74 protein-coding genes and 3 pseudogenes (2 of these 77 running past the window's edge) are annotated in these 54,862 nt (G+C 45.9%); 39 read left to right on the forward strand and 38 right to left on the reverse strand.

The window, feature by feature from the left end; translation table 11 throughout:
• A protein-coding gene (locus ON05_RS35905) for a hypothetical protein (protein WP_010473985.1) crosses the window boundary here: on the reverse strand, positions 1-86 show its beginning. It extends 361 nt beyond the left edge of the window; 86 of the gene's 447 nt are visible here — the first part of the coding sequence; it begins with the start codon at positions 84-86; its stop codon lies beyond the left edge, outside the window.
• A complete protein-coding gene (locus ON05_RS35910; RefSeq protein ID WP_010473987.1) occupies positions 83-322 on the reverse strand; it encodes a hypothetical protein in 240 nt (79 codons plus the stop codon). The genes ON05_RS35905 and ON05_RS35910 overlap by 4 nt, the downstream gene beginning before the upstream one ends.
• Before the next feature lie 246 nt (positions 323-568).
• Between ON05_RS35910 and ON05_RS35915 the strand changes: the two genes are divergently transcribed.
• Positions 569-910 carry a hypothetical protein gene (locus ON05_RS35915; protein WP_010481953.1) on the forward strand — a complete coding sequence of 114 codons (342 nt, stop codon included), beginning with the start codon at positions 569-571 and terminating at the stop codon, positions 908-910.
• Between the two features lie 53 nt (positions 911-963).
• Here ON05_RS35915 and ON05_RS35920 read toward each other — a convergent pair whose 3' ends face one another.
• From ON05_RS35920 to ON05_RS35940, 5 genes are all read right to left on the reverse strand, one after another.
• Complete coding sequence (locus ON05_RS35920) at positions 964-1,119, reverse strand: hypothetical protein (protein ID WP_175307311.1); 156 nt, start codon at positions 1,117-1,119, stop codon at positions 964-966.
• A gap of 397 nt (positions 1,120-1,516) precedes the next feature.
• Positions 1,517-1,732 (reverse strand): hypothetical protein, encoded by a 216-nt coding sequence (locus ON05_RS35925; RefSeq protein WP_010481951.1) that lies wholly within the window; start codon positions 1,730-1,732, stop codon positions 1,517-1,519.
• An 85-nt stretch (positions 1,733-1,817) separates the two neighbouring features.
• Positions 1,818-2,090: a hypothetical protein gene (locus ON05_RS35930; RefSeq protein WP_010481949.1), complete on the reverse strand. Its 273-nt coding sequence runs from the start codon at positions 2,088-2,090 to the stop codon at positions 1,818-1,820.
• A gap of 85 nt (positions 2,091-2,175) precedes the next feature.
• Positions 2,176-2,520: a DUF3768 domain-containing protein gene (locus ON05_RS35935; RefSeq protein WP_010481947.1), complete on the reverse strand. Its 345-nt coding sequence runs from the start codon at positions 2,518-2,520 to the stop codon at positions 2,176-2,178.
• A 68-nt stretch (positions 2,521-2,588) separates the two neighbouring features.
• The gene (locus tag ON05_RS35940; RefSeq protein WP_010481945.1) at positions 2,589-2,771 is read right to left on the reverse strand and encodes a hypothetical protein; all 183 of its coding nucleotides are present in this window, start codon (positions 2,769-2,771) and stop codon (positions 2,589-2,591) included.
• A gap of 350 nt (positions 2,772-3,121) precedes the next feature.
• Here ON05_RS35940 and ON05_RS35945 point away from each other — a divergent pair, with 350 nt between their 5' ends.
• The 3 genes from ON05_RS35945 to ON05_RS35955 all read left to right on the forward strand — a co-directional run bounded on the left by ON05_RS35945 (position 3,122) and on the right by ON05_RS35955 (position 4,666).
• Entirely contained in the window at positions 3,122-3,349 is a 228-nt protein-coding gene (locus ON05_RS35945; RefSeq protein WP_236619200.1) for a helix-turn-helix transcriptional regulator, read from the forward strand.
• A gap of 59 nt (positions 3,350-3,408) precedes the next feature.
• Entirely contained in the window at positions 3,409-3,726 is a 318-nt protein-coding gene (locus ON05_RS35950; RefSeq protein ID WP_010481941.1) for a hypothetical protein, read from the forward strand.
• A gap of 445 nt (positions 3,727-4,171) precedes the next feature.
• A complete protein-coding gene (locus ON05_RS35955; RefSeq protein ID WP_010481938.1) occupies positions 4,172-4,666 on the forward strand; it encodes a hypothetical protein in 495 nt (164 codons plus the stop codon).
• Positions 4,667-4,957: 291 nt separating this feature from the next.
• Here the strand turns inward: ON05_RS35955 and ON05_RS35960 are convergent, their stop codons facing one another.
• A complete protein-coding gene (locus ON05_RS35960; protein WP_010481937.1) occupies positions 4,958-5,206 on the reverse strand; it encodes a hypothetical protein in 249 nt (82 codons plus the stop codon).
• 237 nt (positions 5,207-5,443) lie between these two features.
• On the opposite strand from ON05_RS35960, the gene ON05_RS35965 reads away from it, so the two are divergent.
• The 5 genes and pseudogenes from ON05_RS35965 to istB (ON05_RS35985) all read left to right on the forward strand — a co-directional run bounded on the left by ON05_RS35965 (position 5,444) and on the right by istB (ON05_RS35985) (position 8,926).
• Positions 5,444-5,842, forward strand: coding sequence for a DUF4259 domain-containing protein (locus ON05_RS35965; protein ID WP_010481935.1), 399 nt, complete (start codon positions 5,444-5,446; stop codon positions 5,840-5,842).
• Between the two features lie 84 nt (positions 5,843-5,926).
• On the forward strand, positions 5,927-6,355 hold the full coding sequence (locus ON05_RS35970) for a hypothetical protein (protein WP_029315872.1): 429 nt from the start codon (positions 5,927-5,929) through the stop codon (positions 6,353-6,355).
• Between the two features lie 497 nt (positions 6,356-6,852).
• Positions 6,853-7,401, forward strand: coding sequence for a hypothetical protein (locus tag ON05_RS35975; protein WP_262562671.1), 549 nt, complete (start codon positions 6,853-6,855; stop codon positions 7,399-7,401).
• Complete coding sequence (locus ON05_RS35980; RefSeq protein WP_262562672.1) at positions 7,398-7,982, forward strand: Mu transposase domain-containing protein; 585 nt, start codon at positions 7,398-7,400, stop codon at positions 7,980-7,982. The genes ON05_RS35975 and ON05_RS35980 overlap by 4 nt, the downstream gene beginning before the upstream one ends.
• Positions 7,983-8,108: 126 nt before the next feature.
• A pseudogene (istB, locus tag ON05_RS35985) lies at positions 8,109-8,926 on the forward strand (IS21-like element ISAcma26 family helper ATPase IstB).
• Between the two features lie 449 nt (positions 8,927-9,375).
• Here istB (ON05_RS35985) and ON05_RS35990 read toward each other — a convergent pair.
• Positions 9,376-9,636, reverse strand: a complete 261-nt coding sequence (locus ON05_RS35990; protein ID WP_010480834.1) for a hypothetical protein — start codon at positions 9,634-9,636, stop codon at positions 9,376-9,378.
• 142 nt (positions 9,637-9,778) lie between these two features.
• On the opposite strand from ON05_RS35990, the gene ON05_RS35995 reads away from it, so the two are divergent.
• The 11 genes from ON05_RS35995 (at position 9,779) to ON05_RS36045 (ending at position 19,960) form a co-directional block, all read left to right on the forward strand.
• The gene (locus ON05_RS35995) at positions 9,779-10,165 is read left to right on the forward strand and encodes an AbrB family transcriptional regulator (protein WP_029315769.1); all 387 of its coding nucleotides are present in this window, start codon (positions 9,779-9,781) and stop codon (positions 10,163-10,165) included.
• A 750-nt stretch (positions 10,166-10,915) separates the two neighbouring features.
• Positions 10,916-11,884, forward strand: coding sequence for a response regulator (locus tag ON05_RS36000; RefSeq protein WP_010480832.1), 969 nt, complete (start codon positions 10,916-10,918; stop codon positions 11,882-11,884).
• Positions 11,874-14,099, forward strand: coding sequence for a response regulator (locus tag ON05_RS36005; protein WP_262562673.1), 2,226 nt, complete (start codon positions 11,874-11,876; stop codon positions 14,097-14,099). The genes ON05_RS36000 and ON05_RS36005 overlap by 11 nt, the downstream gene beginning before the upstream one ends.
• Before the next feature lie 615 nt (positions 14,100-14,714).
• Entirely contained in the window at positions 14,715-15,431 is a 717-nt protein-coding gene (locus ON05_RS36010) for a V4R domain-containing protein (protein WP_010480830.1), read from the forward strand.
• Complete coding sequence (locus ON05_RS36015) at positions 15,428-15,790, forward strand: hypothetical protein (protein ID WP_010480827.1); 363 nt, start codon at positions 15,428-15,430, stop codon at positions 15,788-15,790. The genes ON05_RS36010 and ON05_RS36015 overlap by 4 nt, the downstream gene beginning before the upstream one ends.
• 8 nt (positions 15,791-15,798) lie before the next feature.
• Entirely contained in the window at positions 15,799-16,284 is a 486-nt protein-coding gene (locus ON05_RS36020) for a hypothetical protein (RefSeq protein WP_010480825.1), read from the forward strand.
• Positions 16,285-16,299: 15 nt separating this feature from the next.
• A complete protein-coding gene (locus ON05_RS36025) occupies positions 16,300-16,977 on the forward strand; it encodes a V4R domain-containing protein (protein WP_010480823.1) in 678 nt (225 codons plus the stop codon).
• A 54-nt stretch (positions 16,978-17,031) separates the two neighbouring features.
• Positions 17,032-17,514, forward strand: a complete 483-nt coding sequence (locus ON05_RS36030; RefSeq protein WP_010480820.1) for a 2Fe-2S iron-sulfur cluster-binding protein — start codon at positions 17,032-17,034, stop codon at positions 17,512-17,514.
• A 29-nt stretch (positions 17,515-17,543) separates the two neighbouring features.
• Entirely contained in the window at positions 17,544-18,011 is a 468-nt protein-coding gene (locus ON05_RS36035) for an allophycocyanin subunit alpha ApcA (RefSeq protein WP_010480818.1), read from the forward strand.
• A gap of 45 nt (positions 18,012-18,056) precedes the next feature.
• Entirely contained in the window at positions 18,057-19,073 is a 1,017-nt protein-coding gene (locus ON05_RS36040; protein WP_010480816.1) for a hypothetical protein, read from the forward strand.
• 413 nt (positions 19,074-19,486) lie between these two features.
• Positions 19,487-19,960, forward strand: a complete 474-nt coding sequence (locus ON05_RS36045) for a 2Fe-2S iron-sulfur cluster-binding protein (RefSeq protein ID WP_010480814.1) — start codon at positions 19,487-19,489, stop codon at positions 19,958-19,960.
• A gap of 50 nt (positions 19,961-20,010) precedes the next feature.
• Here the strand turns inward: ON05_RS36045 and ON05_RS36050 are convergent, their stop codons facing one another.
• Both ON05_RS36050 and ON05_RS36055 read right to left on the reverse strand, forming a co-directional pair.
• A complete protein-coding gene (locus ON05_RS36050) occupies positions 20,011-20,229 on the reverse strand; it encodes a hypothetical protein (protein ID WP_010480812.1) in 219 nt (72 codons plus the stop codon).
• Positions 20,230-20,534: 305 nt separating this feature from the next.
• A complete protein-coding gene (locus ON05_RS36055) occupies positions 20,535-22,943 on the reverse strand; it encodes a GAF domain-containing protein (protein ID WP_029315767.1) in 2,409 nt (802 codons plus the stop codon).
• Positions 22,944-23,256: 313 nt separating this feature from the next.
• Between ON05_RS36055 and ON05_RS36060 the strand changes: the two genes are divergently transcribed.
• From ON05_RS36060 to ON05_RS36070, 5 genes are all read left to right on the forward strand, one after another.
• Entirely contained in the window at positions 23,257-23,547 is a 291-nt protein-coding gene (locus tag ON05_RS36060) for an HU family DNA-binding protein (RefSeq protein ID WP_255345121.1), read from the forward strand.
• A gap of 182 nt (positions 23,548-23,729) precedes the next feature.
• A complete protein-coding gene (locus tag ON05_RS38255; RefSeq protein ID WP_316964661.1) occupies positions 23,730-24,146 on the forward strand; it encodes a sigma-70 family RNA polymerase sigma factor in 417 nt (138 codons plus the stop codon).
• Complete coding sequence (locus tag ON05_RS38260) at positions 24,092-24,235, forward strand: sigma-70 domain-containing protein (protein ID WP_316964662.1); 144 nt, start codon at positions 24,092-24,094, stop codon at positions 24,233-24,235. The genes ON05_RS38255 and ON05_RS38260 overlap by 55 nt, the downstream gene beginning before the upstream one ends.
• A gap of 40 nt (positions 24,236-24,275) precedes the next feature.
• Positions 24,276-24,551: a sigma-70 family RNA polymerase sigma factor gene (locus ON05_RS38265; protein ID WP_316964663.1), complete on the forward strand. Its 276-nt coding sequence runs from the start codon at positions 24,276-24,278 to the stop codon at positions 24,549-24,551.
• 175 nt (positions 24,552-24,726) lie between these two features.
• Positions 24,727-25,077, forward strand: coding sequence for a hypothetical protein (locus ON05_RS36070; RefSeq protein ID WP_029315845.1), 351 nt, complete (start codon positions 24,727-24,729; stop codon positions 25,075-25,077).
• Between the two features lie 293 nt (positions 25,078-25,370).
• Here the strand turns inward: ON05_RS36070 and ON05_RS38935 are convergent, their stop codons facing one another.
• Positions 25,371-25,481: a pentapeptide repeat-containing protein gene (locus ON05_RS38935; protein WP_236619190.1), complete on the reverse strand. Its 111-nt coding sequence runs from the start codon at positions 25,479-25,481 to the stop codon at positions 25,371-25,373.
• 252 nt (positions 25,482-25,733) lie between these two features.
• Between ON05_RS38935 and ON05_RS36080 the strand changes: the two genes are divergently transcribed.
• From ON05_RS36080 to ON05_RS36115, 8 genes are all read left to right on the forward strand, one after another.
• Positions 25,734-26,141 (forward strand): hypothetical protein, encoded by a 408-nt coding sequence (locus tag ON05_RS36080; RefSeq protein WP_010481671.1) that lies wholly within the window; start codon positions 25,734-25,736, stop codon positions 26,139-26,141.
• A gap of 151 nt (positions 26,142-26,292) precedes the next feature.
• The gene (locus ON05_RS36085; RefSeq protein ID WP_010481668.1) at positions 26,293-27,618 is read left to right on the forward strand and encodes a diguanylate cyclase domain-containing protein; all 1,326 of its coding nucleotides are present in this window, start codon (positions 26,293-26,295) and stop codon (positions 27,616-27,618) included.
• Between the two features lie 299 nt (positions 27,619-27,917).
• Positions 27,918-28,331, forward strand: a complete 414-nt coding sequence (locus ON05_RS36090) for a hypothetical protein (RefSeq protein ID WP_010481667.1) — start codon at positions 27,918-27,920, stop codon at positions 28,329-28,331.
• A 611-nt stretch (positions 28,332-28,942) separates the two neighbouring features.
• Positions 28,943-29,104, forward strand: coding sequence for a YqaE/Pmp3 family membrane protein (locus ON05_RS36095; RefSeq protein WP_010481664.1), 162 nt, complete (start codon positions 28,943-28,945; stop codon positions 29,102-29,104).
• A gap of 406 nt (positions 29,105-29,510) precedes the next feature.
• Complete coding sequence (locus ON05_RS36100; protein ID WP_010481662.1) at positions 29,511-29,909, forward strand: DUF4259 domain-containing protein; 399 nt, start codon at positions 29,511-29,513, stop codon at positions 29,907-29,909.
• 71 nt (positions 29,910-29,980) lie between these two features.
• A complete protein-coding gene (locus tag ON05_RS36105; protein ID WP_010481660.1) occupies positions 29,981-30,475 on the forward strand; it encodes a hypothetical protein in 495 nt (164 codons plus the stop codon).
• 113 nt (positions 30,476-30,588) lie between these two features.
• Positions 30,589-30,951, forward strand: coding sequence for a hypothetical protein (locus tag ON05_RS36110; protein WP_236619189.1), 363 nt, complete (start codon positions 30,589-30,591; stop codon positions 30,949-30,951).
• A gap of 154 nt (positions 30,952-31,105) precedes the next feature.
• Positions 31,106-31,474: a PadR family transcriptional regulator gene (locus ON05_RS36115; protein ID WP_010481656.1), complete on the forward strand. Its 369-nt coding sequence runs from the start codon at positions 31,106-31,108 to the stop codon at positions 31,472-31,474.
• Positions 31,475-31,747: 273 nt separating this feature from the next.
• Here ON05_RS36115 and ON05_RS36120 read toward each other — a convergent pair whose 3' ends face one another.
• On the reverse strand, positions 31,748-32,077 hold the full coding sequence (locus tag ON05_RS36120; protein ID WP_010481654.1) for a hypothetical protein: 330 nt from the start codon (positions 32,075-32,077) through the stop codon (positions 31,748-31,750).
• Between the two features lie 182 nt (positions 32,078-32,259).
• Positions 32,260-32,520, reverse strand: a complete 261-nt coding sequence (locus ON05_RS36125; protein ID WP_039782258.1) for a hypothetical protein — start codon at positions 32,518-32,520, stop codon at positions 32,260-32,262.
• Between the two features lie 115 nt (positions 32,521-32,635).
• On the opposite strand from ON05_RS36125, the gene ON05_RS36130 reads away from it, so the two are divergent.
• The 4 genes and pseudogenes from ON05_RS36130 to ON05_RS36145 all read left to right on the forward strand — a co-directional run bounded on the left by ON05_RS36130 (position 32,636) and on the right by ON05_RS36145 (position 35,517).
• Complete coding sequence (locus ON05_RS36130) at positions 32,636-32,764, forward strand: HU family DNA-binding protein (RefSeq protein WP_396151064.1); 129 nt, start codon at positions 32,636-32,638, stop codon at positions 32,762-32,764.
• A gap of 176 nt (positions 32,765-32,940) precedes the next feature.
• The gene (locus tag ON05_RS36135; RefSeq protein ID WP_262562674.1) at positions 32,941-33,765 is read left to right on the forward strand and encodes an RNA polymerase sigma factor RpoD/SigA; all 825 of its coding nucleotides are present in this window, start codon (positions 32,941-32,943) and stop codon (positions 33,763-33,765) included.
• A gap of 111 nt (positions 33,766-33,876) precedes the next feature.
• A pseudogene (locus ON05_RS36140) lies at positions 33,877-35,117 on the forward strand (ISAs1 family transposase).
• A gap of 220 nt (positions 35,118-35,337) precedes the next feature.
• Positions 35,338-35,517, forward strand: coding sequence for a hypothetical protein (locus ON05_RS36145; RefSeq protein ID WP_010481621.1), 180 nt, complete (start codon positions 35,338-35,340; stop codon positions 35,515-35,517).
• A gap of 203 nt (positions 35,518-35,720) precedes the next feature.
• On the opposite strand, the gene ON05_RS36150 is transcribed toward ON05_RS36145, so the two are convergent.
• From ON05_RS36150 to ON05_RS36205, 12 genes are all read right to left on the reverse strand, one after another.
• The gene (locus tag ON05_RS36150; RefSeq protein WP_010481623.1) at positions 35,721-37,244 is read right to left on the reverse strand and encodes a hypothetical protein; all 1,524 of its coding nucleotides are present in this window, start codon (positions 37,242-37,244) and stop codon (positions 35,721-35,723) included.
• A 94-nt stretch (positions 37,245-37,338) separates the two neighbouring features.
• A complete protein-coding gene (locus ON05_RS36155; RefSeq protein ID WP_262562675.1) occupies positions 37,339-37,911 on the reverse strand; it encodes a pentapeptide repeat-containing protein in 573 nt (190 codons plus the stop codon).
• A gap of 54 nt (positions 37,912-37,965) precedes the next feature.
• Entirely contained in the window at positions 37,966-39,645 is a 1,680-nt protein-coding gene (locus tag ON05_RS36160) for a hypothetical protein (RefSeq protein WP_010481626.1), read from the reverse strand.
• Positions 39,646-39,761: 116 nt separating this feature from the next.
• Positions 39,762-40,688, reverse strand: coding sequence for a hypothetical protein (locus tag ON05_RS36165; RefSeq protein WP_262562676.1), 927 nt, complete (start codon positions 40,686-40,688; stop codon positions 39,762-39,764).
• A gap of 2 nt (positions 40,689-40,690) precedes the next feature.
• Positions 40,691-41,083, reverse strand: a complete 393-nt coding sequence (locus ON05_RS36170) for a hypothetical protein (protein ID WP_262562677.1) — start codon at positions 41,081-41,083, stop codon at positions 40,691-40,693.
• A 23-nt stretch (positions 41,084-41,106) separates the two neighbouring features.
• Positions 41,107-41,706: a hypothetical protein gene (locus tag ON05_RS36175; protein WP_010481632.1), complete on the reverse strand. Its 600-nt coding sequence runs from the start codon at positions 41,704-41,706 to the stop codon at positions 41,107-41,109.
• A gap of 47 nt (positions 41,707-41,753) precedes the next feature.
• A complete protein-coding gene (locus ON05_RS36180; RefSeq protein WP_010481634.1) occupies positions 41,754-42,131 on the reverse strand; it encodes a hypothetical protein in 378 nt (125 codons plus the stop codon).
• Between the two features lie 38 nt (positions 42,132-42,169).
• Complete coding sequence (locus ON05_RS36185) at positions 42,170-42,337, reverse strand: hypothetical protein (RefSeq protein ID WP_175307307.1); 168 nt, start codon at positions 42,335-42,337, stop codon at positions 42,170-42,172.
• A 116-nt stretch (positions 42,338-42,453) separates the two neighbouring features.
• Entirely contained in the window at positions 42,454-42,861 is a 408-nt protein-coding gene (locus ON05_RS36190) for a hypothetical protein (RefSeq protein WP_029315837.1), read from the reverse strand.
• A gap of 53 nt (positions 42,862-42,914) precedes the next feature.
• Positions 42,915-43,364, reverse strand: a complete 450-nt coding sequence (locus ON05_RS36195) for a hypothetical protein (RefSeq protein WP_029315838.1) — start codon at positions 43,362-43,364, stop codon at positions 42,915-42,917.
• 110 nt (positions 43,365-43,474) lie between these two features.
• Positions 43,475-43,990 (reverse strand): YlqD family protein, encoded by a 516-nt coding sequence (locus ON05_RS36200; protein ID WP_010481640.1) that lies wholly within the window; start codon positions 43,988-43,990, stop codon positions 43,475-43,477.
• A 159-nt stretch (positions 43,991-44,149) separates the two neighbouring features.
• Positions 44,150-44,506 carry a hypothetical protein gene (locus ON05_RS36205; protein WP_010481642.1) on the reverse strand — a complete coding sequence of 119 codons (357 nt, stop codon included), beginning with the start codon at positions 44,504-44,506 and terminating at the stop codon, positions 44,150-44,152.
• Between the two features lie 165 nt (positions 44,507-44,671).
• Between ON05_RS36205 and ON05_RS36210 the strand changes: the two genes are divergently transcribed.
• Positions 44,672-45,307, forward strand: coding sequence for a GNAT family N-acetyltransferase (locus tag ON05_RS36210; RefSeq protein ID WP_262562678.1), 636 nt, complete (start codon positions 44,672-44,674; stop codon positions 45,305-45,307).
• A 107-nt stretch (positions 45,308-45,414) separates the two neighbouring features.
• Here the strand turns inward: ON05_RS36210 and ON05_RS36215 are convergent, their stop codons facing one another.
• The 5 genes and pseudogenes from ON05_RS36215 to ON05_RS36235 all read right to left on the reverse strand — a co-directional run bounded on the left by ON05_RS36215 (position 45,415) and on the right by ON05_RS36235 (position 48,297).
• Entirely contained in the window at positions 45,415-45,651 is a 237-nt protein-coding gene (locus ON05_RS36215; protein WP_010469418.1) for a hypothetical protein, read from the reverse strand.
• Positions 45,652-45,972: 321 nt separating this feature from the next.
• Positions 45,973-46,827: pseudogene (gene istB / locus ON05_RS36220) on the reverse strand (IS21-like element helper ATPase IstB).
• Between the two features lie 311 nt (positions 46,828-47,138).
• A complete protein-coding gene (locus tag ON05_RS36225) occupies positions 47,139-47,354 on the reverse strand; it encodes a Mu transposase domain-containing protein (RefSeq protein ID WP_262562679.1) in 216 nt (71 codons plus the stop codon).
• A gap of 103 nt (positions 47,355-47,457) precedes the next feature.
• On the reverse strand, positions 47,458-47,793 hold the full coding sequence (locus ON05_RS36230) for a hypothetical protein (protein WP_262562680.1): 336 nt from the start codon (positions 47,791-47,793) through the stop codon (positions 47,458-47,460).
• A gap of 36 nt (positions 47,794-47,829) precedes the next feature.
• On the reverse strand, positions 47,830-48,297 hold the full coding sequence (locus ON05_RS36235) for a hypothetical protein (protein WP_262562681.1): 468 nt from the start codon (positions 48,295-48,297) through the stop codon (positions 47,830-47,832).
• 181 nt (positions 48,298-48,478) lie between these two features.
• Between ON05_RS36235 and ON05_RS36240 the strand changes: the two genes are divergently transcribed.
• Positions 48,479-48,643, forward strand: a complete 165-nt coding sequence (locus ON05_RS36240) for a hypothetical protein (protein WP_175307319.1) — start codon at positions 48,479-48,481, stop codon at positions 48,641-48,643.
• Between the two features lie 136 nt (positions 48,644-48,779).
• Here the strand turns inward: ON05_RS36240 and ON05_RS36245 are convergent, their stop codons facing one another.
• The 7 genes from ON05_RS36245 to ON05_RS36275 form a co-directional block, all read right to left on the reverse strand.
• Entirely contained in the window at positions 48,780-49,052 is a 273-nt protein-coding gene (locus ON05_RS36245) for a hypothetical protein (RefSeq protein WP_010482306.1), read from the reverse strand.
• A gap of 20 nt (positions 49,053-49,072) precedes the next feature.
• A complete protein-coding gene (locus ON05_RS36250; RefSeq protein WP_010482304.1) occupies positions 49,073-49,681 on the reverse strand; it encodes a hypothetical protein in 609 nt (202 codons plus the stop codon).
• Entirely contained in the window at positions 49,674-50,093 is a 420-nt protein-coding gene (locus tag ON05_RS36255; RefSeq protein WP_010482303.1) for a hypothetical protein, read from the reverse strand. Before ON05_RS36255 ends, ON05_RS36250 begins: the two co-directional genes overlap by 8 nt.
• Positions 50,086-51,180 carry a hypothetical protein gene (locus ON05_RS36260; protein WP_010482301.1) on the reverse strand — a complete coding sequence of 365 codons (1,095 nt, stop codon included), beginning with the start codon at positions 51,178-51,180 and terminating at the stop codon, positions 50,086-50,088. The genes ON05_RS36255 and ON05_RS36260 overlap by 8 nt, the downstream gene beginning before the upstream one ends.
• Positions 51,181-51,456: 276 nt before the next feature.
• A complete protein-coding gene (locus ON05_RS36265; protein WP_262562682.1) occupies positions 51,457-53,166 on the reverse strand; it encodes a type IV secretory system conjugative DNA transfer family protein in 1,710 nt (569 codons plus the stop codon).
• 251 nt (positions 53,167-53,417) lie between these two features.
• A complete protein-coding gene (locus tag ON05_RS36270) occupies positions 53,418-53,819 on the reverse strand; it encodes a hypothetical protein (RefSeq protein ID WP_029315037.1) in 402 nt (133 codons plus the stop codon).
• A 13-nt stretch (positions 53,820-53,832) separates the two neighbouring features.
• Positions 53,833-54,862 carry the final stretch of a D-alanyl-D-alanine carboxypeptidase family protein gene (locus ON05_RS36275; RefSeq protein WP_262562683.1) on the reverse strand. It continues 2,270 nt past the right edge of the window, so the window shows 1,030 of its 3,300 coding nt (coding positions 2,271-3,300); its start codon lies off the right edge, out of view — the gene reads right to left on this strand; the stop codon is at positions 53,833-53,835.

Here is a 54,862-nt window from a genome sequence, read left to right on the forward strand (position 1 = left end):
GTGATTTTTGCATTGAGTCTTGGCCCATGCTGGGTATCCCATTCTTTAGCGGGAAATTTGACCTTAGCAGTTAGTATTTGTGTCATTGCTCTGCTCCTTCTAATACGTTCATCAGCCCTGGCAAGCTCTCATTGGCAGCAGCCAGCAGATCAGGAGGAATCACCGATAACACTTGGGGAGAGAACCCCCAGATCAAGATTGCCGGGTCCAGTTGTCCAGCACTGGCAAATGCAATTGCTTGATCAATCGATAATTGACACCAGGCATTCTCTGGATGGGGAGCTGGTACAGGAGGCAAAGTCGGTAGGGTAGTAGTGGTCATAGGTTTTTCTCCAGATATGCGAAACCCCCAGCGAATCAGCCAGGGGAATTAATAGGTGTGAAATCAATTAATAGGTGTGAAGTAAGGGAAATGATTTGAGCTAGCTTGTAGGTGGATGCGATTGCAAATGGACCGCAAGTGATCGCATCCGCTATGACTAATAGACAAATTACCGTGAGGTTACGCAAGACGATCTTCTATTGCTCTAGTTAGAGTAAATGTGCGGATAAGCGGGGAAACAAAACAGTGGAAGACGTCACAGGCTTTTTCAATCAGCCCAAAATTCATCAGACTGAGCAAGATGGTCCAACACCCAAGCTAGATGATTGGATTGAATTGGTAATTGGCAACAGAGTTGTCATCTCTGGTGTCATCAATAATCATCCTAATTATGAGAATGGTCAGAGAATTGTGACTTCTTCACTTCAAGGCTATAAGACCAGTGCTGATGGCAAGGTCCATGCTAAAACTAAACGCTCTCGCTATGAACTAGGGCAACGATTGAGTGAATATGATGCTCAACAACTCTCAGCCGCTCGAAACTCTTTTGAAAAGGTCTTTGCGCCTGGTAAAAAGACAATCTGTTGATAACGGATGGAGATGGGTAAATTGCAATCTCTATTGCATTGATGCTCTACACATCAAACTTTGCACCAATAGACCAACCTCAACCCCACCGCAGCCACGTACTCCCTGATGACCGCCCCAAGGCTTTCCTGGGTTTGGGCCTGATGGAAATCAATCAACTGGAAGGAGCGGCCATTCCAGACTTCGATTTTGGCAATGTGGATTTTCACGGGATTACCTCCAGTGATTCAGAAGGAAGTCCCCCAGTCGTGATCCAGGGGGCTGATTGGTGTGAGGGAAAAAGCAAGGATAAGAAAAGAAAGAGAAAAGTTTGGGGGGGAGGGGGCTGTTAATTGGGTTGCAAGGTTTGGATGTATCCTTCCAATGATTTAAATAGGGAAAACCCCGGACAGGAGATGCCGGGGTTTTAGGGAGTAACCGAAGATCGAGTGACAAACCCAATCGGTGAGAGAAGAAACTCAAAAATGAAGTATTGAGGCTTAAATACTAGATAATGCTACTTATTGTTAGGTATTAGACTACATCTCTAAACCTAATCAAGTTGTAAATCTGGGTACATATTAATCAAGTTCTCAACCGATCAGAGAAAAGGACGAAAAGCTGGCATCAAGCAGTGGGAGCTGCAAACCCTACCCTGGTCCGATCCAGGATGGTTTGGACTGCTCTGATGCCAAGGGGATTATCAAGTCTGAGACTGGGATTTTGAGAATTCGGGTCAAGGACCCAAGCGATACCTTCAAAGCGTTTCCCGCACTCCACAGCAGCATCAACCCTGATTTGGTCATCGACCCAGACATAGGCATAGGTTATCTTTGGAGGCATGGGTCCAGCTCAATGAAAGGACATAGCAAAGCACCCTAGCAGAAAGGGCCAGGGTGCTTTGCAAGTATTGGGTGAAGGGATGGGGCTAGCTCAACACTGCGGGAACGATGATGGCAATCACAGCCGTTGCAATCAATCCAAAAGCCAGGTTAATGAGCAGCTTTGAAGCTTCCCAGTAGGTATCAGTTCGCTCGTTGGCAGCACGAACATCATCATCAAGCTTTTCTACTTTAGTGTCGAGTTGGCCGACTGTGGCATCAAGTTGACCAACCTTTGTATCCAGTGCTTGGATTCTCTCTAGAACAGTCTCTAGAGTGCTTTCTATCCGGTCAAGCCTATCAGGGGATGCTGCTGTCATATTATTTTCCTTCGTTAATGTCATTGTATCAATCAGAAATGAGAAGCACCCCAGCATAGAGACCAGGGTGCAGCGGGAGGGAGAGTCAGTACTCGCTGGAATGCATAATGGTCAGAACTCGGGTGGTGAAGGCTGTATTTCTGGGGTCTTCTGAGCCGTATTTCAAGGATTTGTCGTAATAGTCTATTTTCCAGAGATACTGCTCATCCTGAAATTCAACTCGCCCATAATCATGCTCTTTCCACGGGTCATTATCTTCATTGAAATCATCGAACGTGCGGACCAGTCGAAAGAGTTCTTGCTGCTCTTCTGACGAAAGACCTTGAACAAGTTGAGTCGTGAAGACCTGGCCTAGGGTATGGTCACCTTGACGAAAGCGGTCATTGAGCTGGGCAATAGTGGGGGCTTGGGTTGCTTCTGTAGTGGTCATAAGATTGTGTCCTCTGAACTTGCCTGAGACGGGGCAGGGGCAAGAGATGCCCCTTACTTGACCTGGGATTAGTTCCAGGTGTCTTCTGGGTGGGTATCAGGGACGAAATGACGAGAATCTCCAGAATCATAGGGTTGATGCTGGTAGCCGTCCTGGGTCGGGACTGAGAGCCATTTCTTAGGAGTAGTCCAAGGCTGACTCATCTCAGCGTCGGTTCTGGGTTGCCAAGCTTGGGTTAGAATATCTGACATTTGTAGTACCTCTTGTAGGTTTACAGAGTCAGAGCCGCTGGGTTTTCTTGCAGGAATTACAGCGGCTCTTTCAATGAAAGTTTTTTTGAATTGTCTCTAGTTTTTAGCCTTAGTCGGCATCGCCTTACGGTCGCGGCACCAGCTTCAGGTGGTTGCTAGCAGTTGGGGAAAGGTCGCTGTCGCCCGGTCTTTAGTTGTGGTGGAAGCCTTTCTTGAGGCGCTTTCCTTTCCTTTTGGTATATCATCAGTATAAAGTATTACGTAGTACTTGTCAAGCAATAAGTTACACTAGACAACTATAATGTTGTACATCACACTATGGTGATAAGTGATTTGTTATGAATATTGGCGTGAAAGTTGTTAGAACTCTAGAGTTAAGCGTTCCTGACTTAGGATCTGCCATCAAAGAAGCGAGAGAAAAAGATCCAAGATCTCTCACTGCTATCTGTGGCGCTGCTGGAATGACAACTGCAAACTGGTATCGAATTGAATCTGAGAAGCAGATCCTACCTGAAGAAACGTTGAGAAGAATTGAGTCGGTGTTGGACGTTGATTTTGGGGTTGATTTTGATACTTAATGCATCCAGTTTCTTAATCTCTTTTTTAAGTGATATTTGACAGTTATCGGATAAACACAATGACTACTGAAAGATGGACTGATGAAAGGCTCGATCAGCTTGCTGATATTGTTGCCAATGATCGCGCTGACATTCGTGTACTGATTGAAGGCCAAAGAAGATTACAGAATGTCCAGGCTGACCTAGCGGAAACACAAGACCAGCTAGCACAAACACAAGAGGTTATTGCTGAAGCTGTAACCGCAATTCAAGGCAATGAAGAGAGGCAAGCACAACTCTTAAGATCCCATGATCAAATTCTCAGATCATTGGCAGCGGGGCAAGAGAAACAAGACCGAATCCTTGACTACCTAATGAGCCGGGATACCAATAGCTAAGACAACATTCCCACTTCCCACCAGCCACACTCTGAACATCAACCACCACCCTTTGCATAGCTCTTGAATTTTCCAAAGGAGCTTCTAGAATTCTTCTCTGGCACCTCACAGGCCCGCCCCATATGATGATTCAGGTGGGGGAGGTTTAAATGGATTTTAGGTATGTGATATAGGTGTTGCGATACCACCTCTATATCAACGGAATTTCCGTAAACTTTCGGATACAGAATACACAAGAGATTATTTACTATGGGGAAATAAATAGATGAATATATATATGGTAATTAGTAACTATGTCACCGTTAGAAACAGAAAATCTTCCTATAGATGAAAATGATAGCTCGCCAGAAATTGACGAGCTAGATATTGCAGTCCTTGATGATCTACTGAAAGATCTACAGCAAAATTGAGGCTTTGAAATATTAATCGAAAAGATTAACCCTACATGGATCCTATTAACCTAGCCCTCTGGAAAAACTTAGAAACTCGTCTCGATACTCCTTTCAGGAAGAATATGGTCGATCTCGTTTTGGAGATGGCTCGTGACCGTACCACCGATCCGCATAAGATAGCGACTTGGATGGTGACGACCTCTACCTACATCTGTTATGCCATTTTCGGGACGAATAATCCCATGCCCTTGCTCTCACTCTATATCCGAGCACTAGATACTCAGTATCCAGCCACCATGCATAAAATATATGAAATATTATCCTATGAAGGTCTGGTGATATACGCTCCCTCGTCTCTTAAACGTGACGACTTTACGAGTATTCTCTGGGCTGCTGGTTCGACCTTTGCTAACGGCGAATTGAAACTGATAGAAGACAAGATCCATATCAACCCAAAGGGGTTACAGCGATTGAGATCGATTTGGCAAGCACCCACTAGGAAGTGCAATAACCTTTCGGGCAACGCTGAGTATACAAGCCAAAAGTAAGGGTGGCGCATAGAGGCAAACAGCATAGACCTCTAAGATCAAATTAACCACCTCTCCACAAGCGGATGAGGTATCAAAGATCTTTCACTCCTAAACCGTCGATTTGGATAGTAAGCCCAGTAATTCGCTGCAAGCAGCGAAGATGTACCCTTTCTAGATTCAATCATCCCCAGACTCAACTAAACGCGAAGTTTAATCATGCCAACAGCCGCTGCCCAGCTTGTAAAGGGTATGGGCCAATATCCGTTCATCTCGATCTTCAAGAATGTTCTCGACCCTAGCTCGATATTGCTACCACAAGCCATCTAGGTCTCTGGTTGGTTTGTTGATCAATGGGTTTGATGTTGTTTGACTTTCTTTGATGGATGCTGCGACAAATTCTCCTCGCTGTTCACACGTAGGATATTTAACCAGCAACTGTTCGACCGTGGGCGGTCCAACATACACAAAGTCGATGTAAAGGAATCCTGCAATCACGATTACCAGGGGAGCAATAACTATCAAGAAGACTCCCACAGCATAATCGCTGAGTTTCTTCATATTCGTGCCTCCTCAATTACTGGATATTGGCAGCCCGATGCTTGGCATTGCTTGATTTTTGAGTCTCTCTTAGTTTCTGAATATCAACCCATTCAGCTTCATCAAGATTGCTGATGACATCACTGACCATTCCCAAGAGAACTCTTGGCCCAATTTCACTGTATCCAAGACGGCATCCCTTTGCTTATCCTCTGTCCTCACGGTAAATTGTCTCTGGAACTCACCAGGGGATGAGCTATGAGCATATGGGGACCAGGCAGCTTCGAGAATGATGACTCACTAGACTGGATAGCTGAACTGGCCGATTCTGATGACGACAATCCGATCATTGATGCTCTAAACACTGTCATCGACCAAGCAGACGAGTCCCCTGAAGCCCCTGATTGTGCGGTTGCCATTGCAGCGGTGGAGGTTGTGGCTGCATGGATGGGAGAACCCTCTGACGATTGCCCGGAGGAGGTGGAGGCATGGGTCGAAGGAAGACCAGCCCCTTCCGCAACAATGATTTCTCAGGCGAGATACGTCACCGAGGCTATTTCAGAGAATTCTGAACTCAAAGATTTGTGGAAAGAATCGGATGAGTTTGAAACATGGCAAACTTCCATGAATGATTTACTTGGCAGGTTGCTTTACTGAAGGGGACAAAATGAACAACCCAAACTGTTTGATGAGACGCAAGATCTGATAATTTGTCATCAATCCTCTGATTAAATCATCACCATGACAAAGCAACCTGAGTCCCCTCAATGGCAACCGATCAGGGTAATGCACGAATGTATTCCGATGGTCGATGGCATGTTGGAGGAGGTGCAAAGCCAGCACAGCAATATGCTGGAAGCCCAGAAGAAACCCCATACGATGGATGATGCCACCATTCAACGGGTGATTGACGTGTATTCTGAGCAGCATGAATTCTTGTGGGTCTATCGAGAGCAGTTCTCTCATTGGAAACAGGAAAGCCCCTCACCACAACAGTTGAATGATATCAATAGGCTGGAACAACAGGTAGACAAAATTGACCAGGCGCTCACGGGCATTTTGAACATTGCCGACTACATCAAGGACGAAACCATCGAGAGCATTCTGGGTAAAAGCGATATGGAGCTAGCAATGGACGTGTCAATGGGCAATCTGAAGATGCCTGAGTAGGACTGCTAGCATGAGTCCAGATGATTGAACTGGGGAGATATTTTCAAATGCCCAGCACCCATGATCCAATTAGAGGCGTACCGCTTATTAGACGACAATCGAGCTGACGGATTAATGACGATGTCGTGTCGGCTATAGCTATGAAGAAACCAGTCATCCCCAGAGAGGGATAAAACAAAATCTCAATTCTCTAGAAACGATGTGTGAGATCGCGTTTCTAGAATTTAATCTCAAGAAAAAAGACACTTTTAACATCCCCATTCGATAGAGGGCTGTACAAGTGCCTAACAAAACAATTGATTCCTATCATACTCGTGTTTATATGAACGGACGAGACCTCGGCTTGAAACAAGCTGATGCAGCTTACATTGCCGAAATATCCCCCGAACCGGCCAACGAATTGAGGCCGGTACCCATCAACCTAATCGCGGCCGCATGCAGGACCAACGCACCGTCCCTGACCCTTGGCGGATGTGTGGGAAGACGAGCTAGAGCCAATGCTGCGTCGAGACCCGCGCCTCAAACCCATGACCCTGTACGAGTATCTGCAGGATAAATATCCAGGCCAGTATCCCCAAGTCCTGCGGACCCTGCAACGTCGGGTAAGAACGTGGAAAGCCTTGCATGGTCCGAGCCCTGAAGTGATGTTTGAACTACGTCATGAACCAGGGGTACAAGGGTTCTCCGATTTTACAGAACTCAAGGGCATCACGATTACCATTGCCGGTAAACCGTTTGAGCATCTGATATACCATTACCGTCTGGGATATAGCGGCTGGCGATATGCCCAGATTATCCAAGGAGGCGAAAGCTTTGTCGCCCTTTCAGAAGGATTACAAAATGCCTTTGAAGCCTGTGGAGGTGTTCCTAAACAGCATCGTACCGATAGTTTGAGTGCAGCCTATCGCAACATGGGCGGCCGTCGGTCCAAAAATCTCACGCGTTTGTACGACGAACTGTGTGACCACTATCGGCTAGAACCCACTCGTAACAACAAAGGTATAGCCCATGAAACGGTTCAATCGAGTCTCCCCATGGTCATTTGAAGAACCGAATTAAGCAGGCGATCTATCTGCGCGGCAGTGCAGATTTTACGAGCGTTGCTGAATATCAAGCCTTGATTGATGCACAGGTCGCCAAGTTAAATCAGCAGTGCCAAACCAAGTATGAGCAGGAAAAAGAGCATCTGCAACCCTTACCTAAATATCGAACCCCTGACTATGAAGTGCTCACGGCCAAAGTCAGCAAACGCAGCACCATTGATGTCCGCTGCATTCTATACACCGTTCCTTCTCGGCTAATTGGCCGTCAATTGGAACTGCATCTATACCACGACCGGATTGTCGGCTATCTGGAACGACACCCGGTTGTGGAACTGCCAAGAAAACGCGTCAGTGGCAAAGGCAAACGTCGAGACCGTTGCATCAACTATCGCCATGTGATTGGTTCAATGCGATTGAAGCCTCGTGCTTTATCTATTGCACCTGGCAATCAGACCTACTTCCCAATCCTGAATACCGCCAAATTTGGAAACAGCTCAAAGCTCAATTTGACCTGGAGCAGGCTGCCAAAATCATCGTTGAAGGTCTCTATATTGCTGCAGTTCAAGATAAAGAGCAGGCCGTAGCAGCATACTTACAGCAGCAACTCCAGGCGTCCAGTCTCACCCTCAATCGCCTGAAAAAGCAGTTTGAGCCTCCTCAGATGAAGCAGGTTCCTGACCTCAGCATTGAACAACATTCACTTGAACTTTATGACAAACTCCTCCCCTCCTACTCAGTCCCCGCTAAGCCCCTACCAACACCTGAGCCTCTATTTAAAAAAGCTCAGGCTCTCCCACATGCTGACCCATTGGGAATCTATCGAATCCCAAGCTATGCAGGAAAGCTGGTCCTATGCGGAATTCTTACTGGCCTTGTGCGAAACGGAAACTCAACGAAGAGAACAAGCTCGTCTAAAGCGAGCTCTCACCGAAGCCAGACTCCCAAACGCAAAAAGTTTTACCAACTTTGACTTTAGCCATTGCCCCAGCTCAATCCAGCTCCCTTAATGCAATTAGCCGCAGATCCAGGGTGGTTGGAGCGGGCCGAGAATTGTCTTATTCTGGGTCCCTCAGGAGTCGGAAAAACACATTTGGCCACTGGGGTCTCCCAAAAAATGCTGGAATTTGGTAAACGAGTGAAGTTCTTTGCGGCCAACGCATTGGTCCAACAATTACAACAGGCAAAGCTCCAACTGCAACTGCATCCAATGCTCAAAAAACTGGACCGCTATGATCTGTTGGTGTTGGATGACTTGGGCTATTGCAAAAAGTCGGAAGCGGAAACATCCGTTCTGTTTGAATTAATTGCGCATCGGTATGAACGTAAGAGTCTGCTGATTACAGCCAATCAACCCTTTAGCCAATGGGATGACATCTTCACTGATTCGATGATGGCGGTGGCTGCCATTGATCGCTTAATTCATCACGGTTTGATTATCGAAATTCAAGCCGATAGTTACCGGCGTAAATCCGCGACTCAGAGAACGGCTCCAACTCAGTCTCAACCTCAAAAATCTCAGACAAAATAATCGAGCGATCACGGGTTGTCATTTCGATCACGGGTTGTCGTTTTGACCTGAAAGTGTCGTGTTAGGTCTGAAAAAGAGCTAGCGCAAAGGAGGTGTGCGCCAAATAATACGGTTCAATTTTAGGGGCTGATCCGACTTTTGGTTGTCGTGACACGCCCAAGGGGTTGACATCCAATACCGCTAGCCAATAGGCCAGCAGGGATTTCCAGATGTGGGATGTCCAAGGCATCATTCGCTCAACATCGCACTTCTAAAAGATGGTATGAGCTTTCAAGTGGAGGGAGAATTCTTGGCTCATCACTGGAATTTGACTTCTACAGGCATGGCAATCAGCAAGGACCAAGTACACGGTCTACGGTCAGAACCAAGGAATTATCCAAGGCTTCGTGAGGTCTTGCCACAGGCGACTCTACCTCACCCAGAGCGGCGACGGTTTATCTCTAAGCCCTTCAGAAGTATTTGCTTTCTCGAATGTACTTGGCAACTTGTTCTTGGGGAATAATGGCTGTTGAAGTACCACTGCAAGACGACGGTAACCCCTCTGGATGACAAGCTTCCCAAGCCGTAGCCATCGCTCTAACTGCAACCTCTAATGGCAGCTTTTGAAGATGTGCGTATTGGTGAAATTTAAGGCTGATCGCCAGTTGCTTTCTTAAGCGAGATATTTCATCAGAATCAGCCATTTCACTGAATTGTTTTGGTTTCCCCATCTCACACCCCGCCTTTGCAACGTCCCAAGCCTAGTGTAGACAAACTATCTCTGGAATTGACTCAATAACCAGAATTCGTCCTACACTCAATATCAATTAATTTGCTTATCAAACTGGGGGCAGTAGGCAGTGAGGTTTAATGATGCCGAAGAAAACTAAAAAACAAAGTAAGCCTTTAACAGGTCAAGCGCTATTGACTAAAGTTAAAACCCTAAACGATTTGACTCGGGAAGAAAAAGCCAAAGCTTGTGGCTACTATAAAGTCGCTAAAGATGGCACTGAACGCATCAATGTCATGGCCTTCCTCAATGCAATCCTGGACGCAGAAGGAATGGACCTGGATGCAAAAGTCAAGGGCAACAAGAAGATGGGAGGACGTCAACCCAACTTTCGCATCAGCGTACAATCTAACGGCAAGCTATTAGTCAGTAGTGCTTACACCAAGAAAATGGAGCTGCAACCGGGAGATGAGTTTGAAATAGCTCTGGGGCGTAAGCATATTCATCTAACTCAAATACAACAGGACTAGAGTCCTACGCCGTATTTCAATAAAATCCCTGGTGAATGTCTCACCAGGGATTGGAGTAGTATTGTATTCCTCTAGCCAGAGAATCTAGAGTTCATGATTCAACTAACTTGGCAACGACTTCTAATTGATAACCTCAGAGAAAACACGTAGATAAAACACAATTACGAGGTCGTTATCAGTTTCAACATAAAAACTCCCCTGCACTAAACAATACTGGGGAGTTGTAAAAGCTTTTGTAACCTCACTACATGACAAAAACAGAGGGGATTATTTCCAACATGTGATATTCCCTGACCTATTTGATATTGCCCAGGTTCCCCTATTAAACCCTTATTGCAGACCTTACTATACAAAGCCAACAAGCTCATTGAGGATAGACAATCAATAAGAGCGAATGAATTGATGAGATCACTCAGATTATTAAAGTCACCGCTATTGAAGACAGCACTCTCACAAGTGATGTAGTGAAATAGTCTGTTTTTTGTTTCAGTTGTTCATATTAACCTAAATAGGCAATATTTATAGGTCAGTTAGACTAGAAACCTGAAATCATTTGTTGGAAAAGATTGAAGGTACTAGGATTGATTTCTTGTAGAAATCATTGCCATACTCCAAGGTTATGCTTCTGGGGCAGGCAGATTGGGTGATGATTGCATGAATGAAAGAGGAGGAAGATTTTTATTATTTTGTTCTTCAATCCTGAAATAAAAATGAGTTAATTACACCACTAAAGTCAACTGTGAAAACCCTATGAGTAAGCCATTTGTCCTCTGTATTGATGATGAGGATACGGTACTTGAGTCTTTAAAGATCGAGTTGCGCAAATCCATCGGTCAAGAATGCATCATCGAAACCGCTCAGGGAGGGGAAGAAGCACTAGAAATTCTAGAAGAACTCCTGGAAGATAATTTTGAGCTGGCAGTAGCCATCTCGGATTACATCATGCCGGGAAGAAAAGGAGATGAAGTCCTCAAGGAAATTCATGAGAAGTCACCCCAAACAATCACGGTAATGTTGACAGCTCAAGAATCGACTCTCCAGCCAATTGTTGGCTATCTAGGGGATCATCGCACCTTGCTAGTCATTGATGATCATAGGGAGAACCGGGCTGTATTTCAAAGCTTGTTGGCCCAGCTAGATTTCAAGATTGTGGAAGCAACTAATGGCGAGGATGGCCTTAGACAACTCCAGGCGTGTCAGCCCGATGCGGTAATCCTAGACTTAGACAGGCCCGTGATGGATGGCTTTGAATTTTTACAGCACCTCCGCAACGATCCAACCTGGAAAGCCTATCGATCAACACCCGTGATTGTTTCCTCTGCTTCTGTGGGGCAATCCGATCAGCAAATGGCATTAGACAAAGGGGGGGATGCTTTCCTGGCTAAACCCGTTGATGCCCAGGCCTTATTCCAGGTACTTGCCGAGCAGATGAAGTTGGATTGGGTATTTGAGGATCAACTTGGAGAATCTGCAGAGCTAGTACCTATTGCGGGTGAAGTGGTTTTACCTTCACGGCAAATACTGAAAACCTTACTCACTTTTGCCCAGCTCGATAATATCAATGACTTGAGGGAACACCTGGATCGTTTGATTGAAAAGGATGATCGGTATTTCACCTTCGCTGACCCGATACTGCAGCTAGCAAAACAATATCGAACGGAAGAAATAGAAACCCTACTCCAAGAGTACTTAGCCCTGGAACAAACAAATGGAGAATAGTACCGAAATCCTGGTGGTGGATGATACCCCTGCTAATTTAGAGGTTATTTCAGATACTTTATCTTCAGCTGGCTATCATGTTGCAGCAGTGATTAATGGAGAGCGAGCCCTCAAGCGACTGCAAACCCACCCTCCTGCCCTCATTCTCTTGGATATTCAAATGCCGGTCATGGATGGCTTTGAAACCTGTCGTCAAATCAAAGCGAATCCGACAACCATCGACATCCCCATCCTCTTTATTACAGCTCGTACTGATACTAAAAGTATCCTCCAAGGGTTTGAGGTGGGAGCGGTTGATTACATCAGTAAGCCTTTCCAAGAAGCTGAACTCTTAGCTCGGGTGAACACGCACTTGCAGCTTCGCCATGTTAATCAGCTTTATGATTTTGAGCGCCAGAAAGTAGACCAACTACACCAGCTCAATCAGCAGGTCCAGGCTATCAATATCCATCTAGAAGAGCAAATTAAAGAGCGTACACTTGAGCTGCACCATTCGACTGCGATTGCCAAGCAGCAGGCAGCTTTAACCGATACTCTATCCAAGCTGCAAAAAACTCAGGATCTAGACACCTTTTTCCAGACTACGACTCAAGAAGCTCAGCGGTTACTGGATGTAAAGCCAGTGGCATTCTATCAGTTTGATGAAAACTGGGGTGGCTCATTTATCGATGAGTTTAGGGCAGTCAAGCCGGAGTGGGTAAAAATCGTATATTCTTCTCGCCAGGCTTGCAAGGATGCTTATCTTGCAAAATTGTTAGCTCACTCTCAAAAACAAGCTGCATCGCTAAAGCAAGCCAAAAATGAGGCTGAACAGGCCAAACGAGCAAAAAGAGTTTTTCTCGCCAACATGAGTCATGAGCTTCGGACCCCCCTTAACTGTGTGATTGGTTTTAGTCAATTATTGCTCAGGGATCATCATCTAACTCATGAACAAAAAAATCGGCTCACCAGGATTAGCCGCAGCGGTGAGCATTTACTTTCTTTAATTGACGAAGTGCTCACCATGGCCAAAATTGAAGCAGGGGATGATGAGGTTGTTCCTAAAGATGTCAATCTCAAGAGCTTATGTGCAGGTTTACACAATCGTTTCTTGCAACAAGCGGAATCCAAGGGTCTACAACTCCACATTCATTATGAAGCCGATGTTCCTGAGTACATCAAAACCGATGCGAAAAAGCTCAAGCAAGTACTCACTCATCTGCTAGACAATGCGCTTAATTTTACGAAACATGGCAGGGTGGAACTCTTCATCCAGAAGCAAGATTTGATTCCAGTCTCCCAATCGAATGACTTGCACTTTACTGTCAAGGACACGGGTTCTGGTATTCCTAAAGATCTGATGAGAAAGATCTTTAAGCCCTTTGAACAAAATTCCCTCACCCGAGATATTCATGGCGGTACTGGAGTAGGTTTGTCTATTTGCAAAAAATTTGTCCAACTTCTGGGGGGAGAGATTACCCTTAAAAGTCAGGAGGGTCAGGGGACAAGTGTTCATTTTTCTATTCAGACTGAGCCTGGAAAACCAGCTTCTGAGCTAAATACCCAACAGCAGCAGGTGATCGGTATCTCCCCAGATCAGCTTTCTTTTCGAATCTTGGTTGTCGAAGATCATCCTGAGAATCGACACAGATTAGTGCGACTCTTACAATCTGCTGGCTTTGAAGTCCTTGAAGCAGTCAATGGTCGTGAGGCAATCCTAATGAATGAGGATTGGAAACCACATCTAATCTGGATGGATTTGCACCTCCCTCTACTCAATGGCCTAGAAGCAGCTCAAAAGATTAAGGCAGATCTCCATCCTCCTGTGATTATTGCCTTAGCAACTCAAGCTTTTGCTGAGGATGAAGCACAGGCATTGGCTATGGGGTGTGATGACTCTGTGCGTAAACCCTATCAAGCATCTCAGATTTTTGACAAGATGGCCCAGCATTTGGGGATCACGTACCGATACAAAATCCTCAATCCATCCACTCCATCATCTAAGCCTATTCCCCTCACAGCTGAGAATCTCAAAAAAATGCCCCAATCATGGGTGCAGTGCCTTTATAAGGCTGCGATTCGGTTAGATGAAGAAATACTTGATAAGTTGCTTTTAGATATTCCAGATGAACACCAATCCCTAATATCTTCATTGGAGTCTTTAAAAATCAACTATCAATATGACATCATCACGGAGACAGCCCAGGCTGTACTGAGAGATTCATCAACAGGATAAATATGAATTCTTAAAGAGTCGTTTTTATATAAATTCTGTAGATTTTACAAGTTTTTGGGCAAGAATCTAGTACTAAGATTATTGCGAACCCAAAAGTTAGCATTCAAAAGTTCTGGGATAGATGAACAGGCTTTTTCTACTTGATGATGATCTATTGATTTGATAAAAATCACTATTTCGTTTTAAGGCAATAATCTTTGGGTACTTGGTCATCTGAGTGATGGCTATAGTGGGGAACAGATATATGACAAAGAAGATAATACTATCAAGTCATCTTAACTCAGACTTTCTGAATGCTAATAGCAGATTAGAAACTAAATTTTTGCTGAAGAACACTTTAGATCTAATAATTACTGCTTAGCTTTGATTTTTATTAAAAAATAAATATTCGAGTAGCATTCACTACAGTTATCAAGAAATTTACATTTCTATAACAAGTCCAATATTTGTAAAGATTGTAAATCTTTACTCCTGAAGGGGAATTTTAAAATTAGTCTTAGATTTTTTATTCATTCTCTTCCCTACATATATTTATTGACTTTGATGAGGCATTAAACCTCAAAAAAGTATGGATTATTAGGTATTCATTCATAGAATTAGATAAGGTTGCTCTTTATGGTTTTTACTTCAACCATAACCGCTAGTGCTGATTCAAATAGCAATCAGTCGGGTTATTCCTATAAACAGTCCTACCCTCACAAGCTGAACCACTATCGATTTGAAGACTTCTTCTCTTTTAATCGTTCGGAAGGCACTATCGATGACTGGCATGAATCTCGCAATATTCTGGCGAGTGAAGATTTTATTGTGGCCCTGATCGAAGGTTTAGAACAGGAAGTCGGTAGTGCTTCAACGGTCGTGATGTATAACATCGGTCACGAATGGGGAAAGCAAGACGCGGTCTTTTTCCAAAACTGGTTTGAAGACCAATTCCAACAACCAGTGAAAAAATGCCGCCCTTCCCTGGCTTTAGAAGCCTGGTGGTGGCCTTTTACCAGTCAAGGCTGGGGCAATTGGGAAGTTGATTTGGATAACCAGCAAAACGGTTTTATGTTTATCAACATTTTCGATTCTGCGGTTGCTCGAACATTGGGGGATGTCGGAAAGCCTGTTTGCCATATCTATGCGGGATTATTTGCTGGCTTCTTTAGTCATCTGGTTCAAAAAGACCTTGGTTGCATTGAAACCCAATGCTATGCCATGGGTGAAACCTACTGCAAGTTCTTGCTGGGTAAACAAGATCGTATTGATGCTGCCGCATTCTGGCAAAACGAAGGGGCCACAGCTCGGGATATCGAAACCAAACTTCAGGGTGGAGAATACCTAGCATGAGCGAGCCCCATAGCTGGAAATATCTAACCGTTCGTGAATTCTTAGAAGGATACAACTGGTCCGGACAATCCATTCTCCAAGCTGATCCTATCCTTGAGGCAAGTGAGTCTATTGCGTGGCAACGTCAGACAGTCCAGACATTTTTCAGCCAATTCAACTGGACAGGACGCCTGGTAGAGAAACCAACGATGGCTGCTACCGCTCCATCTTTCTCTACACGTTTAAATGTGCAGGCGTTTTTTCAGCATTTTATCTGGGAGGGGCAACCTAATATTGCAGCGATGCCCAGCATTCCCCCATCATCCCCAATTACCCTTGAGGATGATCTGAATCTAAATGACTTCTCCGATATGTTTTGAGGATTACCATGCAATCGAACTTTGAAGATTATCTGCGAGCCGCAGAGGATCATTACCTACAGATACCAGAAATAAATGGCTTCAAACAGCAAGTGGTTGCCCTTCAAGACCGCCTAGACCTCTATGAAACCCTACGGGATCAAGAACTGATTATTTTTCAGGCCATTGCCGATCAGTTAAACAAGGAGACCTTCTCTAATTCCCAATCAGAACAAGAGAAGGTGTTTACCCACTGGATGTCGGTGTTGCGCTATAGCGCCATGGCCATGCTCACGGATCAACCTCAAACCCTTACCATCCAACTGAGCTGGTTCAAGGATGTGGTTGGTGGTAGTAAATTTACCGCTCTGCATAAAAGCATCAGTGAGCTGCTAAACCTGAGTTTGAGTTCCGTCTTATCGGAGAGCCAACTTGTCTTGCTTGAGCCATTTTTGACAGAGGCAAATCGCGCTCTGGTCAGCCAAAGCAGCCCCGAATTAGCACTGTTGAGTTAAGGACCAGAGGAAAATATGATTGCTGTTGAAGAATTAATTGGTCAAAACCACATCCCAGGTAATTTCTTTGCCCCCGAAGTCTATGTCCAAGGAGATACCGAACTAGGGCTCATCGAAAACCGGAATCGATCCCGCCTCATTGCCCTCCCGGACACCCTACTCAAATCTCTATACAGTAGCTTAGAACATGAGGTCGGCCCCGCTGCCGATTTAGTGATGCAGCAATGTGGCCGTTGGTGGGGCAAGAATTTCTATCGCCGATTTGCATCAGAAGTCAGCGACTACTATGGAAAGTCCCTGGCAGAGATGGAAATGGTGGAGTTCTTACAGACGTTCAAGGAATGTTGGAAAACCTATGGCTGGGGACTGATCGATTTTGATTTCAGTCACTACAACCAAGGCTTTTTAGTAATCACGACTCAGCATTCTGCGTTCGCCCAAGCACGGGAAGCGGGCAAGAAACCCTCTTGCTTCGTTGAAACGGGACTGCTGAGTAGCTTTTTCAGCCAACTGACAGGTCGAGAGTTGGACTGTATACAAACCTCTTGTGAGTCGATGAAAGCTGATTGCAATCGCTTTATTTTGGGGTTACCAGAGCGGATCAAGATGGCACAAGCCTGGCTAGAAGAGGCTCAAGACCATGACACCATTCTGGTCAGATTGTGTAATTCTCAGCCCAGAGATGCAGCCTAATACAACGAAAGACTAATTAATGCTAACCAGAGATAGATTTAGAGGCGTAAGGTGATGGCGAAGATAATCAGACTTGATCCGCTGGGTCAAGAAACAAGTGTGCTCACCAACGATCATTTGCTATCAGCGTTACTCAAAAATGAGCTGAATGTTCTCCATGAATGTGGAGGGCGAGGCATGTGTGCCACTTGCCATATTTTCATTAAAGAAGGCATGGAGCAGTTATCTCCCATCAGCCGTCGTGAACAGCGTACCCTAGGCGCGATCACCACTAGCAATTTGGGGTCTCGTCTGGCTTGCCAAAGCAGAGTGATGGGGGAAGGGGTGGTTGTCGAGCTTCCTTCCGGGATGTATCTCAGCGATACGACAGATATCGAGAGTTTAGTGGGGCGACGAGCGGAAGAAAATATCCTACATCCCCTGGATGGTCATGTCTTAGTGGAAGCGGGGAAATTAATCACCCGCTCGATGATTAGTCAGTTGGAAGAGACCCGAAGTAATGTTGCCACTCATTTAGCCAACTCAACACTGGCATAACCGATAACTCAATAAAGGGGGAATAGATTATGTTGTCTCAACTTAAACGTCTCAGTCTTGATGCAGACGGTCGCTATGCAACGGAAGCCGAGCTGGCGTTCTTAAAATCCTATGGTCAAACCGTACGTCAGCGTATTAGTGGTTATGAAAAAATTCGTGATGCTGAAGACACCCTTATGGATGATGCAGAAGCCCAGTTAACAGAAGTTGATCCACAGGTCTTTCATCACGGAACGGATGATTTTACCAATACCTGTCGTAGAGATCGTAAAAATACCCTGCGTTATGTTGCAACAGCAATGCTCTTTAACGATCTAGATCGACTCCGTGATGGATTATTGCTTTGGCAAAGTACCATTGTTCGAGCCGTTAAAGATGAGCATGCTTCCACCTTAACTTGGCAAGAGATGCCTGAAACTCTACGGACGCATTTATCGGCAGAGGAAGTAGATCTGATGATGCCTGCATTACATCTGACCCAAGCTTTACTGCACTAATCAACACCACATCATTATTGAGAGTTATTAGAGTTATTGAAAAATATGCAAGCCACTAAATATCAAGCAGAAAAAGCGAACAGTTCACATTGGCTCAATATCGTTGAAGGCTTGGCTGTTGTCTCAGCGATAGGGGGATCTATTGCTGTCGTTGTGTCTCAACAAATCGCAATAGCTACCATCCCTTTATCATTGACAGCTACCCTCAACCTCGCTAATCGTCGTCGTCAAATCGCGTTAATGCAGGGTGAACAGCGCCAGGAAATCACTTCTTTGATACAACAGACCCAAGATGTTATCCAGGCAGATCTAACCAGCATTCACCAAGCTAGTGAAGCCATTCAATCCCAGGTTGAAAAGCTGTCCCAACAGGGGCTACAATCTTCCGAAGCTATTTCGACATTAGCCTTGAAAACGGAGCAGTTTGAATCTGAAATTACCACTCTCCAACAAGCTCAAGAACAGAATCAAACTGCCTTGAATACGTTAAGCGAGCAAAGTCAAACGTCTCAATCACAGTTTGATGACCTATCCAAACAAGGGATAGATCTACAGAGTGCAATCTCGCTTTTACAATCATCAACCTCAGAACTGAGCCGTCTAGTAGAGACCCAACAACTTAATTCTCAAACCCTTGCCTCTCAAACAGATAATGTTGAGGAACTCGTGGAGATTCTTAGAGAGATTGATGCTATCAGCCAAATCATTTCAGCCCAACCCAATGTCGCTGAAAACTTCTATCAGCGGGGTCTGGTGCGAAAGCGTTTAAAGCGAGAAGAGGATCAACAGATAGCCCTTGATGACTTCTCCAAAGCCATTCAACTTGAACCAACTCATATGAGGGCTTATTTTGAGCGGGGCTTACTTCAGTCGGAGCTAGGTCACAAGCAAAGTGCTGTAGATAATTTACGCACTGCAGCAAAACTCTATTTTGAAGATGGGCAACTAGAGCAATATGAACGAGCCCGTGCATTGAGCCAGAGTATTCACGACCTCATCACTGATTCATCTTCAGCACCTGAAGAGACAGAACAATATCTGGTTGAGAATCTATTTGGTTAGAGGCTTAAACTTTATTCGTACAAAATAATTCAGGCTGGTCTCCATCATTCAGACAATCTTAATCAATGAAAAAAGATTATCAGAGATAATTGAATTTCGTAGAAATACGCAGGTCGGCATTTATTAAATATTGTTACCCTGACTCTAGCATGAAAATTATGTTTCGGACTCTTCTGGTTCATATTGATCAGTTAAGAGTTCAATGCCTCGCTCTATTCCCCAGTATGAGAGTGTACTGGGGAAATTTATAGCTCAAATATATTCTAGAATTGGTTGAATATATGCGCTTCTTTAGCCAATTTCCATATATTTAATTCTTAATTCTAATTAGATATCTAAAAACTGTCGAGTAAACATATTTAATTGATGCCTTTCTTCATCCATTTTTAATTTTTCCAAGGTGTTCAACTATTATGGCAAAAAGAATTACCCTAGAGCCTATCGCCCAAGAAAGCTCAGTTAAAACCAATGATAATCTCCTTTCCATGCTGCTTAGGCATGAATTGAACGTGCAGTGGAAATGTGGGGGGCGAGGACGTTGTTCTACCTGCCATGTTTATATTCGAGAAGGCGTTGAAAGTTTATCTCCTAAAAGTCGCAGAGAGCTAAAAACCTTAGCACTGATATCAAACTGTGAGGAAAATTCTCGATTAGCTTGCCAAGCCCGTGTACTCGGCGAAGGAGTTATCGTTGAACTGCCTGCGGGTATGTACCTCAGTGAGATTGATGATCTTGATTCTTTAATTGGGAAAAGGGTCCAACAACCTATTCTTCATCCAATAAATGGAACTGTTCTGGTTGAAGGAGGAAGGGTGATCACCCGTACCCTTGTCTGCCAATTGAAGGAAGCCCTTGTGCAAATTGATCAACTTCTAGCTCACGCCTAAAAATGAAATAGTGAAACACTATCAAGCTATTTAAATTGATAGCAAGAGTTTTAATTGGTTATATTATTTTCCTTGGTTTGATCTAGCATAATCAGTGCCTGTAGCTCCTCACATTTCATCCCTTGAATCGCCATTACCAAGCCAGTATGGACATTATCTAAACCTCGTCTTGATGCTGGGCTTAGTTCCTCAGTAGTTTCTTCTGTACACTCAATAATACTAGCTGCCAGCATTAAATTATCAAAGACAAGTGCCAAAGACTGGGTCAAAGAAATCTTAGATATTTTAAAATCCTACCTCATTTTATTTGTATCCTAGCTTAGGATCAGATAGAGTCTTTTTAGCGATATATGATTATTGAAATACTCAATATCTCGTCTATAAAAGATTTCAAATAAGATTGATAATGGCCGTGAGAACTACTCAATTTATAGCTATTAATTAATAGTCATCTGGCTTCCAATGATCGCTCATTGCTAGCTACTTCACCTAGCAAATCCTATATATAAATGCAGGAAGATATTCATGATCGATTGGGATAACAATAGCATATGAATTCATCTTTAAATTTAACTTATTCAGTAGCCATCTCTGTTTCCATCTTTTGAATAGATGCCTGCATTAATTGGGCTTGGGGTGCCAGAAGCTGCAGAAACTGGTTTAACTCAAATACTTGCTGGCTTACTGTGGAAGATGTCTGTAGGTGGTTGCTGACTATCTGAGTCAGCTTCGCGATATCAGCGTTGATTTGAGTAATCTCAGCATTAAGGTTCGAGGATAGTTGCTCAGGTCGAAATTGTGCTGTAGAGGTGTTCGCCATTTCTAAAATTAGCGGGTCTAGAATAGCGGTATTTTGTTGGAGATCTTGTTGCAAAGACTCTATCAATGGCTTCATTCCGGTCAGGTTGTCTTCCAATTTCTGAGCCACATTGATGATTTTTTGGACTGCGCTAGATAATTCTGGATGGGGAACTGAGTCCTGCGTAACCTTAGCTGCGATATTCATCGCCTGTAATTGCATCTGGGAAGAAAGCTGGCTAACCAATATGCGGATCTGAGAAAGTTGCTGTATCGGTTTCTCAAGGTCTTGAAGCTGAGTTATAGATGAACGAGCTTTAATATGTCGATTGAGATATTCTTGGACTGATTCCACTTGGGCTACAATCTGGTGGCTATGGGACTGGAACTGCCAGGTGATGGTGTTGATCTGTTGAGCAAACTCTATGGTTGTTTGTAAGTGTGTATAGGCTGATTGGGCTGTTGCAGTATGTTGATCGACCCCTTCAACCAAGAACTGAATACTCGGTTGATTCGCTTGAAGATACGCTAAAAGTTGATTCTGCAAAGTTGTGAGTTGCTGCTGGCCCATGTGGGTTTGAGTGGTATTGGCTATCCAATCTTGTTCGGATTGAGCGAGGAGGTTAGCCTGTTTTAATGCATGGCCCATTTGAATGCCAATTTGAGTAAAAAGATCTACTTCAGATGCTTGCCATGTTCTGGAGCCAGAGCATTGATGGGCAATTAATAGGCCAAATAAAGTCTCTCCCACGAGAATTGGCACAACTAAGTTGGAACGTACTCCGTATTTTTCTAACTGTTGTAGATGACACTCAGTCAGTCCGGCCTCATAAACATTACTGATGGCCTGCACTCGTCCCCGTCGATATTGCTCAACAAATTTGTCTGCAAAGCATGGATCTGAGATTTTGGCCCATATCATTTTGGGAATGCCTGGCTGGACTGCTTCGGCTGCAACGGTACCTTGCCATGTTTCATCGAAGCTATAAACAATAACCCGATCTGCTCTAAGGACTTTGCGACTTTCTTGAACAGTGTTTGTAAGAATCTCTTCTGTCTGTAATGACCCTCGGATCAATTGCGTAAACTTCATTAATAGGTGCAAATGCTTGACTTGGCTATCCAGCTGGCTCATGACTCTCGATCGGTCTAAGGCGTAGCCCACTTGCAACGCTAATTGCCTAAATAGGTCGATTTCAGATGGATTCCATTCTCTGGGTCTTGCACACTGATGGGCGATTAATAAACCATACAGTTTCTCACTATGGAGAATTGGGGCGACGATATTCGCTTTCACGGCAAATCGCTCTAGTAGTCCAATATGGCAATCGTTTAGCCCTGCGTGATAAATATCATGGATCGCGCGCACTCGTCCCTGACGATACTGCTCCTGAAAACCTTCACTGAAGCAGGGATCATGTAGGGTCGACCATTGCAATTTTGGATAGCCAGGAGCGACAGATTCTGCTGTGAAAGTACCATCACCGTCAGGATTGAGGGTAAAGATAGTGACCCGATCCGTTTGTAAGATTTGGCGAACTTCTTCGACGGTCGTTTTTAATAAGTCTTCTTCTGATAGAGAGACATGGAGTTGACCGATAAATTGCATCAATAACTCTGCCCGAGCTGCTTCATGTTCTTGAGAATGAAGGATGCTAGGTATCTGTTCATCAATTAGGTTGATGTTATTTGCTAATGACAATAGCTGGTCTTGGGCCTCATATTCTTCCTCGGAATTGGACTCTAGCCGATATAACCGATTTACAAGTTGATTTGAATGCCGGGCTGCTCGTAAGAGTGGGCGTAACTCGCGATTGATTAACCAAATAACTAGACTCCCCGATAGCAAGGCAATGACACCCGTACCGATCAGTAATAATGGTGTACGTTGCTTCAATGTCGATTGGATGTCAGCTAATTGATTAGAGTTATTGGGCTGAGTCGTATTCAATTGCTCTTTGAATGTCTCACTCGTCAAGTAAGTAATTGTGCCAACTGATAAAACAGGCAGCATACTCAAAGCGAGTCCCCAACCAATAAGTTTTGCTTTAATTGAAAATGCTCGTCTTCTTTGCCGTAAATTCTGCTCCTGTTTCTTACCATTGATGCGTACCAATGTGTCTGGCATCTTAGAGGCAGGGTCTAACTGGTCTGAGTTTGGAGGTGGTGAGGAAGACGACGACATTAGATTTACTCTAAGGGTGGATAGTAGTGAGTTTATTATCTGACATGCTTGAAAATATCATGAGTGTTATTGCTAAGAACCGCGAAATACGTTAGAGAAAACACGCAGTTAAACAGAATTAGGGGATCGTTATGAGTTTCAACATAAAAAACTCCCCTGCACTAAACAATACTGGGGAGTTGTAAAAGCTTTTGTAAGCTCACTACATGGCAAAACAGAGGGGGTTATCGTCAGGTATTCAGACCCATTGATATTGCTCAGGTTCCCCCAATAAACCCAACTGCAATTCTTGCTATACAATGCCCACAAGCACATTGAGGGGAAGACGATGAACAAAGGTGAATTAGTCGATGTGATTGCTGATAATGCTGGGGTCACAAAGAAGCAGGCCGACACTATCCTCACAGCACTAACAGAAACCATTATGGAGACCGTTAGCGCTGGCGAAAAGGTTATTCTAGTGGGCTTTGGTAGCTTCGAAGCGAGAGACCGTAAAGCCAGAGACGGGCGCAACCCAAGGACGGGAAAGAAGCTTAAAATCCCGGCGACCAAAGCACCTATTTTCAGTGCGGTCAAGGTCTTCAAGGAGAAGGTTAAAGGCTGATAAACTGGAGCATATCACTTACTCTATTTTCTACCATCTAGCTAGCAGATCTCCTTGTGATTCTGCTAGCTCTTTTTGGGTATTATTGCTTCCCCTCAGTTTCTTAAGAAATAACACAAGACCATTCCCATCTCTGGCATTTCAGGGTATTCCTCTAGCAACGATGTTTGCAGGATTGGTTTATGACCACTCATACAGACAGCACGGGTGCTTATCTCAAAGAAATCGGACGCCACCCCCTTCTATCCCACGAAGAAGAAATCCAACTTGCTAGACAATCCAAAGCTGGAAACCTTCAAGCCAAACAACGGATGATCGAGTGCAACCTGCGCCTGGTCGTTTCCATTGCTAAAAAGCATCAGAATCGCGGCTTGCCATTCATGGACTTAATCCAAGAAGGCAGCATCGGGCTGAGTAGAGCTGTTGACAAGTATGAATCAGAGCAGGGGAACCGCTTTAGTACCTATGCCTATTGGTGGATTCGTCAGGCTATCACTCGTTCGATCCAAAACTCAGGTCGAGTCATTCGTCTTCCTGTTTATCTATGGCAAATTGGCAACCAATCAAGCGGACTCAACGGCAGCTCTCCCAAACACTAGGGCGTGACCCCACGCTGGCTGAAATTGCCCAGGCTATGGAGATGGATTTAGCTCAACTCCAACAGTATATGCAGATCCACAAGCGGTGAATTCTTTAGACCAACGAGTGGGCAAGCGCAAGATTCAACTTTGGTTGAGCTGATTCAGGGGGAGAATCCACCTCAACCCTACCTAGAGCAGTTGCTCCAGACTGAGGAAGTATCAGGCTATCTATCCATGCTGAATGAACGTGAACGCCTGATCGTCATCCAGAGATACGGACTGGATGATGGCGAACCTAAGACACTAGATGAGATTGGTCAACAGCTTGGGGTTAGCCGGGAACGGATTCGTCAAATCGTCAATAAAGCCATTAAGAAATTACAGAAAAACAGTGACCAAGCTACAGAGATCAGGACGGCTTGATTAGGCCAGGCACAAGAGCAATTCTGGATAATTCAGCGGGGCGAACACGATTCAGGAAGAGAGATAGTATCACCCTCAACAGCCTCCAAATAGAGCAGTATCAGGGATACACCACGATAGGGTCTGAAGTGCTATCTTATCCCAAACGCCAAAACACACCTTGGAAGGCGCACCCATGACAGAGCATCTTTCTAGCATCAACAGGAATAGCCAGTTGAAGCAGACGACAGACCCGGATCAAGCCACAATCGCTCATCTGCAGCAAAAAATTACTCAAGCTAGCCGCACGCTATTAGAGAAGCATCTCTTATACAAAGAAGCGGTCGAGACAGCGGAACAGCTCTATCATCGCTGCATCCAAGCAGAGCATAAATTCAAAATGACAATGGGGCTATTGCTGTTTTCAACGCTGGTTAATGGCGTATTGATTAGCATTATTTTCGATTTAACCTGGCAAGCGCCAATCAAGCCACCCAGAATCTATATACCAGAACAAATGATGCCCAATATCCATGAAATTGCATGATGGCAAACGAGAGCGGAGAGGGAAAAACTTGAAGGCTGATAGACTGTGTAATAAGGTCAATATTTTTTACCCTAGTTACACTCTGCTGGCAGATATCTTAGTCGAGCTGCCAGTTTTTTATGCCTGCTGCCCTTCGCTAAGTCTAGTACGAAAAGAAACCCCTCAAAGCATAACAGTAGCTGCAAGGGGTGTCCCTGTATTCATGGATATCAACAGGGTCTTAAGGAATGCTATTCAAAATCTATCAATCAAATTTGGGGATAGTTGGGGGAGTGGAAACCAACGAAAAAACTTCAGAACTTCGCAAGGCTGATCTGCGCCCCATCCAAGTTCACCCCTCTCCAGCTCCTAACTCTGAATATTGTGCGCTTGAGGTTTGCACCCCTGAAATCCGCATCCGTCAGATCTGCTCATCAAAACCAACTCAGGACCAGGACACCCGCCAGATCCAGGCGCGATACTGGGAAGAGAGCTTGCATTAATAACCTCATAAGAAGAAATTCCAGATCAGAATCACTGTCAATGACATTTTTCTCAGCTTTCTCAGAGAACTCTGCGGAATATCTCAGCAAGGTTCTGTGATTGGCACAGATAAGCATCATTAGCTTCTCAGGCTCCCCACCTAGATTAGGGATATTGAGATGGAGAACGATCCAATGGAAACCACCAAAGCCTTAACCCCAAAAACACTCGCGGGTTTCGCCGCACTAGCTATCGGCTTCAGTTCCACCACTGCGAGTGCAGCACCGATCCAACGTCAAATCGTGACTCAAGGCCCCAATGGTGCCAGCAAGCTTGTTAAGGTGGCGATGGCTTCTCAGCCTCAAGCCACTCGTCAACTGTCTCCCTTCAACTTGGCGTACATGGCCTATCAAGGCTGGTTTACCAATGAAGGAGTACCTTCAGCGAACCAACTCATTCGAGACTATCGAACTGGACGCATCTCTGCGATTGAGGTTGCCCAAGCTGCTGTTCAAACTAACCGTTTGTCTGCGGATACGCTCAATAATGACAGCTATCTAGCCAGTTTAGACACACAACTGAAGGCTCTAAGCCAGGACTAGGTCAGAGGAAAATATTCGTTGAACTATTACAGAATCAACATATATATTCTTTGATTCGTTTTACTTTCAGGTAGGACTAATTATGATGATAATTTAGACCTCCATTGTGGGAAAAATTTTAAGACAGCAAGAATGTAGTTTTAGATGTTTTATGCAACTGTTTCAAGCAAAAACATCAAAATTTCTTAAAGGACTATATCAGTTACTCTATAAACGAGTGATTATTATCCTTGTCATTTTGCTTGGCTTGGGACTCAGTGTAGCGGTTGTCGGAACATACTACCTCTCCATTAACTTGGTAGATTCCCAAGCAATGCACTATTCAAAAGTCGTCATCAAGACCTTAAATGAGACTGGACGATACTACAGCAGCAATGTCGTTGATCGATTGAAGCTCATTAACGATGTGGAAGCTATACCTGAATACCATTCCATTAGTGGTGGAATTCCTAATCCTGCTACCTTTACGATTGAAATTGGAGATCGACTTAGTAATCAATCAGAAGGAGTAATATTCCGACTCTATAGCGATTATCCCTTCCCCAATCGGCAAGCAACTGGTGGCCCCCAAGATCAATTTGAGCACGCGGCTCTCAATTATCTTAAAAAGCATCCAGAAGCTTCTTTTCACCGCAAAGAACGAGTGGGGAATACTCTCTCATTTCGCTATACCGAGGCTGTTCGGATGGAAGCAAGTTGTGTCGTCTGCCACAATACTTTACCAAGCAGCCCTAAAAAAGACTGGAAAGTCGGTCAAGTTCGGGGAATTGTTGAAATTACGCAACCACTCGATCACAGCATGTTGATTGCCCAAGATGGACTAAAAACGATTTATATCGTACTAGCTACGATCATTTTTTTAGCTATTTCAGGATTAGTTCTAGTCATCGGGCGGTTTCGTAGTACAACTCAAGAGTTAGAAGAGAAAGTTGCGAAAAGAACTGCTGCCCTAAATCGCTTAGCCACTACTGATGGTTTAACCCAATTAGTCAACCGACGCCAGTTTGATCAATGCTTAGAGCAAGAGTGGCAGAGATCTCAACGCCAACAAGCTCCATTCTCACTCATTCTTTGTGATGTTGATTGTTTCAAAAACTACAACGATACCTATGGTCATCAGCTCGGAGATAATTGCTTGCGCCATGTGGCCCAAGTTTTGCAAAACAGTGTCAGGCGTTCTGGAGAGATTGCGGCTCGCTACGGTGGAGAGGAATTTGCAATCATTTTACCTAACGTAAATAGTGTTGAGGCTACCCAAATAGCTTCTGCCATTAGAAACGCTATTCATCAACTCCAGATCCCTCACAGTACCTCTATAGCTCAAACGTACGTTACTCTTAGCATGGGAATTGCAACTATGATTCCTAGTCGAAACAACTCCCCGCAAGAGCTGATTAAAACTTCTGATAATGCACTCTATCAAGCCAAAGCTCAAGGACGAGATCGCTATATTTCTTGGAATGAGATGCCATCATAATAGTGCCATCTGAACTGATTAATAGACATCAAAAATCTCCCCAACACAACCACAAACCTCGGCATTCTCTTAGGAGCCTCTAGTGCCTGCATCTGGCGATTCAGAAGGGCCGCAGCTCCCTCGGTGGAGGTTCGGGTGGTGGTGTGAGCGAGTTCGGTTATGGTGGTATCAAAGATGCGATTGCGAATCTAGTTTCAACAAATTTCTGAAACAATCATTGAGATATCTCAGCTTCTAGGTAGATACAGAATTCTCTCCACATCATTTATCTTAGGCATCAATACCCCTGGACTGAAGCCATGACTTGCATCCCATCACTGAAGCCACATCAGTTGGAGCTGCTTAGAATCGCTATCAAACATCCCAATCAAATAATTAAACTTTCGTATGAATTTCCTGTAATAGGCCGGGATGACCCCCCGAGTCAACATCCTGCATTCATCCAAGACTTGATCGATGAGAACCTGATTCAAATACAAGTAACAGGACTCCTTATCCAGCGTTCAAAGGTTCAGCAAAAAAGCTGGTCGGTGTATTGTGATGATATTCATTCCCCCTCCCAAAAAGATTGGGAGTTTTGGCGAAAGGCATTTACTGCCCAAAGAGCAGGTAGCATTATTCCTGACATGACACCTGGATCTGGGTTTGAAGAATTCAGTAATGTCTGGATCCGCGAGATTGACCTTCGAGTTACCCAGCCCCAAAAGCTATGATCGAAATAAGGTTTTCAGGGAAAGTCTGAAGCAGAATCGTCTCAGTTGCTTCAGTGACTTATTGATGTGTACTTAGCCCATGATTAGCGATGGCTATTTAGGAGGTTCCGTCATGAACAACACCATCTATGTCATTATCGGTATTCTCTGGTTTACTCTTTTCTTTTTTATGATCATCAATTTTATTTTGTAGAGATAAATCTTGCTACATTTAGGGGGTTTTGGCAGTCTTTTATGCAAACATCGCTACCTCGATACCACCAAAATCAATCACCGAAATTCCGGTATTTGGGCAGAGGAGTAAAACCACAAAAATGGCAATTCAGTCTACAAAAAGGGTTCAAGTGCTTTTCTCTGATGTACTCAATCTGTCTGTAAGTGAAAGGGGCAAGGACAAGGGAGTCGGCCTATAATCTGGTATCGGGATTGCGATCGCAGTAACGATACCGAGGATGAGAGCGCACAGTTGATCCATCATTCCTGTTCATCAACGGATCTACGGGAATTCCTTGCAATACATAAGCCCCGAGAGTTTTTCCCGATCGCAAAGATTTATCCTTGAAGGTACAGAGAATCAGAACATCCTTGTTAAAAAGTAGGGGCAAAACAATATGGACATCATTCGGATCATCTGTGCGATTTTACTGCCACCGCTTGGTGTTTTTCTTAAGGTGGGGCTTGGAGCTGATTTCTGGATAAACGTGCTGCTAACCATTTTTGGTTTCTACATCTTGGGGATAGTCCATGCCGTGTGGGTAATTGCCAGAAAATAGACCCATAGTAAGCTTCTGTAAGTGAAACTTTTCCCTTGCAGATAGAGGCTAGAAAGCGCTCAAAGCTAAGACCTGTGATGCTTTCTTTCGTTTACAGAACTAGGCCCCTGGGTTTGATTTACAGCCTGGTATCGGGATTGCGATGGTCTACAACCGGCCTTCGGCCATCACAAACAACAATACCAAACCAACACCTCAGCAACAGCAAAAACTCTAGCCCCTCAAAGCTCCACCCCCAAGACAGCCCAGGCTCAGGAAGTTCCTAGGTGAAGACTTTGGAGGGGGCTTGTACCGGGAAGGGTTAGAAGTGTAGGGATAAGGAGAATGTAGTCTCACCTCTATATCCCTTGGCTTATCCTCTATCCTCAAGGTAAATTATCCCTGAACTCAAACAGGGGGTATGACAATGGGTGCATCAGGATCAGGCAGTTTCGATAACGACGATGCAATGGACTGGGTGGCAGATCTAGAAGGCTACGCTGACGATAGCCCGATTGTTGATGCTCTCAATACCGTCATCGATCAGGCGGGTGATTACCTGGAAGCCCCGGACTGCTCCAACGCCATCGCCGCTGCGGAGGTCGTTGCTGCACAGCTAGGTCATCCCCATGAAGACTGCCCTGAAGAAATTGAGGTATGGGTGGAGGGTCATCCAGCCCCCTCAGCAACGAGAATTGCCCAAGCTCGACAAGCAATTGAGGTAATTCTAGCCGAGTCAGAACTCAAGGAACTGTGGAAGGACTCAGGTGGATTGGAAGAATGGCAGGGGGCGATGGAAGAATTACTGTCTAGGCTGCCATACTGAGTGAAACCCTCAGAAGACTTTTCGGTTTATTTGGGTATTCAATATAAAAGGATTGCAAAGCTAAACCTTCAATGGACCCAAATACCCTTGCTGTCTGGAAAAACTTAGAGACTCGTCTGGGCACTTCCTTTAGAGAAAACATGGTTAATCTCGTTTTAGAGATGGCCCGTGATCGCACCACCGATCCGCGTAAGATTGCAACCTGGATGTTAACCACCTCAACCTGCATCTGTAACGCCATTTTTGGACTCGATGATCCACAGCCCTTGCTTTCTCTTTACTTCCGGGCCTTGATGCGTAAACACCCTGACACCGTGAAGTGGATTGCTAAGATGTATATCAATGGCGACTTGGGTGAAGTTGCTCCCGTCATTGCGGAGCGCGATGAGTTCATTGGCCTTCTCTGGGCTGCGGGGTCAACCTTGAGCAACGGTGAATTGATACTGGCAGATGACAAGATCAATTTCACCAAAGAGAGTCTGAAGCGGTTTCACTCTGTTTGGAAAGCACCGGCGAGGAAGTTTATTCATCCTACAGATAATTCTGAGTATCTAACCCGATGGTAAGGCTGGAGTGTAGGGTGCATTCTTGTCCCAATATTGCTCTAGATGCACTCACATATACTGAACTCAGTTTTCATGGGCACCTTGAGTATCGTAACCTTCGTTGTGAGAACCCCGTGGCCATAACTGCTGATGAAATCACCGACTATTTTTTACAGAATGCTCAATCTTCCCTAACGACTCCTAATACCCCTTCACTCTGCCAAGCTATTATTGAATCTTGGATTTGCATGGATGCCGGGAACCACGTGGTAATTCGCGGGCAAATCCATAATCATCCTAAGTATCCATCAGGTACACAATTAAGAACGTCTCCTATTCAGGGATACTTCTGTAACGGTGGCCGCATGTATGTAAACACTAATAATTCTATGTATGAACTAGGGATGCCCCACCAAAACTTTGTAGGAGATTACCAACTGATACTCAGCGATAATGAGGATATATATACAGAGAAGCTAACTTACTGGGGAGAGTAATTTTTTAATCTCGAATTTTGTCCAAGGTAGACCGGATGGGACCCATTTCGTGGATGCATCCTCATGATTGAGCTTTTGATCTACTGATATTCCAGAGCATTTACAGCTTGCAAGACGGAGTCATTTAGGTCTGTAAAGTCAAAGGGACAATAAGATGAAATTACAGGATGTCTATCATTACTTCCAGAGTCCGCCCCCGGTTTACCTGGGGAAGGAAGTCGCGGTCTGCTATATTCTTGCCATTCTGATTGATAATGGCGAATCCTACGGTACAGCTTTAATTCAACACATCAAAGCTGAACATCCACCTTATCGACTTTCAGATACCGTCCTATACAGTGCCCTGGAATTTCTAACTGACGAAGGCATGATACAGTCCTATTGGCAAAATGCACCCTCTAAAGGCAGACCGAAACGGATGTTTTCAGTCAGACTCGAAAAGCTAGATGAAGCTAAGCGCTTGGCCCAATTATGGCACCAGTATCTAGCAGATGATAAGCCAGCCACCGCCAAACCCAGCTAAACCATCTCTGAGATAATTTGCTCAAACAGGGCTGCTAGCATCAACTTAGATGATTGAACTGGGGAGATATTTTCAGATGCCTAGCACTCACGGTCCCAGCAAAGGTATTCCCTTGGCTGGCTAGTCTGCAGGGATATCTCGGTGTAACTATTGCTCTGCATTGATTCACTAGCAAATGGTATGAGCTTTCAGAACAAGGTCAGATCATTGGCTCAGCACTGGAAACGAACTCCAGGTTGAACCAATGATCCTAAAGAAGATATGCGGGCGAGATTAACGCTGTTGAAGCGTAGCAACGTTCTTTGTATTACTTATCTCTTGCTCAACAGCAACAGGGTGAGTCTCTTGAGCTTCAGGTACAAATGCTCTAAAGACAAACCCTAAACGAGATTCTTCTACAGGGTTATCGGGAGAGCTATTAGGTGCAGACGTTGCGGCCAAATGGCGACACCCGGCTGGAACAATTTTCACAATGGACGCAGCACCATTAGGACCACACGTAACGAGTGTTCCTGCGTGAGCAGAAGTGGTGCTTAGCAAAGCAGACATACTGACTAAAGAACCACAAATTAAAGCGGTTTGACACAAACCTTTTTTACTCATCGTACTCACCTACTGATTGCCATGAAATTATTATCTGCATCAATTATGGGATTAAATCGATGAAACCCTTATTAAAATTGTATAAAACTATACTGAATTATTCTCTCGTCTAAGCATATCAATCTATTACTTGCATACAATGCATTAACCCCCTACTAAAAGAGAGCAACTATGATTTATGGCTAACTACCTGAGAAGTATTTGCTTTCCCGGATGGACTTAGCAGCTTGCTCGCGGGTAACAATGGCTGTTGAAGTACCACTGCAATACGGCGGCAAATCTTGTGGATGACAAGTATCCCAAGCCGCAGTCATAGCTCTAACTGCGGATTCTAGTGGAATTTTCTGAAGGGTTTCACAATGATGGAATTTGAGGCTGCTTACCAGTTGCTGGCGGAGAGCTAAGACTTCATCATTATGCGTCATCTCTCTACTTGTATTCATAAGTCCCCCAAAAACCAACAACCCACTTGCATTATGACTGATGCCAAATAATTTTACTCACAGATAAGGGAGATAGCCCTAAACCTATTCCCTATGCCTAATAAGTTGTCTACAAATTGAGGTCAGGGACCGCAAGGCTAGAAATGGGTGCAATCCGCAGACAGGGAAAAAGCTCACAATCCCAGTGACAAAAGCACCTGTAATTAGTGCAGGTAAGGTCTTAAAGGAGCAAGTAAAAGACTGATAAACTGGAAATATCGCTAAATATTTAACCTCATTCCTACATTAAAGCTGGCGGATATTTCTATAATTCTGCCAGCTTCTTTATGCCCCTCATAACCTTAAGAAATAACACAAGACCATTCCCATTTCTGGCATTTCGAGGTATTCCTCTACCAACGATGTTTGCAGGATTGGTTTATGACCACTCATACAGACAGCACTGGCGCTTATCTCAAAGAAATCGGACGCTATCCCCTTCTATCCCACGAAGAAGAAATTGAACTGTCACGGCAAGCTAAAGCTGGAAACCTTCGGGCCAAACAACGGATGATCGAGTGCAACCTGCGCCTGGTCGTCTCCATTGCGAAAAAGCATCAGAATCGCGGCTTGCCATTCATGGACTTGATCCAAGAAGGCAGCATCGGATTGAGTAGAGCTGTTGACAAGTATGAATCAGAGCAGGGGAACCGCTTTAGTACCTATGCCTATTGGTGGATTCGTCAGGCTATCACTCGTTCGATCCAAAACTCAGGTCGAGTCATTCGTCTTCCTGTTTATCTATGGCAAATTGGCAACCAAATCAAGCGGACTCAACGGCAGCTCTCCCAAACACTAGGGCGTGACCCCACGCTGGCTGAAATTGCCCAGGCTATGGAGATGGATTTAGCTCAACTCCAACAGTATATGCAGATCCCACAAGCGGTGAATTCTTTAGACCAACGAGTGGGGCAAGCGCAAGATTCAACTTTGGTTGAGCTGATTCAGGGGGAGAATCCACCTCAACCCTACCTAGAGCAGTTGCTCCAGACTGAGGAAGTATCAGGCTATCTAGCCATGCTGAATGAACGTGAACGCCTGATCATCATCCAGAGATACGGACTGGATGATGGCAAACCTAAGACATTGAATGAAATTGGTCAACAGCTTGGCGTTAGCCAGGAACGGATTCGTCAAATCGTCAATAAAGCCATTAAGAAATTACAGAAAAACAGTGACCAAGCTACAAAGGCCAAGACTGCCTAGCTATTGCCAGAACCAAGCCAACAGAGAACCTCCTAAAGCACGCAGGGGCAGCGCAAGAAAAATAAAGCTGTAATATGCTATGGAACTCCATTCTGTTAAAAGGGTTTCCCCATGGCTACAGGATTCAGCAAGCCTCCTTCCTCACCAGCTTCCACTGACTCATCCTCGTCACTACTGCCAACCACGGATTGCGATCAGGCTTATCAACAACTGACCGAGTGTTTTGAGGAGTTGACTGATCCACGGGGAGGCCAAGGTGTCCAGCATCCGTTTGTCAGCATCGTCGTGATTGGACTATTGGCAAGTTTAGGTGGCGCACAGGGGTGGGAAGATATTGAAACCTATGGTCTGAGCCATCAGGATTGGTTGTCGAGTTTTCTGAGCCTACCGTCCGGAATACCGACAGCAGACACCTATCGACGGGTGTTTGAGCGTATTTGCCCCACCGCCTTTGAGCAGAGTTTCAATCACTGGTTGGATCAGGTCGTGACGACCCTCGGTGCTCAAGTGATCCCGATTGATGGCAAACAACTCAGGGGCTCCTATGACCGCAATCAAGACCAATCCGCCTTGCATCTGGTCAGTGCTTGGGCCAGTGAATATCGGTTATTTCTGGGACAAGTCAAAGTCGAGGACAAGAGCAATGAAATTACGGCGATCCCAGCCCTCTTAGAGCTGTTAGACATTGCCGGGTGCATTATCACCATTGATGCGATGGGGACTCAGCACGAGATTGCCTGTCGCATTCAGGCCAAAGGCGCAGACTATGTACTGGCCCTCAAGAGAATCATCCCACGCTGTTTGAGCAGGTTGAGCAATGGTTTGAAACGGCGGAAGCGAATGAGTTTAAGGGCATTGAGTACAGCTATGATGTGCGGGTGGAAGCCGGACACCATCGTCGCGAGAAACGACAAGTTTGGGCGGTGTCCCTTCAACAAATGGGTCCTCTGTACAAGCAGGCGCAGTGGAAGGGCTTGCAAAGCATCGTCAAGGTCGCTCGGACCCGCCACTTGTGGAACAAAACCACCTATGAGGTGATGTTTTACATCAGTTCTCTACCGCCCATTGCTCAGCAGTTGGGCAAAGCCATCCGCCAGCATTGGTCGATTGAGAACCAACTCCACTGGGTCTTAGATGTGACCTTTGGCGAAGATGCCAGCCGTATCCGCACAGGACATGCGCCGGAAAACATGGCCATCCTGAAGCGCTGGAGCATCAACCTCCTGAATCAAGAAACGTCCTTTAAGAAAAGTACCCGTCAAAAACTAAAACGGGCGAGCATGGATGAAGCGTATATGCTCAAAGTTCTAGGCGCTTCTATTCCTTTACAGTCTAGCCTTTCAGAGACATAATTTTCTTGCGCTTACCCTGCTAAAGCACGGCTTCTCCAGGAGGTATATAATCCAGTCATCAATTACATTCTGCAATAGAGACTTCAAACGAGCCTCAACCCAAAATCTATCAATCAAATCTGGGGATAGTTGGGGGGCTGGGCATACCCAAAACAGTGGGGCAAGATATGGAAATCATCTGAGAGGGGAATAATAGCCTCTGGACGCATTAGTGGTTTATATGACGAATCTCAACAGTCAGGCATCAGATATTTCTCCAGAAATTGCTGCCTTAAAGATGCAGCTAGCAATCAGTCTAAAGTTTCATCACAGGAGCAAATTGGAGCGTTTACCCCTAGAAGCAGCCGTGCGGGTAATGGCCGAAGTTTGGGATGCTTGTGACCAACAAAGAAACAACTAACGTAATGGCACCTAACGAAGCCTACTACAACGGCACCCCCATCGCCCCACCCTCAAATCATCTGACGACAGAACAGAAGATGGAACTGCTGGACTGGCATCCGATTTTCACGGGACGATGCCCAAACTGTGAGAGGCCGATCCGGGAGACTACACTACCGAGGAGCCACTGGGAGTGTGCAGAGTGTGGGTGGAGGGATGGGTCTATTGGACCTCTTCAGTAGGCTGACTATCTCGGATATTTTCTTCCACGATGACATTTTTAGCTACAACTATTAAACCAATAAGTACTGCTAGAAAAATAAGTGGGCTCTGAAGCTTTTTAAAAAGCGATTTCTCGTGAGTTACATCAGCCACCTCATCTTGTTGAGATACTTCACCTTCAGGTACTCCAGGAGTTTCTGTTGCTGGCTGCGGTAAATCATTTGGCGGTATTCCTGAAGAAGGTGGAAATTCTACTGGCAAATCTGAGTCAGAATCAGGTTGGCTTACGCCAGTAATTGCGCCTTCCTGAGATTCTTCATCTTCATGTGGATGTTCTTGGCTTATTTCAGGGTCCTCATTTTCTTGAGGCTCATCTTCCTCTGGTATATCAATGAATTCAGAATTCTCTGTTTTAGGTTCAGGTTCTTCTGCTGGAAACACCTCCGGTTCGGGGGAGACTAAAACGCTTGGGGCAGTTGATTCTGGCCCAGGGCTCGCAGGCAAGTCACTAGAAGGAATCTCTATATACCTTTCACGAAATAGCGATTCATCCTCTTGAGTAATAAGACGCAGATCAATCAATCTCCAATTATTGTGCTTTAAGGAAAATTCTGTATTTTCATCATTTTTACTTTGGCCCAGGAAAAATATATAGGGTGAGGGCTTCGTCATTCCAGGCTTGGTGCTCTTTCTTGCCCTATCAGCTTCTCTCTCTAATTTTTCAAGGTCATTTTGAAGCACTTCTATATCTTTTTGACGCCAGGTATCATCAATTTGGATAATTATTTTTGACAGCTTTTTTGGAACATATCGACCAAGACTTGGCTGATCAAAACGGCCATCTGTTAAGTGGAGCGTGAAAGCTTTGTTGTTATACGAGTAATCCTTATAAACAAATTGCCCAAAGTAAATGCGCAAAGGACTCAGCATCCCAGGACGAGAAAATTTGATTTGCCGAAAAATAGAGTCGTACCCTCGAACATCTTCAATGACTGGAATATGTAAATCCTGACCCTTGCTCAAGGGGTTTAAGAAATGGGTCACTAGCGGAGCAATAAGGTCAGTAGACCAATTACGGACTATTGCTCTTGCTCCTTTTACTTCACCCAAAGATCTAGATGCCGCTCTCTCTCGGTCTTTAGGATTCAACCAATCAAATGTAAGCTTATTTGGATACCCCTTCAAAGTGACTTCATTACCTAAAGGTCTAGAGACACCTGAAGAACCCTTCGGCCCGTTACCTTCATCACATATGGCCGGATCATGCTCTTCTAAACTATAAAAACAAGGCGATCTCTGAATTGGTGTATCGTCTCTAATTGTTGTTTCACCTATCGCACGGGGCCAGACCTTCGCAGAGCAATATCGACACTGATATTGATTGCTTTGATCATGCACATCTTCTTGGGTCAATGGGTCATGCGGATTAGTAACTCTCTGCTTGAGACTAGACGCATCCAAATACTCCCATTCTCCTTCATCTCCTTCTTTTTCAGGAGGTATATAAAGCTTGGCATAGTGCATTTAAACTCCAGAAAGCCAACTTGGAAATTAAATCTCTCAATAAGATCTAATGTACCAATACACTTTTTGCCCTGCCAGCAATATAAACCTTGCCTTAGAACTCAACTAAATTTATCTTTGCCCCATCCAGCTTGACTCCCCGCATTGAACTAACCGCAAATAACGCTCGATTTAGAATAGCTCCACTAAAATCAGCATGATCAACCCAGGCTCGTTCGAAATTGGCCTGGGTTAAATCTGCATTTCTAAATACTGCATGTTCAAGGTTTGCAAGAACAAAGATAGCTCCTTTAAGAGTTGCCCCAGTAAAATCAGCTCCTCTCAATTCAGATTGCCAGAAATCAATCTCTCTTAAATCTAAGCCCTCAAATCTTCCACCCTTAATACCCAATGAAGGAAAATATCTTTCCCCTGCATCGTATGCTTCGATAACTTTCCCCGACTTATTCTCTATTGCATCCTCAAATGAATACGGGTTCCGCTTACCTGCATCCCATGATGTGCCCAGAAGGACACTATCATACTGACTACAAAATTTGCTCAATTCGCGTTCGCTGAAGCGCCACTTCCCATCAATACAAACACCTGGCAAGCTACCTCGACAGACTCCGTTCATTAACTCGTCTTCAGTGACTCTCAGGAATTCTGCAGCTTCATGGGGCAGCAAAACCTTGTCTATTTGCTGGGGGTGTTGGGTGCTGGTGTGATTAGTTTTCATGATTCAAGCTCCTTTGATTTCCCGACCTTGACAATAAAGTTGAGCGCCAATCACTAGACTAGGGGTATCCCATACATCTAGTGAGACAAGCTCCCATTCATCGCGATCACGCAGATCTCCAGACCTGATATCAAAAACGGATGAACGGAGAAATACCTCAACGTCATCCTTGCGGATAGGGGTTCGCTCTTCATCACCGCATGGATCGATGTAGCGGAGCTTGAGAAGGTTGCAATATTCCTCATAGGGAGCAAGGGCGTAGCAAGACTCCCCAAACTCTTCAGCCTCTGACTGGCTGTTGAACAAATTAAACGCTACTTCAATGACGTACTCACCACAATCCCAGCCAGTGACTGACTCGTGCTGAGAATTCCAAGGGTATTGAGGCAGTGTATTGACGTTGAGGCGACCTTCCATGATTGCCATCAATTCGGGATAAAACCCCCAACGGAATCGGGACAGATTCAGCCACAGATACCAGCTCTTATTGCCTACCTTAATATCAGGATCTCTTGGCCCTTGCCAAATGTAGAGAAGGTCTATCTCTATCGCTGAATCATCGTACTCACAAATCTCATAGCCAAAGAATTTGACCAGTAGGTGACACACCGATTCTGGCAGTGGTTCGATATCATTAATCTCGTAATGATCATAGCCTTCATAGATTATGTAGTAGGCATCAAGCTTTGCTTGGGTATGGGTTCTGGTTGGATGTCGAACGCAAGTCATCTTGCTTTTCAGATAACTGGCCTCATGGGTGATCCAGAAAATACTTGGATTGGGAGGCACCTTAATCACTTTTTCTGTAGCCACTTCCTCAATCAAAGGTATGTCAGCACCCGTGGCTAGATTTACCTTTCCGCTCAGGATACTGAGGACTCTATTCAAGCTATTCAGACTTAAGTTTATTACTGGGTCGAAAACCCAGCCTCTATCGGAAAAGCGATGGGATGCATATACCCGTTTCCAATCATTACCACCGATGAGTTGATTAATCGTGATACGATTTCCCAGCTGCTCTATGTCTATCGTCGGGATGTCCTCAAATGGTCGGCCAAATACTCGCTGGGTAATGCAGAAGCTCTCAGGCTCATCAGTGCCAGCCTCAAAAAACTCGATAGCTTGCTCATAAATATTGTGAATATCAGAACTTCCATTACTTGGGTTCGCAACCAAGGATACTTTTGGAGTGTTGATGTATCTTTCGTAATCCTCAAATCCTTGAAGCGTCATGGCATGAACCTCAAGGGTCAAACCTGGCTTATACCGTCGGTGGTTAATACCTGCCATTAATTCAGGGTTTAACAGGCAATCTGCAAGGTCGGTGTGGGTCTCTTCATCTGAGAAAAACAGATGCTTCCAGTTCCAAACGTCGTACAGATCAATCTCGTCAAGTTCTATTTCTGGGTCCACATTTGGCTGATGCGTTGCACCATAATATTTCTGCAATAGGTAGCAAACATGCTTTGAAAATATGGCTTCTTCTAGATTTGGGAAGTCTTGAATTGCATTACGTCCGTATTCCCATGCGTCCCAGTGGATTGAAAGGATGTGCAAAATGGATTCAACTAAATCAAGCTTAGTGCCAGGAAATTTAATGTTTGTTTCTGTTGGCTTATTAATGCGAGGGCCAAAGGTAATCCAGTAAACGGGGTTACCCACGGGAGTAACTGCGGTTTGCATCGCTATTTCCTCCATTGATTAATAGGTATGAAGTGGATAATTTGCCTAGGCATTACAAGTTCTGTGCAGAATTTGAAGTGCCTAGGCAATACAAATTTCAGAGAGAAAACAAAAAATTAAACAGCAGGATTCAACTCAGGCATATGAACATGAACATCGCTGTCCTGGCTCACAAATTCCCGGCACTGTTCAGATGGATCGCCTGTGCAACCAAAGGGGACAACCGCACAAGCGCAGGGACGCTCGATTATGTACTTACACCGAATACAGCAATTAAAAGAACGGAAAAGAGTTTGCTCCACACTCGGCTCATCTTCTTCATCCTCATAGCCCAAAAGTGATTCATCTGGTTCATCAAGATCAGGGCGCATTCCCCATTCAATTTGACCGTCCCGGATGATCGGCCAAATCTTCTCCTCACGGTAAAACCGCTCTGTGTCGGTGTAGAACGTCCCATACTTGGCAGGATGTTCCCATAGATGTTCATCTGAGCAAATTTCAACTGCCCTCAACAATGGCGTCAATATACTGCCATCCACTCCCAAGTCCGAGAGCATCGCCATCAAATTCCATCTTGCTTGTCGCTCTCGTTCGCCTAATGAAGCTGGGGCTGTGTTCACCCTGGCACGTCTAGATGCCACCTCACCCATTGCTCCCAATCGTTGCACTATCTCTGCCATCTCTTTTTCGATACTGGCAAGCTTTTCATCCAATTCAGGATTTAGGACGACATGGGTATGCACTTGCGGATCATCAGCTCTGGTCCCTCGTCTAGCTTCAGAATTCCCGGCGAGGCTGTCGGGCTTTTTATCTTGATCAGAGCAACCTTCGCGAGGTTCCGACAACCAACACCCAACGACAGCGAAAGATATCGTAAATGGAATTGTAAGCGCCCAAAAAGACAATGAAAGCTTTTCTCCTTCCTTTTTAGGTAGAGCGATGAGTCCTACAAAGGTTGAGATGGCGATGACAATAAAACATGCAATTGCAACACTCTCCCACTTCCAGCCCGGAGATTCATTTTGGGTTTGAGTATTTGCCATAACTACCACCCATAAAATCGCTGGACAATGCCCACCCGGATGCTCTCAGCTATCTGAGACTCAGGCTCAATCAGCGGGTTAAACTCTGACAGCCAGGACGAAACCCGGTCTAGGATCTGGTCTGATGGCAGCCCTGTGCATGGGTCTGGGTGCTGACCGTAGTCGGTCTGGTGGTCAATCCAGGCTTGCTCGATGTAGCCGAAAAAATAGGTTCGTTCCATTGGGGTAACCTCGTTATAATTTAGGCAACGATTCGATCTAGCGCTCTCCCAGAGCAGGAAGTGATGGGAGGGCGTTTTTGTTGTGGCTGGGGTGAATTCTGGGGGTTGGTATTGGGATTTGGGATGCTCAATGAGCGGTCGAAAACCATCGCATCCAGGCAACATAGAATCCATCTCGAAACTGAAAGTTTGGAACCTTATTCCGGTTTCGTATAGATTGACCCCAGAACCCGGTCACACATCGCCATGCCACAATCCTTCCATTCAGGGCTAGCCGTTGGGTCAGTCTTGCGTCGGTAGGCAATCGCGTATGCCGCCATCTCAAGCAGAATGCAATGGTCTTCTTCCATCACTGAAGCAATGTGATAACACAACATCCAGACCAAGGCTTCTACTCTGCATGAGTCATACCGCTCATCAAGCCCACCGATCTTGTGCCAGCTCTCCAGTTCATTGAGCAGCAATTCAAGCGACATATCTAGAAGGTCTGGATACTTTGTGAAAGGTGGCTCCTTTGAGGCACATCGATAACGGTCAAGGGCTTGCTCTTTTTCCAGCTCTCGCTGGAGATTCTTGCGATAGATAATCTTGCCGTCAACGTCCTCCCAGATGAGGCCCAGTTGATCCACGACGCCATTAAAGATATTGCCCTGGCCCCAATCAGCAAGCGCCATATTAGCAATCTCCTCCGGGCGGGGTCGGTGGCGGGCCATCTGAATGTAGCCAAAGGCCATATCGCGACCTTTCATCCGCAAGAATTCTCTTTCCTCGGGGGTTCGCGTAGCAGCACAATCCATGATTTTTCTCCTATGGTCTAAGTTCTGGGGTAGGGATTGGTGGACAACTATCGAGCCTCAAACTTCCTTCCCAGCCAGGTCACGGGAAACCACAGCCCAAAGGCAATCAGGGCAGATGCGAGATTCCAGTAGATGTGGTATTCAGCGAGGCCAGCAGTGACAATATTGGTCTTCAACCCTGACCACTCATTCATCAGCTCCAAAACTTCCAGCGTTTCTTTGGTACTGCTGTCCTCAGTTATCTCAGGCAGGACAATATTGGCTTTCTCATACTGATGATAGAAATGCGTGGACAAGGGGCGGGCCGCTCTGGGGATGGGGTGCATCATCACCAGATAAAACCCCAGTGACACGCCGATAGAGCCGACAACAATACCTCGGGCCAAGGCACAGAGAGTTTGTCTGGACGGTAGGGAAAGTTTCATGGGAATATCCTCAATTGTTCGTCAGTTGATTAACGGAATCATTCAGTCGTTTTGTCCTCAGAACATCCGTCTGAACCATCGGCGGGGCGGTCTGTGCGGAACTGGAATTGAGTACGGGTATTTTCCAGAATTGTGCGGGTCATCGCTTCCTGGTTTTGTGGGTCGTACCAGGGCAAGGAGGAGGTTGGGTATGGGGTGTGGTTCATGGATGGAGGTTCCTTGTGTGGCGGGATGTTTTTTAGGTGTGATATCGGGGAGTTGGTATCAGGGATGCGATGGCCGAAGGCCGACCGGAGGTCATCGCATTTCTGCATCGCTGGTATCACCCGACATCGTCATCCTGGTTACTCTTGAGACGGAGCGGTGCTACCAGATCCTGTGATGCATACACAAAAACAGCAAATGCGTAGAGAAGAACACAAGCAATCGCAATCAGAACCGGAAGCTTGTTATCGTCGGGAATGCTTTGCAACTCCTCAATCCAGTTAAAAAGTGGCTTGGTAGACTTAACGATATGCAGCTCCACACAATCAAAGGATTGTCTGCACGGTTCAGGAGCAGTGAGATATCCCAGTGACATACTGATGACTGTCATCACTGGTGGTAGTCCTATAAATAGAAGTCGCCAGTGGGTCATCACCGCTCGGTCGAAAGATTTGATGCCCAAAAGCAAGCCAGAGACTATCGAATCTTTTATGGATGGTTTCTCGGTTGTGGGTAATTTAGTCATTGTTGTTATCTCAATATTTTTTCTCAGTACAGGAAAGTTTCTGGACTCAACGCTCAAGATTGCTGATCGGGCTTAGCTGGTGTCCGACTCTCGTCTTCACCACCCCACGACACAATTGCCGTTGCTATGCGGTGGGTCGCTGAGTCGTCACCTCGATGTTGCCGATCCACGAGAAGTAGCAGAGTGACAGTATTGAACCCGACCAGCACCAACAGGATGACCAGCATTCCTCCCCAACCAGAGGCCAGAAGGCTACTGTCTTCTAAAGCGGGATATTTGTTCGCAAGACTCACACCCAAAAACCGACTCATCCCATAACCGAGAGCCAAGCTAACCACTACAGTGGCGACGACATGGGACGACTTGCGCTTAGGCAAATTCTCATCTCCAAAAATTACCTTCCAAAAGGCAGCATCTAAACGAGAACTAAAGCGCCCAATGCGGCGAGGCATCCGCTTAATGTTCTGGCTAAAGCGTTTAATAAGTGGCTGTCTCTTATTCATCAGAAAAACCTCCAGAATCCTTTGATGGGAATATACGGATTTTTTTGGTGAGGCTCGATATCACAGAAAGGATGGGCCAGAAGCCATCACGACTCCCAGCCCAAGCCGTTCTACAATTCGCCCCGAATCTCTTCAATCACGCCATCACGGAGGACAACCTCGACCTGCATCTTGCGAACCAAATGGTCGCCTTGCTTGGCGTAGAAATAGCTATCAATTTGACCTTGCTCAACTTCTTCACCCAAGTTCAAGGTTTCAATCTGCTCCAGTTGCTCTAAGACTTGGTTCTTCTGTTCCAGCAGTTCGCCTTTGCGCTCATTGGCCTGGGTCTGGATACCTTGGATTTGAGTCTGAGCCTCGGCAACCGTGCTGTTATCAGCTCCGACAATTTGAATGGTGTGTTGACTCAGTTCCCCGACCATTTGTTGGACTTGGGTATCCAGTTGGGTTAGTTGTTCATCTAATTGGTCAGATTGGGACTGGAGCTGCTGACGGGCCTCGTCTTTCCAGAGGGGAGTGACGATGGCCTTGACCAGGATGAGGCGTTTGAGAAGAAGTTGATTGGATGATGGAGTCTGGACCCACAGTTCTGGTTTGGGCTGAGTGGGGCGGTCTTGGGTAAGCATATTCCTTGCTCCTTAATTTCAAAAGTTGGAACTCTTGATGGGAATATACTGTTTAAATTTTTGAGGCTCGATGAAAGGGTGAAGATAAGGCAGAGTCAGGGTTGTGGAGATTGGGGGGTAAGACTGGATTTGCGGTATCGCAATTCGCATCAGGGAGGGTTAAATGAGTCCTTCAGCTGGGTAAACCCGAACATCTAAGCCGATTTCAGTTGGGCCATCATCAATAAAAGTTTCTGGTTCTTGGAAATCAACCTTGCGGGCCTCCGTTTCGCTGACTTTTCGGTTAATCCCTTCATGGATAAAGAATGTTCCCACTGGAATATCTCCAAAGCGAGGATGGACCCAGTCTTCAGCTATAGATTCAAGATGAGGGATAACACCTTCATCGTCATCCAACCAACCATTCTTAATGAGCGATAGCCCTTTGTCCTCTAATAAAACAAGGATTTCAAGGGCTGCTCTCTCTGGAGTATTCCGGGTGATGATTTCGGTGATTTCCTTCCTCAATGTCGCCATCTTGGTCACTCCTTAGAAAGCTCTGGGGCACATCTGGGACACTCTTAATGACAGACTTTATTGAATGGAGTTCGATCCGGTAAGTGTCCAAAAGTTGGTATCAAGGATGTGATAACAACTAAGCAGATGTCAAACTAATCACAATCGAGCTGGGGGAGTTTGAGTGTGGATCAGAAAGTAAGCCATACATGCCTATCAAATGGGAAAAACCTGGTGATTCGACCCGCGACAATCAACGATGCAGCAGCGCTACGTCTGGCTGAAATCGCTATTACAAATGCAGGTATTGGCGTGGTGCAAGGAGTAGATGATATCCCAAGCTCGGATGAAGAATATGGTGAACAACTTAAAAAGCTCCTAGAAGTAGAAAATGCTGAACATAACATTTGTTTTGCCGTATCAGAATATGAGGGTGAAGTCATAGGCTTTGCTCAGATAGAGCGTTCCAAACCTCAGCTTACGCGCCATATCGCTACCGTCTCCATCGGTGTACATCCGTTAAGGCAGGGGATTGGTATCGGTCGAGCGCTGATGAATTATCTTCTCGATTGGGCCAAACATTCTGACAATCCAAAAATTACCCGAGTGGAACTCAATGTTCTAGCCGACAACTCTAGGGCCAGACACCTTTATGAGAGTTTAGGGTTTGAATTAGAAGGAATCAGAAAACGCTTCGTACGCAACAACAAAGGTCAATACTTTGATGATTGCATCATGGCTCTTTGCTCGATGAGACCTCAGTATAGACAGAATATCACCGCCAGAGAAAAAAGAGCTGCCCCTCCAAAAAGAACTGGGTAGCTCATCATAGCTGAGAATAGGGGTTGCGAGGATTGGAGGAAAAGGACAAGAGTGGGGTTATCTGGTATCACAGATGAGATCGCAACTCGCATCAGCGTTAGGAGAAGTCACAGCCCTAATTCATGACGATCAATAAAAATCCCACCTTCAAAATAAGTGGGTGAGCCAATTGATATGGCTTCCCCGAATGATTCAAATAATTGCCATAATGCCCATTTAGAGAAGCCCTCTCGATCAGCTTCAGGTGGAACAGTCCCTTTGCGATGCAAGTGGGAATAGCCTTCAGGCGTGAGCTTGACCTTGACGGCATGGTTTAGGCTTACATTGATTTCCTGACTATCCATCAGTTCTCCTTCTTAAAAGACAAGTTCTATGAGCTGGTATCGACGTTGCGATCGCAGTCCGTATCACTTGGGATTGAACTTGCGATGGCCTCCGGTCGGCCTTTGGCCATCGCACCTGGGCCTAGGAAATTCTAAGGATCTCGCTAGAAAGCCTTAAGAGGACTGATGGAACCATAAGGCCAATCCCCCATATTGGATGTCAACCCCTTGGGCGTGTCACGACAACCAAAAGTCGGATCAGCCCCTAAAATTGAACCGTATTATTTGGCGCACACCTCCTTTGCGCTAGCTCTTTTTCAGACCTAACACGACACTTTCAGGTCAAAACGACAACCCGTGATCGAAATGACAACCCGTGATCGCTCGATTATTTTGTCTGAGATTTTGAGGTTGAGACTGAGTTGGAGCCGTTCTCTGAGTCGCGGATTTACGCCGGTAACTATCGGCTTGAATTTCGATAATCAAACCGTGATGAATTAAGCGATCAATGGCAGCCACCGCCATCATCGAATCAGTGAAGATGTCATCCCATTGGCTAAAGGGTTGATTGGCTGTAATCAGCAGACTCTTACGTTCATACCGATGCGCAATTAATTCAAACAGAACGGATGTTTCCGCTTCCGACTTTTGCAATAGCCCAAGTCATCCAACACCAACAGATCATAGCGGTCCAGTTTTTGAGCATTGGATGCAGTTGCAGTTGGAGCTTTGCCTGTTGTAATTGTTGGACCAATGCGTTGGCCGCAAAGAACTTCACTCGTTTACCAATTCCAGCATTTTTGGGAGACCCCAGTGGCCAAATGTGTTTTTCCGACTCCTGAGGGACCCAGAATAAGACAATTCTCGGCCCGCTCCAACCACCCTGGATCTGCGGCTAATTGCATTAAGGGAGCTGGATTGAGCTGGGGGCAATGGCTAAAGTCAAAGTTGGTAAACTTTTGCGTTTGGGAGTCTGGCTTCGGTGAGAGCTCGCTTTAGACGAGCTTGTTCTCTTCGTTGAGTTTCCGTTTCGCACAAGGCCAGTAAGAATTCCGCATAGGACCAGCTTTCCTGCATAGCTTGGGATTCGATAGATTCCCAATGGGTCAGCATGTGGAGAGCCTGAGCTTTTTAAATAGAGGCTCAGGTGTTGGTAGGGGCTTAGCGGGGACTGAGTAGGAGGGAGGAGTTTGTCATAAAGTTCAAGTGAATGTTGTTCAATGCTGAGGTCAGGAACCTGCTTCATCTGAGGAGGCTCAAACTGCTTTTTCAGGCGATTGAGGGTGAGACTGGACGCCTGGAGTTGCTGCTGTAAGTATGCTGCTACGGCCTGCTCTTTATCTTGAACTGCAGCAATATAGAGACCTTCAACCATGATTTTGGCAGCCTGCTCCAGGTCAAATTGAGCTTTGAGCTGTTTCCAATTTGGCGGTATTCAGGATTGGGAAGTAGGTCTGATTGCCAGGTGCAATAGATAAAAGCACGAGGCTTCAATCGCATTGAACCAATCACATGGCGATAGTTGATGCAACGGTCTCGACGTTTGCCTTTGCCACTGACGCGTTTCTTGGCAGTTCCACAACCGGGTGTCGTTCCAGATAGCCGACAATCCGGTCGTGGTATAGATGCAGTTCCAATTGACGGCCAATTAGCCGAGAAGGAACGGTGTATAGAATGCAGCGGACATCAATGGTGCTGCGTTTGCTGACTTTGGCCGTGAGCACTTCATAGTCAGGGGTTCGATATTTAGGTAAGGGTTGCAGATGCTCTTTTCCTGCTCATACTTGGTTTGGCACTGCTGATTTAACTTGGCGACCTGTGCATCAATCAAGGCTTGATATTCAGCAACGCTCGTAAATCTGCACTGCCGCGCAGATAGATCGCCTGCTTAATTCGGTTCTTCAAATGACCATGGGGAGACTCGATTGAACCGTTTTCATGGGCTATACCTTTGTTGTTACGAGTGGGTTCTAGCCGATAGTGGTCACACAGTTCGTCGTACAAACGCGTGAGATTTTTGGACCGACGGCCGCCCATGTTGCGATAGGCTGCACTCAAACTATCGGTACGATGCTGTTTAGGAACACCTCCACAGGCTTCAAAGGCATTTGTAATCCTTCTGAAAGGGCGACAAAGCTTCGCCTCCTTGGATAATCTGGGCATATCGCCAGCCGCTATATCCCAGACGGTAATGGTATATCAGATGCTCAAACGGTTTACCGGCAATGGTAATCGTGATGCCCTTGAGTTCTGTAAATCGGAGAACCCTTGTACCCCTGGTTCATGACGTAGTTCAAACATCACTTCAGGGCTCGGACCATGCAAGGCTTTCCACGTTCTTACCCGACGTTGCAGGGTCCGCAGGACTTGGGGATACTGGCCTGGATATTTATCCTGCAGATACTCGTACAGGGTCATGGGTTTGAGGCGCGGGTCTCGACGCAGCATTGGCTCTAGCTCGTCTTCCCACACATCCGCCAAGGGGTCAGGGACGGTGCGTTGGTCCTGCATGCGGCCGCGATTAGGTTGATGGGTACCGGCCTCAATTCGTTGGCCGGTTCGGGGGGATATTTCGGCAATGTAAGCTGCATCAGCTTGTTTCAAGCCGAGGTCTCGTCCGTTCATATAAACACGAGTATGATAGGAATCAATTGTTTTGTTAGGCACTTGTACAGCCCTCTATCGAATGGGGATGTTAAAGTGTCTTTTTTCTTGAGATTAAATTCTAGAAACGCGATCTCACACATCGTTTCTAGAGAATTGAGATTTTGTTTTATCCCTCTCTGGGGATGACTGGTTTCTTCATAGCTATAGCCGACACGACATCGTCATTAATCCGTCAGCTCGATTGTCGTCTAATACCCCCAAGAAAGAGGAGACGGGTAATCGGGTGAGACAGCGCAAGACCAATGAGGGTTATGACAATCCATCCGATGAATATCAGGTAAAACGGGTGTTTTTCACGACTAACATTAATATCACCACTGAAGTTCATTTGACCCGCCTGGAATAAATAAATGTTCAGGGCGACCAATCCCATACCAGCCATAAACCAGATCACTAAAAGAAAAGGGTTCATTTTGAATGACTCCTAATTATTTGAGCTTCAAGTTAGTAATAGGCAGATTGTCCAAAAGATCAAAATCAATTTAGAACACCCTCTCAGCCACACCTTTCACATCGCTAACCGACTGCTGCCCAAACCAGTAGCCCACGGGACCACCAAGCAACGTTGCCCCCAGGACAAACACGGTGATGATCCGTTGCCACTGGCCCCAGACCTGCTCGTGGTAGTCCTGGTTGCGGAGTTGCTTTTCGCTGGCGAGGGCTTGCTCTTGGCGGTCGTTGATGAGTTTATGCTCACGGGCCTTCTGCGCCAGCTCCACTTCTAGAGCTAGCGCAGTGACAAAGTGATGCACCATGTCTTCGGCAACGGAAGCCCCTAATCCTCCACATGCACCTCTAATAGCGGCTTTCCCGCTGGTTCGCCCTCAATCAGCAGCTTGGCCGCAGCCTTGACCTCGGGTGACTTCATGCAGCGCTGCATTCCTCTTCGCAGCCGATCATCCACGTACTGACGGGCTTCCCGCTTGCGCTCCTTCATCAGAGAGAGCGCGTCATAGACAATTGCCTCTGACAGCTCATCAATGGTTGAGTCCAGCTCATTCAGAGAAAACCCTGCGGTGCTGGTGGTTGCCTCCTCCTCAGTGGCATAGCTCTCCAGCTCCTCAACAACTGCGGTCACCGGGTCCACGCCCTCTGCGACTTTTTTGCAAGCAGCACTAAACAAGGGGACATACTCACTGGATTTGGAGTCAATTCCTTCGTTGGCAATCGCTTTGCAGATATTCTCTGCACTGACTTGGTGCAGGGAGGCAACATGCAAGCACCAGCCATGACGGTAGGATTCCGCTTGGCCTTTTTCCCTCAATTCAAAAACTGCTTTGAGGATGTCCACGTCATAGACATCCTGAGTCATCCCGCAGCCTTTGAGCAGATGGGTGAGCTTACTACTTTCGATACCGATTTGGTCAGCTAATTTCTTAGTCACTGTTAAAAATCTCCATTAATGAAGGTGGGTCATTCTCTTGCTGGGAATATACTGTTAAATTTTCTTCGAGTCGTTGCTCTGCCTCTTCTGATGAATCCACTGAGGGTGGCTGAGGAAGGGCAGCAGGCTCAGCAGTCACTTCTGGCGATGGCAGAGCAAGATCATTCGCTAATTCCAAGAGCATCTCAAGCTTGTCCCTGGTAGCTCTGATTTCCCGCTGCACTTCAGATTGAGAGCCACCCTCCAATGCCATACTCAACGGTTTAAACGCTGCATATAACGTGTTAAAGCACCTGTCCTGGAAATCTCTCTTGCCGTAATGGTCATAGACTCTAGAAAAGACCTGAGCGCGGTCAGTCTTCATCGACCACTCGGTATTGATGATGAATCGAAACGTTTTTTTCTTAGGCATGGGTGGCCTCCCTTTTTGGTGGGTTCTCTAACTTCAAAACGGGCTTAGCAGATTGCCGCCACACTAAATAAGAATCAATCAGACGAAGCTGCAAATCCCTGCTAAGTCCCTTACCCGCTGTTGCTATAACCTCCCTACGGACGCTATCCAAGATGTCGGCCTTACTCGCACAGAGCTGGGATAGATAATCAAACCAGAACACCGCACCACCCCCAGCGATGTAGATCTTGCGGGAGTTCATAAAGTCGGTGTCTATGGAGAGCTGGTCCGCTAACTCTCCCCAGATCAGAGCCTTGGCCTCATCCAATGCCCGGATCTTGGCCTCGCATTCCTTCTCACTCATCATCTTCATGAGGTGCTGAGTTAAACCACCCTTGCCCCATGCTCGTGCTTCTGAAAAGAGAAGCTCCGCTCCCGTCAGCTCGTTGCTAAAAGCATGAGGGAAGTTCTGCAACAGACGCATCGTTCCCCATCCGCCCCAGGTAAACGCATTGTTAGAAATGTCCGTGCCGGGTGACTTGAGGCTGATGCTGGTGATATCTCGGTGACCAAACATCAGAATCGAGCAGGGGAACACCGACGCATAACTAGCAATCCCCGCTCCCTCTGGGTGGACATCAACCCGTATCGGCGTGCAAGTTAGGCTCTCCGTTCCATAGTTGAATTGCCGAAGATGCTTGAAAATTAATTCCTCAGCAGCTCTAAAGTACGCCTTCTCATCAGATGGCAGCAGTAAGTCTATCTCAACTTCTACCCCTGACTCAGACTGCTGGACGTAATACCCCACCACACTCAGAATCTTGGCAATCGCATGATGGTTTTTAATCTGGTTGGGTTTGGTCTTCAATACCGAGTCCTCAGCATAAGATCCCACCACCCAGCAATGGTTGCCAAAAGACAAGTAAGACCCCTGCTTGTTGTTCTCCAAATAAAGGTTCTCGTAGTAAGCATCCGTCACCTTCCTAGCCCTGGGAACCTGGAAGATGGTTTCCTCTATCCCGACTTTCCCAGGTCCAATCACTTGAACCCATCCCTTTGTCCCGGACGCACCCAGGTCAAAACAAAACTTCGCTCTATTTTTTTTCATGGCGACTTACCTCGATAACATAAATGTCCTTGTGGCCCATCGGAATGCGAGCAACCCCATCAGTGTTCGGATGGTTCTGCTCATCCTTGATTTGTTTTCGATTCATTTTTTGCAGTTACCTTGAATGCACCTATTGGGGATATACGGTTTTTTTAAATCCATGCGAATTCATGCGGACTTCTGCGGATTCATGCGACGTTTATGCGAGAGGATGCGGAATACCTAAAGAACAACCCCGCAAAATTCCGCAAAATCCCGCAAGGATTCGCATGAAAACTAAGGATTTGCAAGAATCCCTGGACTAGTGCTACTTTGAGGGCAGATTAAAGAGGTTCTGGAGGGGTCGCTGAGGCTCCCACACCCGTCATCATCCCTAACCCGCATGTTCTGCTCCTGCTTGCGATTGATAACGGGATATATTCGCTCTTTATAGATTTGCTTACACTCTTTCAGGCGTTGGATATCCGTTCGGTTGCGCCACCACCGACGATACTGGTGGATGACGGGACGATTCTGCATTCCCGCACTCAGCAGGACAAACTGACCTTTGCCGAGGCGTTTGAGTCGGTGCCTCGATATCAAGGGTTTACGCCGAGGGGCTTCTGAGATGGTTCGATTCGTCCCTTGCCTGCCATGACTCCGAGACCGAGTGTTTCGCTTGAGTTCGTAATCTCCAATGTCTTCCTCTAGCTGCTTGCGGGTCTCAAAATCCTCGGTTCTGAAGATGAACTGAGCGGCGGTGTTATCAAAGATGGATTTGACCACTTCGGACTTCTGCTTGATGTTCGGCTGACTATTACTCTGGAATGCCGTCACTGCATAGAACCCATAGGAACGATTCAATGAGACAATCTGCTCAAAGTCTGGCAGGACGATCCGGGCGTACTCATCCAAGATGATGCCCAAGGGCCGATCCCGGTCAGAATGCTCATTCAGGTTCCGACGAATCAGCATGTTGAGAGCCGTTGCCACCAGGGGCGAGGTCTGCTGCATGGCGAGACCATCCAGTTCAAAGAACACAATCTGTCTGCCTTTGAGGTCCAAGGGAATCGTGCTGCCTTCATGAAAGGGGTAGCTCAAACAGGGGTAGAACTTCCGACTGAGCAAGGGCATCAGCACGTTCATCGCACTGGCCGTAATCCCCGCTTCCGTGTCACGGGTGCCCGCTGTGGATAACAGACCGGACAGCTCTCGCTTTGCCCAAGGGCCAAACCCCGATTCATCAAAGAAGCCCGCTTGGACCGCTGCAACCAGTCGTTTGCCCAGGTTGGGGAGGGCCAGGTATTCCCACACCATTGGTAGGTCCGGCATATTGGAGTCTGGATGCTTCGACATCATCATCAAAGCGGTCAGGGTGAAGACGGCAAAGCTATCAAAGAAAGCATTCTTGCCATCTGAAGCCACAATCACGTTATCGAAAAAGGTGGTGACGGTAGCCCCAGCCGTCAGGTCATCGTTGTGGTCTTCTAAGAATCCCAGGAAGTCCAAGGAGTCTGAATACTTCTTCCCTGGTGCAAAGATATAGGGCTTATAGGGGATGGGCTGCTTGAGGGCATAGGGGATGAACTTTTCTTTGAGGGTGCCTTTCACATCGAACACAAACAAGGTATGGCCTTGCTTGATGGCATCACAGAGGATTGGCTCGATGACGGTTTCCGTCTTTCCTTCCCCCGCTGCTCCCAAGACTTTGATAAGGGGTTGGTTGTCGGGCAAGACGATGGGGTTGTCACTGCCCAAGCAAAGGCCGACTTTATCCCGTTCACCTTCTCGTCGTTGTTTGAGTCCTTTGCGTTTGGCTTTGCGACGTTCCCCCCAGGTCGCCCAGCGGGCATCATCAGGATCTCGACCCGTGCGACTATCGCCGCAGATGATATTGAGGATGAACAGGAGAACCAGGATGCTGCCACAACCAACGAGGGTGTTGGTGAGTATGGCGGGGATTTCAGCGTCTGAATTGCTGGTGGGTTGTTCTGTGTGAGTTTGCATGGTCAGCAAATAGTGAGTTTGCTGAGAATATACTGATTTTTTCGAGGAGGTCTTTAGGCTGGAGTGGAAGGGGGTTTCAAGGAAGCCTTTTCTAGGAATGGAGGCAATCTTTGATTAAGTTGGGAGTTGATATTACAGCCGCAGGTCTCCGCAATTATGGGCTGGCTGGAGCAACCCAAGTGTCTACAGACCAGAGGAATTGCCTGGGTTGACTTGGTGAATATCGTCGCATCACATATTAGGCTTGCTAATCACTGTTTGTGCAATTCTGGATATCTCTGGCGATAATATTCGTTATCAGATTTTATTGCATATTCAGTGAATGGCTTCTCAACTTTCACACCTTCACCTTTACCTCTAAACAAGCCCGTAAAGTTTGGTGCAAATCCATCTCCCCCGACAAACGCATGATGTTTGCAAGGCAAACTGGCAATCAACCAAGTTCGGTAGTCACTGTATTGCAATCGGATCAGGTAAAAGCCATCAATTTCTTTTTCTAGAACCATCTCTTGCAAATCATCAATGAGATAACTATGCATATTGGATGGTGCAACACAAGATTGAAGTTTTTTGGGTATCTCTGTTGCAATCGCAGATTGTATCGGCATAGAAAATGCTAAAGCAAACAATGGAAGTAGTGATTTTTTAAGCATAGTCTTGCATCACTTAATTTAGGTAAGGTGTTGGATCAAAGTATTTGCCATTGGAACCTTTAATCCCAAAGTGCAAGTGTGGACCAGTGGAAGAGCCACTGTTACCACCTTTCCCGATGACTTGCCCTTTTGTAACTGGCGCACCAATAGTTAATGGCGACCCGGCCAAATGTCCATAAACAGACTCCGTACCATTAGCATGTCTAATTCTAACGAAGTTGCCTAAATATCCCCCGCATGTGTTCAGATAATAGCCTCCCGTTGGGTGACATTCATTAAACACATCACTAACAATCCCACCATCAACAGCAAAGATATCCCCGCCAACTGGAACAGCATAATCAATGCCCCGGTGGACAGAGTAAATGCCATCGATATACCGTCCCCCCCAGCCTGATGTTACTCGGTAACCAGGAGCAGGATGAGCTAATTGTCCTGTGGTGATACCATCTCCTGGAGTGATAGCTCCAAAATCAATACCAGAACTCGCAATCGCACTGGGCTTGCAGGGGATGGATTGACCGGAGGCGGACGCATAGATACTATTCGGATCAACCGCTGTACTCTCAACGCCCAACACGCCTAACGTTGCCGCTGCGATAGCTGGATCCTGTGACTCCTGAAAATAGAAGTTAGCCCCAACATCTCCCCGGTAAGGATCACCCGGTTGGCGAATGTGCAACCAATCCTGACCTCTAAAGTCAGTCGCACCTTGGAGAAAAGCCTGGGATGCTGCAATGGCATTCGGATCGTTGAGTGCTTGTTCGATGGTTTCGTAAGTTGAGATCGCACTTTGGATACTACCTGCTTTTTTAGCAATACGGCTGATGGCTTCTTCCTTGGAAGTTACCGGGGCTTGACCAAAGTTAGGTTCATATTGCTTCGGCTGGAATACCACATCAGTGATTGTATTTGGATGCTTTGGAGAAACAACCCGGTTCATGATTGCCACAGCGACATCAACCTGATTTTGCGTGCCAGTGCTTTCCAATGCTGATGTCAAAATTAAGTTGTAGACATCTGTTTCGCTTCCCCAAGCAGAC

The sequence above is a fragment of the Acaryochloris sp. CCMEE 5410 genome (genome assembly GCF_000238775.2).
In the GTDB taxonomy this organism is placed as follows: Bacteria; Cyanobacteriota; Cyanobacteriia; order Thermosynechococcales; family Thermosynechococcaceae; genus Acaryochloris.

Bases quoted from the DNA above. Each gene is read 5' to 3' on its own strand.
- ON05_RS36270 (WP_029315037.1), bottom strand. From the start codon at position 53,819: ATGCTTAAAAAATCACTACTTCCATTGTTTGCTTTAGCATTTTCTATG.
- ON05_RS36150 (WP_010481623.1), bottom strand. From the start codon at position 37,244: ATGCACTATGCCAAGCTTTATATACCTCCTGAAAAAGAAGGAGATGAA.
- ON05_RS36105 (WP_010481660.1), top strand. From the start codon at position 29,981: ATGGACCCAAATACCCTTGCTGTCTGGAAAAACTTAGAGACTCGTCTG.
- ON05_RS35995 (WP_029315769.1), top strand. From the start codon at position 9,779: ATGCCGAAGAAAACTAAAAAACAAAGTAAGCCTTTAACAGGTCAAGCG.
- ON05_RS36185 (WP_175307307.1), bottom strand. From the start codon at position 42,337: ATGAACCACACCCCATACCCAACCTCCTCCTTGCCCTGGTACGACCCA.
- ON05_RS35935 (WP_010481947.1), bottom strand. From the start codon at position 2,520: ATGACCACTACAGAAGCAACCCAAGCCCCCACTATTGCCCAGCTCAAT.
- ON05_RS36125 (WP_039782258.1), bottom strand. From the start codon at position 32,520: ATGAATACAAGTAGAGAGATGACGCATAATGATGAAGTCTTAGCTCTC.
- ON05_RS36025 (WP_010480823.1), top strand. From the start codon at position 16,300: ATGATTGCTGTTGAAGAATTAATTGGTCAAAACCACATCCCAGGTAAT.
- ON05_RS36165 (WP_262562676.1), bottom strand. From the start codon at position 40,688: ATGGCAAATACTCAAACCCAAAATGAATCTCCGGGCTGGAAGTGGGAG.
- ON05_RS36190 (WP_029315837.1), bottom strand. From the start codon at position 42,861: ATGACTAAATTACCCACAACCGAGAAACCATCCATAAAAGATTCGATA.
- ON05_RS35925 (WP_010481951.1), bottom strand. From the start codon at position 1,732: ATGCCTCCAAAGATAACCTATGCCTATGTCTGGGTCGATGACCAAATC.
- ON05_RS36045 (WP_010480814.1), top strand. From the start codon at position 19,487: ATGGCAAAAAGAATTACCCTAGAGCCTATCGCCCAAGAAAGCTCAGTT.
- ON05_RS35955 (WP_010481938.1), top strand. From the start codon at position 4,172: ATGGATCCTATTAACCTAGCCCTCTGGAAAAACTTAGAAACTCGTCTC.
- ON05_RS35970 (WP_029315872.1), top strand. From the start codon at position 5,927: ATGACAAAGCAACCTGAGTCCCCTCAATGGCAACCGATCAGGGTAATG.
- ON05_RS35950 (WP_010481941.1), top strand. From the start codon at position 3,409: ATGACTACTGAAAGATGGACTGATGAAAGGCTCGATCAGCTTGCTGAT.
- ON05_RS36175 (WP_010481632.1), bottom strand. From the start codon at position 41,706: ATGGATTGTGCTGCTACGCGAACCCCCGAGGAAAGAGAATTCTTGCGG.
- ON05_RS36245 (WP_010482306.1), bottom strand. From the start codon at position 49,052: ATGGTGCATCACTTTGTCACTGCGCTAGCTCTAGAAGTGGAGCTGGCG.
- ON05_RS36085 (WP_010481668.1), top strand. From the start codon at position 26,293: ATGCAACTGTTTCAAGCAAAAACATCAAAATTTCTTAAAGGACTATAT.
- ON05_RS36035 (WP_010480818.1), top strand. From the start codon at position 17,544: ATGTTGTCTCAACTTAAACGTCTCAGTCTTGATGCAGACGGTCGCTAT.
- ON05_RS36145 (WP_010481621.1), top strand. From the start codon at position 35,338: ATGACGAATCTCAACAGTCAGGCATCAGATATTTCTCCAGAAATTGCT.
- ON05_RS35940 (WP_010481945.1), bottom strand. From the start codon at position 2,771: ATGTCAGATATTCTAACCCAAGCTTGGCAACCCAGAACCGACGCTGAG.
- ON05_RS36010 (WP_010480830.1), top strand. From the start codon at position 14,715: ATGGTTTTTACTTCAACCATAACCGCTAGTGCTGATTCAAATAGCAAT.
- ON05_RS36160 (WP_010481626.1), bottom strand. From the start codon at position 39,645: ATGCAAACCGCAGTTACTCCCGTGGGTAACCCCGTTTACTGGATTACC.
- ON05_RS36040 (WP_010480816.1), top strand. From the start codon at position 18,057: ATGCAAGCCACTAAATATCAAGCAGAAAAAGCGAACAGTTCACATTGG.
- ON05_RS36015 (WP_010480827.1), top strand. From the start codon at position 15,428: ATGAGCGAGCCCCATAGCTGGAAATATCTAACCGTTCGTGAATTCTTA.
- ON05_RS36260 (WP_010482301.1), bottom strand. From the start codon at position 51,180: ATGAAAAAAAATAGAGCGAAGTTTTGTTTTGACCTGGGTGCGTCCGGG.
- ON05_RS36180 (WP_010481634.1), bottom strand. From the start codon at position 42,131: ATGAAACTTTCCCTACCGTCCAGACAAACTCTCTGTGCCTTGGCCCGA.
- ON05_RS36265 (WP_262562682.1), bottom strand. From the start codon at position 53,166: ATGCAAACTCACACAGAACAACCCACCAGCAATTCAGACGCTGAAATC.
- ON05_RS36020 (WP_010480825.1), top strand. From the start codon at position 15,799: ATGCAATCGAACTTTGAAGATTATCTGCGAGCCGCAGAGGATCATTAC.
- ON05_RS35960 (WP_010481937.1), bottom strand. From the start codon at position 5,206: ATGAAGAAACTCAGCGATTATGCTGTGGGAGTCTTCTTGATAGTTATT.
- ON05_RS35910 (WP_010473987.1), bottom strand. From the start codon at position 322: ATGACCACTACTACCCTACCGACTTTGCCTCCTGTACCAGCTCCCCAT.
- ON05_RS35975 (WP_262562671.1), top strand. From the start codon at position 6,853: ATGCTGCGTCGAGACCCGCGCCTCAAACCCATGACCCTGTACGAGTAT.
- ON05_RS36030 (WP_010480820.1), top strand. From the start codon at position 17,032: ATGGCGAAGATAATCAGACTTGATCCGCTGGGTCAAGAAACAAGTGTG.
- ON05_RS36005 (WP_262562673.1), top strand. From the start codon at position 11,874: ATGGAGAATAGTACCGAAATCCTGGTGGTGGATGATACCCCTGCTAAT.
- ON05_RS36055 (WP_029315767.1), bottom strand. From the start codon at position 22,943: ATGTCGTCGTCTTCCTCACCACCTCCAAACTCAGACCAGTTAGACCCT.
- ON05_RS36000 (WP_010480832.1), top strand. From the start codon at position 10,916: ATGAGTAAGCCATTTGTCCTCTGTATTGATGATGAGGATACGGTACTT.
- ON05_RS36080 (WP_010481671.1), top strand. From the start codon at position 25,734: ATGGAAACCACCAAAGCCTTAACCCCAAAAACACTCGCGGGTTTCGCC.
- ON05_RS36255 (WP_010482303.1), bottom strand. From the start codon at position 50,093: ATGCCTAAGAAAAAAACGTTTCGATTCATCATCAATACCGAGTGGTCG.
- ON05_RS36120 (WP_010481654.1), bottom strand. From the start codon at position 32,077: ATGAGTAAAAAAGGTTTGTGTCAAACCGCTTTAATTTGTGGTTCTTTA.
- ON05_RS36135 (WP_262562674.1), top strand. From the start codon at position 32,941: ATGACCACTCATACAGACAGCACTGGCGCTTATCTCAAAGAAATCGGA.
- ON05_RS36170 (WP_262562677.1), bottom strand. From the start codon at position 41,083: ATGGATTCTATGTTGCCTGGATGCGATGGTTTTCGACCGCTCATTGAG.
- ON05_RS36230 (WP_262562680.1), bottom strand. From the start codon at position 47,793: ATGCCCAGATTATCCAAGGAGGCGAAGCTTTGTCGCCCTTTCAGAAGG.
- ON05_RS36195 (WP_029315838.1), bottom strand. From the start codon at position 43,364: ATGAATAAGAGACAGCCACTTATTAAACGCTTTAGCCAGAACATTAAG.
- ON05_RS35930 (WP_010481949.1), bottom strand. From the start codon at position 2,090: ATGACAGCAGCATCCCCTGATAGGCTTGACCGGATAGAAAGCACTCTA.
- ON05_RS36095 (WP_010481664.1), top strand. From the start codon at position 28,943: ATGGACATCATTCGGATCATCTGTGCGATTTTACTGCCACCGCTTGGT.
- ON05_RS35965 (WP_010481935.1), top strand. From the start codon at position 5,444: ATGAGCATATGGGGACCAGGCAGCTTCGAGAATGATGACTCACTAGAC.
- ON05_RS36215 (WP_010469418.1), bottom strand. From the start codon at position 45,651: ATGGATAGTCAGGAAATCAATGTAAGCCTAAACCATGCCGTCAAGGTC.
- ON05_RS36115 (WP_010481656.1), top strand. From the start codon at position 31,106: ATGAAATTACAGGATGTCTATCATTACTTCCAGAGTCCGCCCCCGGTT.
- ON05_RS36100 (WP_010481662.1), top strand. From the start codon at position 29,511: ATGGGTGCATCAGGATCAGGCAGTTTCGATAACGACGATGCAATGGAC.
- ON05_RS36200 (WP_010481640.1), bottom strand. From the start codon at position 43,990: ATGCTTACCCAAGACCGCCCCACTCAGCCCAAACCAGAACTGTGGGTC.
- ON05_RS38255 (WP_316964661.1), top strand. From the start codon at position 23,730: ATGACCACTCATACAGACAGCACGGGTGCTTATCTCAAAGAAATCGGA.
- ON05_RS36090 (WP_010481667.1), top strand. From the start codon at position 27,918: ATGACTTGCATCCCATCACTGAAGCCACATCAGTTGGAGCTGCTTAGA.
- ON05_RS38260 (WP_316964662.1), top strand. From the start codon at position 24,092: ATGGCAAATTGGCAACCAATCAAGCGGACTCAACGGCAGCTCTCCCAA.
- ON05_RS36070 (WP_029315845.1), top strand. From the start codon at position 24,727: ATGACAGAGCATCTTTCTAGCATCAACAGGAATAGCCAGTTGAAGCAG.
- ON05_RS35990 (WP_010480834.1), bottom strand. From the start codon at position 9,636: ATGGGGAAACCAAAACAATTCAGTGAAATGGCTGATTCTGATGAAATA.
- ON05_RS36205 (WP_010481642.1), bottom strand. From the start codon at position 44,506: ATGGCGACATTGAGGAAGGAAATCACCGAAATCATCACCCGGAATACT.